This is a genomic window from Streptomyces sp. NPDC107521 (assembly GCF_055598485.1).
Map to the genome: position 1 here is coordinate 329887 of NZ_JBVKAT010000001.1, position 56561 is coordinate 386447.

General features: G+C 75.4%; 49 protein-coding genes and 1 pseudogene (2 of these 50 only partly in view). 17 read left to right on the forward strand and 33 right to left on the reverse strand.

Annotation, left to right across the window (positions count from 1 at the left end):
- From ACZ7LB_RS01395 to ACZ7LB_RS01415, 5 genes and pseudogenes are all read left to right on the forward strand, one after another.
- Window positions 1-938, forward strand: partial view of an extracellular solute-binding protein gene (locus ACZ7LB_RS01395; RefSeq protein WP_471464691.1) — the 3' portion only. It extends 334 nt beyond the left edge of the window; only the last 938 of its 1272 coding nucleotides appear in the window; its start codon lies beyond the left edge, outside the window; the stop codon is at window positions 936-938.
- Window positions 939-1196: 258 nt separating this feature from the next.
- Window positions 1197-2198 (forward strand): annotated as a pseudogene (locus ACZ7LB_RS01400) (carbohydrate ABC transporter permease).
- 13 nt (window positions 2199-2211) lie between these two features.
- Window positions 2212-3126, forward strand: a complete 915-nt coding sequence (locus ACZ7LB_RS01405; RefSeq protein WP_471464693.1) for a sugar ABC transporter permease — start codon at window positions 2212-2214, stop codon at window positions 3124-3126.
- A gap of 137 nt (window positions 3127-3263) precedes the next feature.
- Entirely contained in the window at window positions 3264-4961 is a 1698-nt protein-coding gene (locus tag ACZ7LB_RS01410) for a glycoside hydrolase family 13 protein (RefSeq protein WP_471464696.1), read from the forward strand.
- Between the two features lie 308 nt (window positions 4962-5269).
- On the forward strand, window positions 5270-5632 hold the full coding sequence (locus ACZ7LB_RS01415; protein WP_471464698.1) for an isomerase: 363 nt from the start codon (window positions 5270-5272) through the stop codon (window positions 5630-5632).
- Here ACZ7LB_RS01415 and ACZ7LB_RS01420 read toward each other — a convergent pair.
- The 8 genes from ACZ7LB_RS01420 to ACZ7LB_RS01455 all read right to left on the reverse strand — a co-directional run bounded on the left by ACZ7LB_RS01420 (window position 5611) and on the right by ACZ7LB_RS01455 (window position 15547).
- Window positions 5611-6318 (reverse strand): TetR/AcrR family transcriptional regulator, encoded by a 708-nt coding sequence (locus ACZ7LB_RS01420; protein ID WP_471464700.1) that lies wholly within the window; start codon window positions 6316-6318, stop codon window positions 5611-5613. The two genes, ACZ7LB_RS01415 and ACZ7LB_RS01420, sit on opposite strands and share 22 nt — an antisense overlap.
- A gap of 468 nt (window positions 6319-6786) precedes the next feature.
- On the reverse strand, window positions 6787-8748 hold the full coding sequence (locus ACZ7LB_RS01425; protein WP_471464702.1) for a hypothetical protein: 1962 nt from the start codon (window positions 8746-8748) through the stop codon (window positions 6787-6789).
- A gap of 310 nt (window positions 8749-9058) precedes the next feature.
- Complete coding sequence (locus tag ACZ7LB_RS01430; RefSeq protein WP_471464704.1) at window positions 9059-9721, reverse strand: LuxR C-terminal-related transcriptional regulator; 663 nt, start codon at window positions 9719-9721, stop codon at window positions 9059-9061.
- Window positions 9706-10962, reverse strand: a complete 1257-nt coding sequence (locus ACZ7LB_RS01435; protein ID WP_471464706.1) for a sensor histidine kinase — start codon at window positions 10960-10962, stop codon at window positions 9706-9708. Before ACZ7LB_RS01435 ends, ACZ7LB_RS01430 begins: the two co-directional genes overlap by 16 nt.
- Before the next feature lie 69 nt (window positions 10963-11031).
- The gene (locus tag ACZ7LB_RS01440) at window positions 11032-12045 is read right to left on the reverse strand and encodes an SDR family oxidoreductase (RefSeq protein ID WP_471464708.1); all 1014 of its coding nucleotides are present in this window, start codon (window positions 12043-12045) and stop codon (window positions 11032-11034) included.
- Window positions 12046-12346: 301 nt separating this feature from the next.
- Window positions 12347-12931, reverse strand: coding sequence for a winged helix-turn-helix domain-containing protein (locus tag ACZ7LB_RS01445; RefSeq protein ID WP_471464711.1), 585 nt, complete (start codon window positions 12929-12931; stop codon window positions 12347-12349).
- 517 nt (window positions 12932-13448) lie between these two features.
- Window positions 13449-14480: a glutamine synthetase gene (glnII, locus tag ACZ7LB_RS01450; RefSeq protein ID WP_471464714.1), complete on the reverse strand. Its 1032-nt coding sequence runs from the start codon at window positions 14478-14480 to the stop codon at window positions 13449-13451.
- 707 nt (window positions 14481-15187) lie between these two features.
- The gene (locus tag ACZ7LB_RS01455; RefSeq protein WP_471464716.1) at window positions 15188-15547 is read right to left on the reverse strand and encodes an arsenate reductase family protein; all 360 of its coding nucleotides are present in this window, start codon (window positions 15545-15547) and stop codon (window positions 15188-15190) included.
- A 404-nt stretch (window positions 15548-15951) separates the two neighbouring features.
- Here ACZ7LB_RS01455 and ACZ7LB_RS01460 point away from each other — a divergent pair, with 404 nt between their 5' ends.
- Window positions 15952-16284, forward strand: a complete 333-nt coding sequence (locus tag ACZ7LB_RS01460; RefSeq protein ID WP_471464718.1) for a hypothetical protein — start codon at window positions 15952-15954, stop codon at window positions 16282-16284.
- Between the two features lie 165 nt (window positions 16285-16449).
- Here the strand turns inward: ACZ7LB_RS01460 and ACZ7LB_RS01465 are convergent, their stop codons facing one another.
- The 5 genes from ACZ7LB_RS01465 to glnA all read right to left on the reverse strand — a co-directional run bounded on the left by ACZ7LB_RS01465 (window position 16450) and on the right by glnA (window position 21381).
- Window positions 16450-17634: a winged helix DNA-binding domain-containing protein gene (locus tag ACZ7LB_RS01465; protein ID WP_471464720.1), complete on the reverse strand. Its 1185-nt coding sequence runs from the start codon at window positions 17632-17634 to the stop codon at window positions 16450-16452.
- Between the two features lie 173 nt (window positions 17635-17807).
- Entirely contained in the window at window positions 17808-18476 is a 669-nt protein-coding gene (gene pspAB, locus ACZ7LB_RS01470) for a PspA-associated protein PspAB (RefSeq protein WP_471464722.1), read from the reverse strand.
- Window positions 18477-18481: 5 nt separating this feature from the next.
- A complete protein-coding gene (htpX, locus tag ACZ7LB_RS01475) occupies window positions 18482-19393 on the reverse strand; it encodes a zinc metalloprotease HtpX (protein WP_471464724.1) in 912 nt (303 codons plus the stop codon).
- Between the two features lie 56 nt (window positions 19394-19449).
- Complete coding sequence (locus ACZ7LB_RS01480) at window positions 19450-19707, reverse strand: SCO2583/SCO2584 N-terminal domain-containing protein (RefSeq protein WP_471464726.1); 258 nt, start codon at window positions 19705-19707, stop codon at window positions 19450-19452.
- A gap of 264 nt (window positions 19708-19971) precedes the next feature.
- Window positions 19972-21381, reverse strand: coding sequence for a type I glutamate--ammonia ligase (gene glnA / locus ACZ7LB_RS01485; RefSeq protein WP_471464728.1), 1410 nt, complete (start codon window positions 21379-21381; stop codon window positions 19972-19974).
- 394 nt (window positions 21382-21775) lie between these two features.
- Between glnA and ACZ7LB_RS01490 the strand changes: the two genes are divergently transcribed.
- A complete protein-coding gene (locus tag ACZ7LB_RS01490; protein ID WP_471464730.1) occupies window positions 21776-22243 on the forward strand; it encodes an RDD family protein in 468 nt (155 codons plus the stop codon).
- A 387-nt stretch (window positions 22244-22630) separates the two neighbouring features.
- On the opposite strand, the gene ACZ7LB_RS01495 is transcribed toward ACZ7LB_RS01490, so the two are convergent.
- The 4 genes from ACZ7LB_RS01495 to lipB all read right to left on the reverse strand — a co-directional run bounded on the left by ACZ7LB_RS01495 (window position 22631) and on the right by lipB (window position 26131).
- Window positions 22631-23335 carry a DUF4191 domain-containing protein gene (locus ACZ7LB_RS01495; RefSeq protein ID WP_471464732.1) on the reverse strand — a complete coding sequence of 235 codons (705 nt, stop codon included), beginning with the start codon at window positions 23333-23335 and terminating at the stop codon, window positions 22631-22633.
- A 153-nt stretch (window positions 23336-23488) separates the two neighbouring features.
- Entirely contained in the window at window positions 23489-23692 is a 204-nt protein-coding gene (locus ACZ7LB_RS01500; protein WP_471464734.1) for an SCO2195 family GlnR-regulated protein, read from the reverse strand.
- 271 nt (window positions 23693-23963) lie between these two features.
- The gene (lipA, locus tag ACZ7LB_RS01505; RefSeq protein ID WP_265291473.1) at window positions 23964-24929 is read right to left on the reverse strand and encodes a lipoyl synthase; all 966 of its coding nucleotides are present in this window, start codon (window positions 24927-24929) and stop codon (window positions 23964-23966) included.
- A 251-nt stretch (window positions 24930-25180) separates the two neighbouring features.
- The gene (gene lipB / locus ACZ7LB_RS01510) at window positions 25181-26131 is read right to left on the reverse strand and encodes a lipoyl(octanoyl) transferase LipB (protein WP_471464736.1); all 951 of its coding nucleotides are present in this window, start codon (window positions 26129-26131) and stop codon (window positions 25181-25183) included.
- Between the two features lie 255 nt (window positions 26132-26386).
- Here lipB and ACZ7LB_RS01515 point away from each other — a divergent pair, with 255 nt between their 5' ends.
- Window positions 26387-27853 (forward strand): regulator, encoded by a 1467-nt coding sequence (locus tag ACZ7LB_RS01515; protein ID WP_471464738.1) that lies wholly within the window; start codon window positions 26387-26389, stop codon window positions 27851-27853.
- Between the two features lie 14 nt (window positions 27854-27867).
- Here the strand turns inward: ACZ7LB_RS01515 and ACZ7LB_RS01520 are convergent, their stop codons facing one another.
- The gene (locus ACZ7LB_RS01520; protein ID WP_471464740.1) at window positions 27868-29271 is read right to left on the reverse strand and encodes an NAD(P)/FAD-dependent oxidoreductase; all 1404 of its coding nucleotides are present in this window, start codon (window positions 29269-29271) and stop codon (window positions 27868-27870) included.
- Between the two features lie 436 nt (window positions 29272-29707).
- Window positions 29708-30646, reverse strand: a complete 939-nt coding sequence (locus ACZ7LB_RS01525; RefSeq protein WP_471464742.1) for a TIGR01777 family oxidoreductase — start codon at window positions 30644-30646, stop codon at window positions 29708-29710.
- A gap of 73 nt (window positions 30647-30719) precedes the next feature.
- Here ACZ7LB_RS01525 and ACZ7LB_RS01530 point away from each other — a divergent pair, with 73 nt between their 5' ends.
- Entirely contained in the window at window positions 30720-31217 is a 498-nt protein-coding gene (locus tag ACZ7LB_RS01530; protein WP_471464745.1) for a GNAT family N-acetyltransferase, read from the forward strand.
- A gap of 73 nt (window positions 31218-31290) precedes the next feature.
- Window positions 31291-32112, forward strand: coding sequence for a peptidoglycan recognition protein family protein (locus tag ACZ7LB_RS01535; protein WP_471464747.1), 822 nt, complete (start codon window positions 31291-31293; stop codon window positions 32110-32112).
- A gap of 184 nt (window positions 32113-32296) precedes the next feature.
- On the opposite strand, the gene ACZ7LB_RS01540 is transcribed toward ACZ7LB_RS01535, so the two are convergent.
- The 7 genes from ACZ7LB_RS01540 to ACZ7LB_RS01570 form a co-directional block, all read right to left on the reverse strand.
- The gene (locus tag ACZ7LB_RS01540; protein ID WP_471465105.1) at window positions 32297-32818 is read right to left on the reverse strand and encodes a DUF4240 domain-containing protein; all 522 of its coding nucleotides are present in this window, start codon (window positions 32816-32818) and stop codon (window positions 32297-32299) included.
- A 115-nt stretch (window positions 32819-32933) separates the two neighbouring features.
- Window positions 32934-34226 carry a helix-turn-helix transcriptional regulator gene (locus ACZ7LB_RS01545; RefSeq protein WP_471464749.1) on the reverse strand — a complete coding sequence of 431 codons (1293 nt, stop codon included), beginning with the start codon at window positions 34224-34226 and terminating at the stop codon, window positions 32934-32936.
- Window positions 34227-34311: 85 nt separating this feature from the next.
- The gene (aceE, locus tag ACZ7LB_RS01550) at window positions 34312-37014 is read right to left on the reverse strand and encodes a pyruvate dehydrogenase (acetyl-transferring), homodimeric type (RefSeq protein ID WP_471464751.1); all 2703 of its coding nucleotides are present in this window, start codon (window positions 37012-37014) and stop codon (window positions 34312-34314) included.
- Between the two features lie 458 nt (window positions 37015-37472).
- The gene (locus ACZ7LB_RS01555; RefSeq protein ID WP_471464753.1) at window positions 37473-38096 is read right to left on the reverse strand and encodes a GntR family transcriptional regulator; all 624 of its coding nucleotides are present in this window, start codon (window positions 38094-38096) and stop codon (window positions 37473-37475) included.
- Window positions 38097-38305: 209 nt separating this feature from the next.
- Window positions 38306-40117, reverse strand: coding sequence for a 2-oxoglutarate dehydrogenase, E2 component, dihydrolipoamide succinyltransferase (sucB, locus tag ACZ7LB_RS01560; protein ID WP_471464755.1), 1812 nt, complete (start codon window positions 40115-40117; stop codon window positions 38306-38308).
- Window positions 40118-40177: 60 nt separating this feature from the next.
- Complete coding sequence (lpdA, locus tag ACZ7LB_RS01565; protein WP_471464757.1) at window positions 40178-41566, reverse strand: dihydrolipoyl dehydrogenase; 1389 nt, start codon at window positions 41564-41566, stop codon at window positions 40178-40180.
- A gap of 724 nt (window positions 41567-42290) precedes the next feature.
- Entirely contained in the window at window positions 42291-43817 is a 1527-nt protein-coding gene (locus tag ACZ7LB_RS01570) for a leucyl aminopeptidase (RefSeq protein ID WP_471464759.1), read from the reverse strand.
- A gap of 242 nt (window positions 43818-44059) precedes the next feature.
- On the opposite strand from ACZ7LB_RS01570, the gene ACZ7LB_RS01575 reads away from it, so the two are divergent.
- Window positions 44060-44857 (forward strand): endo alpha-1,4 polygalactosaminidase, encoded by a 798-nt coding sequence (locus ACZ7LB_RS01575; protein WP_471464761.1) that lies wholly within the window; start codon window positions 44060-44062, stop codon window positions 44855-44857.
- Here the strand turns inward: ACZ7LB_RS01575 and ACZ7LB_RS01580 are convergent.
- Window positions 44805-45422: an RDD family protein gene (locus ACZ7LB_RS01580; RefSeq protein ID WP_471464763.1), complete on the reverse strand. Its 618-nt coding sequence runs from the start codon at window positions 45420-45422 to the stop codon at window positions 44805-44807. The two genes, ACZ7LB_RS01575 and ACZ7LB_RS01580, sit on opposite strands and share 53 nt — an antisense overlap.
- 94 nt (window positions 45423-45516) lie before the next feature.
- The gene (locus ACZ7LB_RS01585) at window positions 45517-46302 is read right to left on the reverse strand and encodes an adenosylcobinamide-GDP ribazoletransferase (protein ID WP_471464765.1); all 786 of its coding nucleotides are present in this window, start codon (window positions 46300-46302) and stop codon (window positions 45517-45519) included.
- Window positions 46303-46362: 60 nt separating this feature from the next.
- Between ACZ7LB_RS01585 and ACZ7LB_RS01590 the strand changes: the two genes are divergently transcribed.
- A complete protein-coding gene (locus ACZ7LB_RS01590) occupies window positions 46363-47103 on the forward strand; it encodes a hypothetical protein (protein ID WP_471464767.1) in 741 nt (246 codons plus the stop codon).
- A gap of 730 nt (window positions 47104-47833) precedes the next feature.
- On the opposite strand, the gene cobT is transcribed toward ACZ7LB_RS01590, so the two are convergent.
- Complete coding sequence (gene cobT, locus ACZ7LB_RS01595) at window positions 47834-48892, reverse strand: nicotinate-nucleotide--dimethylbenzimidazole phosphoribosyltransferase (protein ID WP_471464770.1); 1059 nt, start codon at window positions 48890-48892, stop codon at window positions 47834-47836.
- A 149-nt stretch (window positions 48893-49041) separates the two neighbouring features.
- Between cobT and ACZ7LB_RS01600 the strand changes: the two genes are divergently transcribed.
- A complete protein-coding gene (locus ACZ7LB_RS01600) occupies window positions 49042-49755 on the forward strand; it encodes a class I SAM-dependent methyltransferase (protein WP_471464772.1) in 714 nt (237 codons plus the stop codon).
- Here the strand turns inward: ACZ7LB_RS01600 and ACZ7LB_RS01605 are convergent.
- Window positions 49744-50943, reverse strand: a complete 1200-nt coding sequence (locus ACZ7LB_RS01605; protein WP_471464775.1) for a bifunctional adenosylcobinamide kinase/adenosylcobinamide-phosphate guanylyltransferase — start codon at window positions 50941-50943, stop codon at window positions 49744-49746. The two genes, ACZ7LB_RS01600 and ACZ7LB_RS01605, sit on opposite strands and share 12 nt — an antisense overlap.
- Window positions 50944-51107: 164 nt before the next feature.
- Here ACZ7LB_RS01605 and ACZ7LB_RS01610 point away from each other — a divergent pair, with 164 nt between their 5' ends.
- On the forward strand, window positions 51108-51407 hold the full coding sequence (locus ACZ7LB_RS01610) for a hypothetical protein (RefSeq protein ID WP_471464777.1): 300 nt from the start codon (window positions 51108-51110) through the stop codon (window positions 51405-51407).
- A 158-nt stretch (window positions 51408-51565) separates the two neighbouring features.
- Here the strand turns inward: ACZ7LB_RS01610 and ACZ7LB_RS01615 are convergent, their stop codons facing one another.
- The 3 genes from ACZ7LB_RS01615 to ACZ7LB_RS01625 all read right to left on the reverse strand — a co-directional run bounded on the left by ACZ7LB_RS01615 (window position 51566) and on the right by ACZ7LB_RS01625 (window position 54393).
- Complete coding sequence (locus ACZ7LB_RS01615; RefSeq protein WP_471464779.1) at window positions 51566-52645, reverse strand: S1C family serine protease; 1080 nt, start codon at window positions 52643-52645, stop codon at window positions 51566-51568.
- A gap of 288 nt (window positions 52646-52933) precedes the next feature.
- Complete coding sequence (locus tag ACZ7LB_RS01620; RefSeq protein WP_471465106.1) at window positions 52934-53638, reverse strand: class I SAM-dependent methyltransferase; 705 nt, start codon at window positions 53636-53638, stop codon at window positions 52934-52936.
- An 83-nt stretch (window positions 53639-53721) separates the two neighbouring features.
- Window positions 53722-54393, reverse strand: coding sequence for a DUF3043 domain-containing protein (locus ACZ7LB_RS01625; protein ID WP_471465107.1), 672 nt, complete (start codon window positions 54391-54393; stop codon window positions 53722-53724).
- A gap of 187 nt (window positions 54394-54580) precedes the next feature.
- On the opposite strand from ACZ7LB_RS01625, the gene ACZ7LB_RS01630 reads away from it, so the two are divergent.
- The 3 genes from ACZ7LB_RS01630 to ACZ7LB_RS01640 form a co-directional block, all read left to right on the forward strand.
- Window positions 54581-55366: a PspA/IM30 family protein gene (locus ACZ7LB_RS01630; RefSeq protein ID WP_471464782.1), complete on the forward strand. Its 786-nt coding sequence runs from the start codon at window positions 54581-54583 to the stop codon at window positions 55364-55366.
- Between the two features lie 20 nt (window positions 55367-55386).
- The gene (gene pspAA, locus ACZ7LB_RS01635) at window positions 55387-55671 is read left to right on the forward strand and encodes a PspA-associated protein PspAA (RefSeq protein ID WP_471464785.1); all 285 of its coding nucleotides are present in this window, start codon (window positions 55387-55389) and stop codon (window positions 55669-55671) included.
- A gap of 461 nt (window positions 55672-56132) precedes the next feature.
- Window positions 56133-56561 carry the 5' portion of a sensor histidine kinase gene (locus ACZ7LB_RS01640; protein WP_471464787.1) on the forward strand. It continues 873 nt past the right edge of the window, so the window shows 429 of its 1302 coding nt (coding positions 1-429); its start codon is at window positions 56133-56135; its stop codon lies off the right edge, out of view.

Consider the following 56561-nt stretch of genomic DNA (forward strand, 5'->3'; position numbering starts at 1 on the left):
TCCCGCCCCTGGACGGGACCGAGGCCCTGGCCGACGCGGCGGAGTTCCGGCCCCGTCTGATCGAGCAGGTCATGTTCGAGGGCAGGACGTACGGCGTGCCGCTGGTCACCGACACCCTCGCGCTCGTCTGCAACAAGGACCTCTTCCGCAGGGCCGGTGCCGAGGTCCCCAGGACCTGGGACGACCTGAGGAAGGCCGCCGCCATCAAGGACGGGACCGGCGCGGACGGCTACTGGGGCTCCACCGCCGGCTACTACGGCCAGCCGTTCCTCTACGGCGAGGGCACCGACACGGTCGACGCCGCCGCGAAGCGGATCACCGTCGACTCGCCCGAGGCCAGGAAGGCGTACGGCACCTGGCTGGGCCTCTTCGACGGCAAGGGCCCGCACCGGGCCGACACCACCGCAGACGCCTGCGCCCACATCCAGGAGGCGTTCGTCAGCGGCCGGGTCGCCCCGATCCTCCAGGGCCCGTGGGAGATCACCAACTTCTGCCGGGGCAGCGCCTTCAAGGACCGCGCCAACCTCGGCATCGCCACCGTCCCGGCCGGTTCCACGGGCACGGCGGGCGCCCCGACCGGCGGCCACAACCTCTCCGTGTACGCCGGTTCGGACCGGGCGCACCAGGAGGCGTCACTCACGTTCATCGCGTTCATGACCTCGGCGAGGTCCCAGGAGACCATCGCCCTCAAGAACTCCACGCTGCCCACCCGCGACGACGCCTACACCGGGGCGGTCAGGGCCGACCCGGGCATCGCCGGCTACCAGGCGGTGCTGGCCGCCGCCCGTCCGCGCCCGGCCCTGCCCGAGTACAGCTCCCTGCGGGGGCCGATGGACGAGGCGCTGCCGCAGATCGCCGGCGGCAGGAAGAGCCTGGACAAGGGCCTCGGGGACGCCGAGGCCGCGATGGCCGGGCCGGTGCCGGACTTCGGCGGATGAGCCCGCGGCCGCCGGGCCCTGCCCCCGCCGGGCCCTGCCCCCGCCGGGCCCTGCCCCCGCCGGGCCCTGCCCCCGCCGGGCCCTGCCCCCGCCGGGCCCTGCCCCCACCGGGTCCGCCCCGCACCGGGCTCTGCCCGGCGGCCACCGTCCCCCGCCCGCCGCGCCCCCGCCCCCGCCCGCCGCCTCCCGTCCCACGCCCGCGCCGTCCCCCGGTGCCCGCCGCCCCGAACGCCCCGACGCTCCCGGAGGTGCCGAACCATGACAGTCGCCATCGACCGCGCGACCGGCAAGCGTCGCGAGGACCGCGCCCCGCGCCCCGCGCCCCGGCCGGCGTCTGCGCGAGGGGTGCCGAAGGCACCGGTACGCCTACGCCATGATCGCGCCGGTGGCCGTCGTGATCGGCGTCCTCGTGCTCTACCCGCTGGTCCACGGCTTCTGCCTGACGCTCACCGACGCCAACAGCCTCAGCACGGCGCGGACCATCGGCCCCCGCCACATCGACGCCACCTACCGGTTCGTCGGCCTGGACAACTACGCGGACATCCTGTGGGGCCCCACCGCCTACGACCGCTTCTGGTCGCACTTCGTGTGGACCATCGCCTGGACGGCGATCTGCGTCGCCCTGCACTACGGCATCGGCCTGGGCCTCGCCCGCTGCTCAACCGGAGGGTCCGCGGGCGCACCGTCTACCGGCTGCTGCCGGTCCTGCCCTGGGCCGTGTCCACCTTCGTCACCGTCTTCGGCCGGCGGTTCATGCTCGCCGACGGGGGCGTCGTCAACTCCGCCCTGGAACAGCTCCGCCTGCCGGGTCCGGCCTGGCTGGAGGAACCCTTCTGGCAGCGGTTCTCCGCCGTCATGGTCAACACCTGGTGCGGCGTGCCGTTCATGACGGTCTCGCTCCTCGGCGGCCTCCAGCCCATCGACGCGAAGCTCTACGAGGCCGCCGAGACGGACGGCGCCGGGCACCGGCAGCGGTTCCGCCACATCACCCTGCCCGGCCTGCGGCCGGTCGGCTCCACCGTCGTCCTGCTCGGCGTCATCTGGACCTTCAACCAGTTCGCCGTCATCTTCCTGCTGTTCGGCGACACCGCGCCGGACGCCCAGACCCTCGTCACCCGGGCCCACCGGCTCGGCTTCGGCCGGCAGCCGCGCGACTTCGCGCGGTCCACGGCCCACGGCATCCTGCCGCTGGCCGTCCTCGTCGTCTTCACCTCCTTCTACCGCCGCTGGCTGAACCGCGGTGAGCGGCACGCGATCTGAGGCAGGAGCCCCCATGAGCACCACGACCGCCCCGGCGTCCGCCCCGGCCCGGCGGCCCCGCACCGAACCGGAGGGCCGGACCGGCCCGCCGCGCCGGCGGGGGCCGCGCGGCCGGGCCGCGTCCGCCGCCTCCCACGGCATCCTCTCCCCGGCGAGCCTCACCGCCCTGTTCCCCGTGGCCTGGCCGGTCCACCTGTCCCTCGGCCCGGACAAGGACGACTACCTGCACCCCGGACGCATCCGGTCGAGGATGAACCTCGACAACTACGCGTTCGTGCTCCGGCACACCCACTTCCTCGACTGGCTGAAGAGCCCGCTGATCGTCTCGCTCGGCACCACCGTGCTCGGCGTGACCGTCGCCGCGACCACCGGCTACGCGGTCTCGCGGATGCGCTTCCCCGGCCACCGCAGGCTGATGTGGATCCTGCTGGGCACCCAGATGTTCCCGGTCGCCGTCCTCATCGTGCCGATGTACCAGATCCTCTCCGGCCTCGGACTGGTCGACAGCCACCTCGGCCTGGTCCTCGTCCACTGCTCGACCGCGGTGCCGTACTGCGCCTGGCTGCTCAAGGGCTACTTCGACACCATCCCGTTCGAGATCGACGAGGCCGGACGCGCCGACGGGCTCGGTCCCTTCGGCACCTTCTTCCGGCTGATCCTGCCGCTCGCCCGGCCCGGCCTCGCGGTGGCCGGCTTCTTCAGCTTCATCACCGCCTTCGGCGAGGTCGCCCTCGCCTCGACGTTCATGCTCAGCGACACCAAGTACACCTTCGCCGTGGGCCTCCAGAGCTTCGTCAGCGAGCACGACGCGCAGCGCCGGCTCATGGCGGCCACGGCGGTGCTCGTCGCGATACCCGTCGCCGCCTTCTTCCACCTCGTGCAGAGGAACCTGGTGACCGGACCCACCGCCGACGGCACCAAGGGCTGACCGCCCCACCGGCGCCCGCGCCCCCGCGGCGCGGGCGGGCGGCCTCGGTGCCCCCGGACCCCGACGTCACCGAGGCCGCCCCGGCACCGGCCCGCCACCACCGTGCCCCCCGACCGAACCCCGTACGCAAGGACGCCATGAGCCAGCAGCGCACCGCCGCCCCGGTCCCCGCCCCCGCACCGGCCCCCACCCCCGCCCGGCCCACCGCCGCACCCGGCGACTGGTGGCGGGACGCGGTGATCTACCAGATCTACCCCCGCAGCTTCGCCGACAGCGACGGTGACGGGATGGGCGACCTGGAGGGCGCCCGCACCCGCCTGCCGTACCTGCGCGACCTCGGGGTGGACGCCGTGTGGCTCAGCCCCTTCTACGCCTCCCCCCAGGCCGACGCCGGGTACGACGTCGCCGACTACCGGGCCGTCGACCCCGTGTTCGGCACCCTCGCCGACGCCGACGCGCTGATCCGCGACGCCCACGGGCTGGGCCTGCGCGTCATCGTCGACCTCGTCCCCAACCACTCCTCCGACCGGCACGAGTGGTTCCGGCGCGCCCTCGCCGAGGGCCCCGGCTCCCCCTGCCGGGACCGCTACCACTTCCGGCCCGGCAAGGGCGACCGAGGTGAACTGCCGCCCAACGACTGGGAGTCCGTCTTCGGCGGCCCCGCCTGGACCCGGGTCACCGAGCCGGACGGCGCACCGGGGGAGTGGTACCTGCACCTCTTCGCCCCCGAACAGCCCGACTTCAACTGGGAACACCCCGCCGTCGGCGACGAGTTCCGGTCCATCCTGCGGTTCTGGCTCGACAAGGGCGTCGACGGGTTCCGCGTCGACGTCGCCCACGGCATGGTGAAGGCCGAGGGCCTGCCCGACCTGGGACCGGGGGAACAGCTCAAACTGCTGGGCAGCGGCGTCATGCCCTTCTTCGACCAGGACGGCGTCCACGCCATCTACCGGCAGTGGCGGCTGATCCTCGGCGAGTACTCCGGCGAGCGGATCTTCGTCGCGGAGGCCTGGACGCCCACCGTCGAGCGGACCGCCCGCTACGTCCGCCCCGACGAACTGCACCAGGCGTTCAACTTCCAGTACCTCAGCACCCACTGGGACGCCGCCGAGCTGCGCTCCGTCATCGACCGCACCCTGGACGCCATGCGCCCGGTCGGCGCCCCGGCCACCTGGGTGCTCTCCAACCACGACGTCACCCGGCACGCCACCCGCTTCGCCAACCCGCCCGGCCTCGGCACCCAGATCCGCCTGGCCGGGAACCGCGGGCTGGGCCTGCGCCGGGCCCGCGCCGCCACCCTCCTGATGCTGGCCCTGCCCGGCTCGGCCTACGTCTACCAGGGCGAGGAACTGGGCCTGCCGGACGTCGTCGACCTGCCCGACGCGGTGCGCCAGGACCCGGCCTACTTCCGCGGCGACGGCCAGGACGGCTTCCGTGACGGCTGCCGGGTGCCCCTCCCGTGGACGCGCGGCGGCACCTCGTACGGCTTCGGCGGCGGGGGGAGCTGGCTGCCGCAGCCGGAGGGCTGGGGCGCACTGAGCGTCGAGGCGCAGACCGGCGTGCCCGGCTCCACCCTGGAGCTGTACCGGGCCGCGCTGGCCGCCCGCCGCGCCCACCCCGACCTGGGCGCGGGCGACGCCGTCCAGTGGCTCCCCGCGCCCGGGGGCGTCCTCGCGCTGCGCCGGGGCCGCTTCGTCTGCACGGCCAACACCACCCGCGAGCCGGTGGTCCTCCCCACCCCCGGACGCCTCCTCCTGGCCAGCGCCGACACCGCGGCGGCGGGACCGGAGACGGTGCTGCCCCCGGACACGACGCTCTGGTGGGACACCCCCTGACCCGGCCGCCGGGGGAACGGTTTCCGGCCGCCGCCGCCCCCGGGGCCCGCCGTCGTCCGCACGCCGACGGCGGGCCCCGGGCCGGTGCGGGGCCCGCCGGGACCGCAAGCGCTTTCCCCCGGATTCACCGTTCTTGCCGCAAGGACTGCGCGGACGGCGCCGTACCGCCCCGCCGGACGCCGCGAGGACGCCCCGCCGGCGGGCACCGAACGGTTCCGGTCGCGCCGTCACCGTGTTTGCTCCGGCCAACTCACCTGTCGCGGAGGGAAGTTAGGGTGAGCTTCGCTGTCCGGCGAACAGGAGGGCCCATGCCGCAGATCACCGTCGACTACTCCGTCGAACTCGCGGACGGTTTCGACCGCCCCGCCCTCGCGCGGGAACTGCACAGCGCCGTCACCGGAATCGCTTACGCCGGACCGGCGGTGTGCCGGACCCGCTTCCGCCCCGTCGAGGACGTCGTGGTCGGCCCCGGCGACCAGGGCCGGGGCCAGGTCCTCGTCCACGTCGGCATCGCCCTGCCGTTCGGGCGCACCGACGACGTCCAGCGCCGCCTCACCGGGGCGGTGGTGGAACTGGTGCGGCGGCGGGTGCGGACACCTCCCGGCATGGTGCTGCACGTGTCGGCCGAGTCCCGCGACCGGGAGTACTCCTACCGGGAGTCGGCGGGCTGACCCAGCAGTCCGGAGAGCCGGCCGGCCAGCTCCGCGAAGGGGCCGTCGGCCGGCTCGTCCGCCATCACGCGCCGCACCAGCACGGCCGTCCCCTCGTCCTGGACGGCGCCCACCGCCAGCAGCACGGCGAAGTCGTGCACGAGCTGCGTCTCCAGCTCGGCGCGCGGCACCCGCCGCCCCTCCAGCCAGATCAGCGCCTTCGACTCGGCCAGCGAGATCCAGGACCGCACCACCAGCTCCAGTCGCGCGGGCGGGTCGGCCACCTCCAGATGCGCCAGAACCTGCCCGTAGGCGGCCCGCCGCACGGAGTCCACCAGGGCGCCCGCCGTGGTGGAGCCCACGGCCGGACCGCCGCGCATCAGCGCGGAGAAACCGGGACCGTGCGCGTCGACGAAGTCGAGGTAGCGGCCGGTCACCCGCAGCAGCCGCGCCCCCAGCGGGCCCGTGCGCGGCTCCTCGAACCGGGACGCCAGGTCCTCCGCGGCACGCCGCAGCGCGGCCTCGTACAGGCTGAGTTTGCCGGGGAAGTAGTGGTAGACCAGCGGGCGCGAGATGCCCGCCGCCGACGCTATCTCGTCGAGGGAGACCTCATCGGGCGAGCGGCGGCCGAACAGGTCGAGGGCGACACCGATCAACTGCTCCCGGCGCTCCTCGACGCCCATCCTGCGACGCGCCCCGATAGCCATGCGCCCACCCTACCGAGCGGATCCGGACCCCGGAGGGCCCGGTCCGGCCCCGGCGCCGGCACTCCCGGCACGAGGCGCCCCCGTGGTGCGCGCGAGAGGCGCGGCGGCCTCGGCCCGCGCCGCCCGCGGCCGGACCGCGGCCCGTCCCGGTGGCCGCCCCCGCCCTCCGGCACCCGCCGTCGGCGGCCCCCCGCACCGGCCCGGCCCGCGGGAGTACGGGACCCGGCAGCGCGGGGCGCACCACCGAAGGCACCGACGGGACCGACGGGCATCGTCGGCCCGCGGGGTCGGCCCGCGCCGCGTGCCGTTCAGCGCCCTGACCGGAAGGTCTGCCCGATGGCCGGCGGCGTCCGGCGCAGTGCGTCGCAAGGCGGAGCGCCGCCCGCGTACCGGACGTACCCGGGTGGCGCGACGACGCGGTGGGGCGCCGTGACGGACGCCGCGAGCCGTCGGCCCCTTCCGGTCACGTCACCGGCCGCCCAGTCCGGTGATGGTCCCGCCACCCTCCAGCGTGCCCTTCAGCTCCGCCCGCGCGCCCTGCTCCGCCGCCGCCGTCAGCAGACCGCCCTCGGCGGAGCCGGTCACGCCGCCGCTCGCCGCGATGGACGCCACGTCCCCGCCGCCGGCCGCGAGCAGGTACCAGTGCCCGCCGGACGACTTCCACAGCACCCCCGCCAGCACCCGCGGATCGCGTTCCCCGCAGGACCGTACGTCCTCGGCGCGCGCCGTCACCGCGCCCACGGTGCCGCCCGGCGTACGGAACTGGGCCGTCACCCGTGCCCCCTCGCCCCGCCAGGTCTCCGCCCGGGTGCACACCCAGGTGCCCGCGCCGGTCCCGTCGGGCAGCGGCTGCGCCGCGAACTCCCAGGCGTTCACCGACCGCACCCCCTGCCCGCGCACCGCGCCCAGCGAGCAGGCGTACGGCGCCCAGTCGGCCAGCGCCTCCGCGCCGGAGAGGTCGCCGGGGTCGCCGGGCCGCCCGGTGGTCAGGCGGGCCGGGACCAGTTCACCGAGGTCCGTCAGCACCCGGGTGAGAGAACCACCGCCCGCCGGGGCGCCGTTGGCGTCCTCGGTCAGCGCGAGCACGTTCCAGGAGGCGCAGCCGCCGGGGGACTGCGCCGCCGGACCGGCCAGCGGCGAGGTCACCCCGTCGGCCAGCGACAGCGCGGTCGGCTCCGCCCCGGCGTCGGTCAGGTCCCGCTGCGCCGCCGACGTCACCCAGGGCGCCGTCAGATAGCGCACGTTGCCGTCGGCGCGGCCCAGCACCACCGCGTCCGCGCCGCTCGTCCCGTCGCCGTCGGCCCGCGCGAAGTCCAGCGCCGCGCCCCGGGTGTCGTCCCGCGGCTCGGCGTAGCGGACGACGCGCAGCCCGTCGTACAGGATCGCCACCCGCGCGTTGTCGACGTTCCCGGCGTAGAGCAGCCGGGGCGGGCCGGACGGGCCGCCGGTCGCGGTGCCGGGCGTCGCCGACACGGACACCGCCTCGCCGGGCCGGGCCCACACCGCGAGGGCGCGGCGCAGCAGCTCCCGGTCATCGGTGAGGTCGCCGCGGGCCGGCCACACCGAGAAGTCGGCCCGCGCGGCGGTCCGCCAGTCGTCGGCCCCGGCCCGGGTGAGGCGGCCGGGGTCGAGGGCCGCCTCGGCCGCCGGGTTGCGCGCGTAGGCCGGTGCGGCCGGGCCGTCCGGCCCCCAGCCGTCGCCGGGCAGGCCCAGCAGCGCCCCGCACACCACCAGGGCCGCCCCGGCGACCAGCGCGGCGCGGCCGTGCTGGCGGCGGCGCATCAGATCGGTCGGCCGGGCCTGCAGCGAGCAGGCGTCGAACTCCGGCGAGGACAGCAGCCGGTACCGGGCGGGCACCTCCCCGGCCTCCAGGAGCGCGTCCTCCGGGTCCGGGGCACCGGCGGCGTCCAGCAGCTCCGCCACCTCGTCGTCGGACATCCGCTCCAGACCGCGCAGCACATGGGCGGCACGGGCCGGGGCCGACAGCTCCGACAGCTCCTGGTCCAGGGCGAGTTCGTCGGCGCCGCCGGAGCGCGGGTACAGCACGAGCCCCCGCACCCGGGGCAGCAGCGGCGGGAGCTGGGACCGGCGGGGCAGGGCCCGGCGCCGCAACGGGCGGGCCGCCTCCAGCGCCGTCCGCACCACGCGCAGCCGCACCAGGGCGTACCCGGGGTCGCCGCCGCGCCCGGCCGACTGCGCGGGGATCAGCGGCGAGGTGGTGCGGTTCCGGGGCAGCGCGCGCTGGACGAGGGCGTGCGCGGTCAGGACCCGGCGGCGTCGGCCGAGACCGGGCGGCAGGATCAGATAGGCCAGCCGGACCAGTCGCGGGTAGTGCTCGACGAGCGCGGCCTCGGCCTGCTCGACGTCGACGACCGCGTCGGAGGAGGCGGAGGAGGGCGCGGGGCGCTGGGCGACATCCTGTGACTGCACGCCCAGCGCAACGAGCGACCCGCCACTTGGTCACCGCCCCGCGCGCGTCGCGGCCACCCTCCGCGCCGCCGGTGCGCAGCCCCGTGACACCTCCGCGCTGCCGGTGCGCAGCCCCGTGACACCTCCGCGCCGCCCGGTGCGCACCGCGGTGACACCTCCGCGCCGCCCGGGCGCACCGCGGCCACCCTCTCCCCGCCGCCGGTGTGCACCGCGGCCCCCTCCCCGCCGCCCCGGTGCGCGCCGCGGTCCGGGCCGCGCCGCCGCCCGGCTCCGCGTCATCTCCCGGCGCGCGGGCCCGGTCCGGCGGGCGTCAGGGGGCCGGACGCCCGTGGTCGAGGTAGGCGAGCACCGCCAGCACCCGGCGGTTGTCGTCCCCCGAGACCTCCAGGCCCAGCTTGGCGAAGATGTTCGCGGTGTGCTTCGCGACCGCCCGTTCGGTGATCACCAGCCGCCCCGCGACGGCCGTGTTGGTCCTGCCCTGCGCCATCAGCTCCAGCACCTCCCGCTCCCGGGGCGTCAGCCGCTCCAGCGGCCGGTCCGCCGCCGCCCGCCGGGCGAGGAGCTGCTGGATCACCTGCGGGTCCATCGCCGTACCGCCCGCCGCCACCCGCCGCACCGCGTCCACGAACTGCCCGGCGTCGAACACCCGGTCCTTGAGCAGGTACCCCACCCCGCCGTCGCCGTCGGCGAGCAGTTCCCGCGCGTACAGCTGCTCCACGTGCTGGGAGAGGACCAGCACCGGCAGTCCGGGCCGCAGCCGCCGGGCCTCCAGCGCGCACTGGAGGCCCTCGTCGGTGTGCGTGGGCGGCAGCCGCACGTCCACCAGGGCGACGTCCGGCCGGTGTTCGGCCAGCGCCCGGGTCAGTTCGGGGCCCGACTCCACGGCCGCCGCGATCTCGAAGCCGTGGGCCTCCAGGAGCCGTACCAGCCCGTCGCGCAGCAGGAACAGGTCTTCGGCTAGGACAACGCGCAAGGGATCTCCATGGTGACCATGGTGGGACCGCCCACGGGGGAGCTGACGGCCAGGACGCCGTCGAATGTACCGAGCCGCCGCTCCACCCCCGCCAGGCCCGAACCCGGCCCGGCCACCGCCCCGCCCCTGCCGTCGTCGGTGACGATGAGCCGCAGCATGTCCCCGGTGTGGTGGGCGTCGACCCGGATCCGGGCGGCGCCGGAGTGCTTCACCGCGTTGGTGAGGACCTCCCCGACCGCGAAGTACGCCGCCGACTCCACGGGTGCCTCCGCCCGGCCCGGCAGCTCCACCGTGACCTCGACCGGCACCGGCAGCCGCAGCGCCAACGCCCGCACCGCGTCCCCGAGTCCGCGTTCGGCGAGGACCGGCGGATGGATGCCCCGGACCAGTTCGCGCAGCTCGGTCAGGGCGTCGGCGGACGACTGCCGGGCCTGCGCCAGCAGCGTCCGGGCCCGCGCCGGGTCCGTCTCGATCAGCGTCTCGACGGTCCCCAGGTCCATGCCCATCGCGACCAGCCGGGCCTGCGCCCCGTCGTGCAGGTCCCGTTCGATGCGGCGCAGTTCGGCGGCCGAGGTGTCCACGGCGTCGCGCCGGGTCTCGGTCAGCACCCGCACCCGCTCGGCCAGTTCGCCCCGCCCCGAGCCCAGCAGGGCGGCGGTGAGCAGGAAGTGGGCGCGCAGCACCCGGGGGGCGAGCGGGAGCGCCAGCGATAGCAGCGCGGCGGCCAGGGCGGCGGCGCCCAGCGCGGACGCCTGGCCGGTGACCCGGACGAAGCCGTACCAGTAGCCGTCGGGCATCACCCGCCAGAGGCCGGCGGCGAGGGCGAAGCCCTCCAGCGGATAGAGGGGCAGCGCGAGGGCGAGCAGCGCGGTGACGAACCCGGCGGTCGCGTCGGCCGGCAGCCACCGCAGGTCCCGCCAGGTCGCCGGGTCCCCGAGCATCCCGAAGGTGCGGGCCCACGGGTTGGCGCCCGGCGGCAGCGGCCGGTAGGCCCTCGGGATCCGCACCCCGCCCCACGACGCGGCCAGCAGCCGCCGCCGGTCCGCGAAGGCACGCACCCCGGTCAGCACCCAGGGGGTGGTGACGATGCCGACGCCGACCGGGACGAGCGCGATCGACACCACCGCCAGGCAGAGGCACAGCACCGCCCCCGGCAGGCAGATCAGGGACAGGGCGAGTCCGCGCACGGACGCCGTCGCCGCCCGCCGCACCGCGCCGTACCTCGTGTCGTGGAGATCCATGGCCCCAGTCTCGACGGGCCCCGTGTCCCGCGTCACTGGTCCCCGCCCCCGGACCGGGGGTGGTGCCGGCTACACCCCCGGGACGCCCGCGGCCCCCAGGACCCGGGCCTCCGTCTCCGGGTCCAGGCCCACCGCCGGGCGGTCCGGCCGCAGCGGGGCCACGCCGCCGAGGGAGAGGAGCCAGTCCCAGGTGTCGGCGACGGTGTCGGCGACGGGTCGGCAGACCAGACCGGCGGCCAGGGCGCGGGAGACGTCCGCGCCGTGCAGCGCGTCGTGCATCGCGCCCGGCGGCACCCACACCGGCAGCCCGGTCCACGGCTCGATCCCGGCACCGGTGATCACCTCCGGTGCGGTCCAGCGGAGTCGGGCCGTGCCGCCGGTGACCCGGGCGCAGGCGTCCAGCAGGGTGCCCGTCGTGGCGTGGCCGCGGGGCGAGACGAGGGTGTACGGCCCGCTCAGCTCGCGGGTCACCGCCCCCAGCACCCAGTCGGCCAGGTCGCGGACGTCGATGTACTGCAACGGCAGATCGCGGGGGCCGGGCGCCAGGACCGGGCCGCCGCGGGCCATCCGGCCCAGCCACCAGGGCAGCCGTCCGACGTTCTCGTACGGCCCGAGGACCAGCCCCGCGCGGACCAGCACCGAGCGGTCCGCGCCGAAGGCGTCCGCGGCGGCCAGTTCGCCGCCCCGCTTGTCCCGCGCGTAGTCGAGCCGCTCCGCGTCCGCCGAGGCGCCCTCGACCAGCGGGGCGTCCTCGGTGTGACCGGCGGGCGGCGCCCAGGCGTACACCGAGCGGCTCGACACGTACACGTACCGTCCGGCGCGCCCCCGCAGCAGCCGGGCCGCGTCGCGCACCGCGCGGGGCGCCCCCGCCCAGGTGTCGACGACCGCGTCCCAGCCGCCGCCGTCGGCGGCGAGGGCGGCGAGCCCGTCCGGCCCGGTCCGGTCACCGTGCAGCGGGCGGGCGCCGGGCGGTGCCGGGTGCCGTCCGCGGTGCAGCACGGTCACCTCCCAGCCGCGCCCGAGTGCCGCCTCCACCACGGCCCGCCCCACGAACTCCGTACCGCCCAGCACCAGTAGTCGCATGCCGGACACTCTGCCGGGCCGCGGCGGCCCGGGGAACGGTGCTCTGCCGAGGGCAGAGCCGGGGCGCGGGGCCGGCGGTCCGGCGTGGGTGGCCCCGGGGTCCGGCGGGGCGAGTGGTCCGGGGGACCGGCGGTCCGGGCCGGACGCCGGGACCGTCAGCCGGGGCCGGTCCCGACTGACGGGCGGTCCGGGCGACCCGACGGCCCGGGCGACCCTCACGGTCCGGCCGGCCCGGGTGAGCCCGGCGGCCCGGACGGTCCCGTGGGGTCGACGGCTCACCGGGGGTGTTGACCCCACGGAGTCAACGGCTCACCGGAGGCGTGTACTTGTAGCCGACCCGGCGCACGGTCTGGATGGTCCGCCGGTGCTCCGCGCCCAGCTTCCGGCGCAGCCGCGCCACGTGCACGTCCACGGTGCGGCCGTCGCCGACGTGCCCGTAGCCCCACACGGTGGTGACCAGGTGGTCGCGGGTGTGCACCCGGTGGGGGTGCGCGACGAGATGGGCGAGCAGCTCGAACTCCAGGTAGGTCAGGTCGAGTTCGCGTCCGTCGACGGCGGCGGTGCGCCGCGCGGGGTCGATCCGCACCAGCGGGTCCGCCGCCCCGGTGGCGGTGGCCTCCGGCGCCGGGGTGCCCGGCAGTGTCCGGTCCCGGTCGGCGGGGACCAGCACGAGGTAGCCGACCATCGGCGGGCGCCCCGGCAGGGAGGGCAGGGTGTGCGGGGGAGCGGGCAGCCAGGTGGCGCCCGGCGGGATGAGGTCGGCCATGTCCACCACGTCGTCCCGGCCGACGGCGCGCAGCCGGTGCCGTGCGCCGGGGGAGGGGGGGCCGGGTGCGGCGGCGGAGGGATCGAGGGTGACGGTGGTCAGGGAACGGTGGGTCGCCATGGGACGTCAGCTCTTTCGCGCGAGATGTTCGTCGAGGAGGGCGACGGCCGCGAGAGGGTGGTCGGGGCGTCGCGGGGACGTACGTCGTGCGCGCCGGGCCGGGGGCCGGGGTGTGCGGCTCTAGCCGGCTCGCGCGATCGTCGCGCGGCAACACACCCGGTCGAAGTCGTGGTGCTGACGGGAAGGCCAGAAGGGCTCGAGGTCATGGCGACCCGTCGCTGCGTACTTCCGGAAGCTGGCCATGTCCTCATTGAAGCAGACGGCGGCACCGGGCAGTAGCCGCCTTCTCACTGCGTGGACAGCGCACCGGACCACTCCGTGGACACCTCGCTGTGTCAACGGCCCCTTCGGGCAGCCCTGTTGACGGTTCCCTGGCCGGTCGGGGGCCGGACGCGGGCCGGAGCGGGGCCCGGCGACGGCGCGAAGGGGCACCCTCCGGCGTGACGGAGAGCACCCCTTCGGACGGGACGCGGCGGGACGGACCCGGGAGGGGCGGCGGGAGGGCCCCGGCGGGGTATCAGACCTGGCCGGCCTTCTCCAGGGCGGCGCAGCAGGTGTCGACGATCAGCCGGGTCACCACGTACGGGTCGACGTTGGCGTTGGGGCGGCGGTCCTCGATGTACCCCTTGCCGTCCCGCTCGACCTGCCACGGGATGCGGACCGAGGCACCGCGGTCCGCGACGCCGTACGAGTACTCGTTCCACGGAGCGGTCTCGTGCAGGCCGGTGAGGCGGTCGTCGATGCCCGCGCCGTAGTTCTTGACGTGGTCCATGGGCTTGGAGCCCTCGCCGAGCGACTCGCAGGCGGTGATGATCGCCGCGTAGCCCTCGCGCATCGCCCGGGTGGAGAAGTTGGTGTGCGCGCCGGCGCCGTTCCAGTCGCCCTTGACCGGCTTGGGGTCGAGGGTGGCGGAGACGCCGAAGTCCTCGGCGGTGCGGTAGAGCAGCCAGCGGGCCACCCAGAGCTGGTCGGAGACCTCCAGCGGCGACAGCGGGCCGACCTGGAACTCCCACTGGCCGGGCATGACCTCGGCGTTGATGCCGGAGATGCCGAGACCGGCCCGCAGACAGTTGTCCAGGTGGGCCTCGACGACGTCGCGGCCGAAGATCTCGTCCGAGCCGACCCCGCAGTAGTAGCCGCCCTGCGCGGCCGGGAAGCCGCCCTCGGGGAAGCCGAGCGGGCGGGAGCCCTTGAAGAAGGTGTACTCCTGCTCGATGCCGAAGACCGGGTCCTGACCGGCGAACCGCTCGCTCACCGCGGCCAGTTCGGTGCGGGTGTTGCTCGGGTGCGGGGTGAGGTCGGTGTCCAGCACCTCGCAGAGCACCAGGAGGTCCTCGCCGCCGCGGATCGGGTCGGGGCAGGCGAAGACCGGCCGCAGCACGCAGTCCGAGGTGCGCCCGGCGGCCTGGTTGGTGGAGGACCCGTCGAAGCCCCAGAGCGGGAGGGCCTCCAGGCCGGCCGGGGAGCCCGTGATGACCTTCGTCTTGGAACGGAGCTTGGCCGTCGGCTCGGTACCGTCGATCCAGATGTACTCGGCCTTGAAGGTCACGGGGGCCACTTCCTTCGGGGGGTCTGCGGGTCGGGCGCGCTCCGCGCCCGCCGCGGCGCCGGTCGCCGCGTCCACTGCTCCGCAGCCTGCCAACGCGCGATTTCCCGGCCGTTGCCCGAATGTGAACCCCGTGTTACCCGGGCCGTGGTGTGACCGGCCTCACGACCCCCCCGGGCCGGGGACGCGCCCGGGGGGAGCCCGGGGAAGCCCCGGGAAGGACATGGAGGGGCGTGGTCCCCGTGGGTCGAGGTGCGCCCTACGGGGACCGGGCGTGCCCCTGCGGGCGCGCCCGGGCGTCCCTGACGGGGTGCGGCGCCCTTACGAGGGGAGACCGGCCCTTACGGGGTGGCTCTCCCCTACGGGGTGGGCGTCCCTCACGGGGTCGGACGTCCCTTACGGGGCGGGAGCGTCCCCTGCGGGGCGGGAGCGTCCCCTACGGGGTCGGGCGTCCCTTACGGGTCGGGCACCCCCTACGGGGCGGGAGCGTCCCCTACGGGGTCGGGCGTCCCTCACGGGTCGGGCAACCCCTCTGGGGCGGGTCGCCCATGGGCCGGGCATCCCCCACAGGGTGTGATGCCGTACGGGTCGCAGTTCCCGCCCCGCTCGGCAGGACGCACCTCCCGGTCGGGCGCGCGCCCTGCGGGGCGGGTGCCCGCTGTGCCGGGTACCCGCTGACGCAGGGCGTCCCTGCCGGGGGAGCGGCGTCCCTACCGGGACAGGGCGTCCCGTACCGCCTCGTCCGTGCGGGCGACGACGGCCGTCCCGTCCTCAGCCGTGATGATCGGCCGCTGGATCAGCCGGGGGTGCTCGCTCAGCGCGGTGACCCAGCGGTCGCGCGCCGCCTCGTCGCGGGGCCAGTCCCCCATCTCCAGTTCCTTGGCCACCGCCTCGCCCGTACGGGTGATGTGCCACGGTTCGAGCCCGAGCCGGCCGAGCACCGCGCGGATCTCGTCGGCGGTCGGCACGTCCTCCAGATAGCGGCGCACGGTGTAGTCGGCGCCCTCGGCGTCGAGCAGGCTCAGCGCGCTGCGGCACTTCGAACAGGCCGGATTGATCCAGATCTCCATGCCCATACCGTAGCCAACGGGCCCGAACGCCCACCCGGCTCCGTGCCCCGGCTCCGCGCCCCGGGGCCCCGTCCCGGAGCCCGCGCCCGGGCGGCCCGCGCCCCGTCCCCACCCCCGTCCTCACCCTGGCCCCGGACCTGCCCCGGACCTTCCCCCCGGAAGGCGCCCCGCCGCGCCTCCGGGCTCCCTCCGCGTGGCGCGCCCGCCCAGCGATGTTCGAATTATCGCGATCCCGCGCGCCCCGGGCTCGCCCTTGCGCGAGGGTGTGCCAACAGCCTTTCCTGCCAGGCCATTTGATGGTGCCGAGGGCTTCATGGATGTCAGTGGCAGGACGTAAAATATGAGGAGTGTTCGAGGGTGGCGCCGGGGTGGCCGACGGCACCCGACCGCGACAGGAGGATGCCGTGCCCGCTGCCGCACCGAAGCAGACGACGACACCCGCGCCGAAGCCCCTGCCCACCCGGTCGACCGCCCAGCGCCCCGTCCCGCTCGACCTGCCCTACCGGCCCGTGGCCAAGCACGCCCTGCCCGCCGGGCGGCCCCGCGAGTGGTACGTCACGCACAACCGACGGCTCAAGGCGATGCGCCTGGCCATCGCCCTGCTGGACTCCGGCGTCTACCTGCCCCAGCAGGCCCGCGACGCGAGGATCCGCAGCACCGCGGCGACCATCGGGGTCCACCCGCCGTCGGCCACCACCTGCCGGATGGTGCGCGTCCTCATGCGCGACCCCCGCTGAACCGGCCCGCCGGGCCGCCCGCACCCCGGGCCCCGGCGGGCCCCGCGGAGGAACCGCGCGCACCGCGCCACACCAGCCCGGCGGCCCCTTCCCCGGGTATCGGCCGGGGCCGCCGGGCACGCCGTACCCCGCCCCGGCGGCCCCGGCCGCGCGCCCGGCCCCGCCCTACGCCGACAGCTCCCGCTCCAGCGGGGTGCGGAAGCGCGGGGTGACCCGGGCGCCGCCCACCCAGGCGGCGAGCCGCTCCGCCTCCGCCGCGATCGCGGCGCGGGCCTCGCGGCCGACGCCGTCCTCGTCCAGCAGCCGCCAGACGACCTCGCCGTCGGCCCGCTGGGCCCAGCCGCCGACCACCCGGCCGTCCCACCACACCGTCGGCCCCGCGTTGCCGCTGCGGTCGAACAGCGCGGGGCGCAGCCCGGGGGCGAGGAACCAGTCCCGGTCCCGCCAGCCCATCACCGTGGGGTCCAGCGCGGGCAGCAGGGCGGCCCAGGGCGCGCCGTCCCCCTCGGCGGGGACGTCGTCACCGTCCACGACGTGTCCCGTGCCCCCGTCCAGCGACACCGGCCGCGCGGCGATCGCCGCCAGCGCCCGCCGCACCTCGGTCACCCGCCACCCCGTCCACCACTTCAGGTCGTCCTCGGTGGCCGGGCCGCAGGCCGCCAGCCACCGGCGCAGCAGCTCCGCCCGCGCGCCGTCCGGGTCCAGCCCGGGGTGCGGGGGTGCGGGGGCCCAGCGGAACTGGCCGGACGTCCACGAGCCCAGGGGCCGCCCCCGGACGACCCGGCCCTCCGCGCCCAGCACCTTCAGCAGCCTGCCGGACACGGTGTGCACGCCCTCGTAGCGCTTGCCCGCCGCGTACACGAACCGCTCCTTCAGGCGCGGCTCGTCCCGGGCCAGCTCGACGGCCGTGGCCTGGCCGCGCCGGGCCAGCGCGGCGAGCGCCGACTCCTCCACCTCCGCCAGCCAGGCCGCGTCCGGCGCCCCGGCCGCCGCCATGTCCCTGAGCAGCGCGGCCCGCTCCCGCGCGGCGACCGTGACACCGGTGGAGGCGTGCACCACGGCGGTCAGAGCGGCCGGGAACACGAACACGGTGTGCCGCATGCCGTGCATCCGCACCAGGGTGCGGTCCTCGTAGAGGGCCCGTTCCGTCTCCCCGACCGCCGTCGACGGGTCCGCCAGCCGCGCGCCGACGGCCAGGTGGACCGTCGCCGGATCGGTGCCGTGCAGCGCGACCAGCGAGGCGGCGACCTCCTCCGGGCCCCCCGCCCGAGCCGCCCCCGCCAGCCGGTGCCGCACCGCCAGCCGAGCCCGCCGCTCGGCCGTCCCGACGTACCGCAGCGTGTCACCCATCCCGGCCTCCGCCCGTCGTGCCCGCAGTGCGCCCATCCTGCCGCGCCCCACTGACAACGGGGCGCGACGGCGGCCCGGGGCCGACCAGGGACGGTAAGGGGGCCGGACGGGGGGCCGGACGGGAGGGGGCGGAGGCCGGACGGGAGGGGCGGTGGGGGCCGGACGGGGGCGGGTCACATGCCGGGCGCGCCCCAGACCGGGAACCAGCGGCCGAGGTCCTTCTCCACCGGCAGGTCGTCCCCGAGGGCCGCCCGTACGCGCAGCTCCAGCGGGTTGTCCCGCCGTTCCCGGGCCCCGGGCAGCGGGGCGAACGGATAGAAGGTGCCGCGCTTGTAGAGGTAGACCAGGGCCAGCGCCCGCCCGCCCGCGCCCCCGTCCCCGGCGGCATCCGTGCCCTCGCCGGCGCCCCCGGCCTCCCCGAGACCCTCCGGAGTCCCCACGCCGCCCGTGTCGCCCGTGTCGCGGAATCCCGCCAGGGAGCAGAGCAGCTGCGGCCCGAATCCGTTCGCCTCCAGGGTGCTGTTGACCGCGTGCAGGTCGTTGACCAGCTCCGGGAGCTCGTCGGGGGAGCGGCGGGAGACCAGCCAGGAGTAGCCGTAGGCGTCGCGGCTCAGCCCGACCGGTGTGCGGCCCGCGTCCGCGTCGAGCAGGGCGCGGACCTCGCGGTGGGTCTGCTCGAAGGCCGCGCCCTCCACCGTCGCGAAGCACACCGCTCCCTGACCGGTGGGCCGGAAGCCGGTCGCCGCCTCCAGCGTCACCGCCGCCGAGGGCAGGGCGAAGAGCCGGTCGAGATCGGGCCGTACGGGCCTGGTCCGGCCGAGCAGGACGTCCAGCAGCCCCACGGCGCTCAGTCCTCCCCGGGCTCGGCCGGACCGCCCAGTTCGGCGGAGATCCGGCCGAGCTGGTCGAGGCGCTGCTCCAGGCTCGGGTGGGTGGAGAAGAACCGGCCGACACCCGGGTCCGCGCCGAGCGCGGGGGTGAAGTAGAAGGCGTTGAACGCCTGTGCCGTGCGCAGGTCCTTGGTCGGGATGCGGGAGATCTCCCCGCTCACCTTGGTGAGCGCCGCCGCCAGGGCCGAGGGGCGGCCGGTGAGGAAGGCCGCCGCCCGGTCCGCCGCCAGCTCCCGGTACCGGGACAGGGCCCGGATCAGCAGGAAGCTGATCGCGTAGACGGCGACCGAGACGCCCATCACGGCCGCGAGGATGACCACGGTGTTCTGGTCCCGCCGCCCGAAGAGCTGGGAGTAGAAGGCGAACCGCACCATCAGCCCGGCGATCACCCCCAGGAACGACGCGACGGTGATCACGGCGACGTCCTTGTGGGCCACGTGGGACAGCTCGTGCGCGAGCACCCCCTCCAGTTCCTCGGGCTCCAGCCGCCGCAGCAGTCCGGTGGTGACGCAGACCACCGCCTTGTCCGGGTTGCGCCCGGTCGCGAACGCGTTCGGCATGTCCATGTCGGACACGGCGACCACCGGCTTCGGCATGTCCGCCATCGCCGCCAGCCGGTCGACCACGCCGTGCAGCCCGGGATACTCGTCCCGCTCCACGACCCGGCCGCGCATGGCGAAGAGGGCGATCCGGTCGGAGAACCAGAACTGCGCCGCGAACAGCAGCGCCACGATCACCACGACCAGCACCCAGGACTTCAGCAGCGCGATCAGCGCCGCGACGAACCCCACGTACAGCAGGCCGAGCAGGAACATGGTGATCCCCATGCGCACGGTCAGCCTGCGGTCGCTCCGGAAGCGGCTCGGCATCTCATCACCCCGCAGTCAGGCACTCGTCCCGCTGTCCAGTGTGCACCCGGGAGGGCTCAGTGGGGCGACCGGAGGTTCACGTACCCCAGGAGCACGACCACGGCGGCCACGCAGCCCAGCACCACGGCCGTGGACACCCACGAGGACCGCCGCCGCCCGCCCCGGTACTCCGGGTCGGCCCGGAAGGGCACGGGCTCGGGCGGGTTCTCCTTCCAGCGGGCGGCCAGCATCCGCGCCCGTGCGGAGGGCTCCTTGTGCGCGGCGCCCTCCGCCCACCTCAGATCGAACTCGGGTTCCTCGTCCCGTTCGGCCATCCCCGTGCCCTCTCCCCGTGTGATCCGATCGAACAACCGTGCAAGTAAACACGATCGTTCCCGCCGCCACCGCCTTCCGCGGCGCTTTTCGGGCGGACATCCCGCGCCCCCGTCCGCCGGGTGACGACGCCCGGCGGACGGGCACCCGGCGCGCGAACGGCGTCGAGGGCCGCTTCCCCCTCCGGCGACCGGAGGGGCACGCGGCCCTCGATGGGCGGGCCCGTGCGCGGCCCGGGGACCCGCAGGGGGCACCCGGCCCGCGTCCTACACGTCGAAGTACAGCTCGAACTCGTGGGGGTGCGGACGGAGCTGGAGGGGGGCGATCTCGGTGGTGCGCTTGAGGTCGATCCAGGTCTCGATCAGGTCCGGCGTGAAGACGTCGCCCTGGAGGAGGAACTCGTGGTCGGCCTCCAGGCGGTTGAGGACCGCGTCCAGGGAGGTCGGGACCTGGGCCACGTTCGCGTGCTCCTCGGGAGCCAGCTCGTAGAGGTCCTTGTCGATCGGCTCGGCCGGCTCGATCTTGTTCTTGATGCCGTCCAGACCGGCCAGCAGCAGCGCCGAGAAGGCCAGGTACGGGTTGCCCGAGGCGTCCGGGGCGCGGAACTCGACGCGCTTGGCCTTCGGGTTGGAGCCCGTGATCGGGATGCGCATCGCGGCGGAGCGGTTGCGCTGCGAGTACACCAGGTTCACCGGCGCCTCGAAGCCCGGCACCAGGCGGTGGTAGGAGTTCACCGTCGGGTTGGTGAACGCCAGCAGCGACGGGGCGTGCTTGAGGATGCCGCCGATGTAGTAGCGGGCGGTGTCGGACAGCCCGGCGTAGCCCTGCTCGTCGTAGAAGAGCGGCTCGCCGTTGGTCCACAGCGACTGGTGGACGTGCATGCCCGAACCGTTGTCACCGAAGATCGGCTTCGGCATGAAGGTCGCCGTCTTGCCGTTCTTCCACGCCACGTTCTTGATGATGTACTTGAAGAGCTGGAGGTCGTCGGCGGCGGCCAGCAGCGTGTTGAACCGGTAGTTGATCTCGGCCTGGCCGGCGGTGCCCACCTCGTGGTGCAGGCGCTCCATCTTCAGGCCGGAGCGCTCCAGCTCCAGCGCCATCTCGGCGCGCAGGTCCGCGAAGTGGTCGACCGGCGGGACGGGGAAGTAGCCGCCCTTGTAGCGGACCTTGTACCCCCGGTTGTCCTCCAGGGCGCCGGTGTTCCAGGCGCCGGCCTCGGAGTCGATGTGGTAGAAGGACTCGTTCTCGGCCGTCTTGAAGCGCACGCTGTCGAAGACGTAGAACTCGGCCTCCGGGCCGAAGAACGCGGTGTCCGCGATGCCGGTGGAGGCCAGGTACGCCTCCGCCTTCCGCGCCACGTTCCGCGGGTCGCGGGAGTACTGCTCGCCCGTGATCGGGTCGTGGATGAAGAAGTTGATGTTGAGCGTCTTGTCCCGGCGGAACGGGTCGATCCGCGCCGTCGACAGGTCGGGGCGCAGGGACATGTCCGACTCGTGGATGGCCTGGAAGCCGCGGATCGACGATCCGTCGAAGGCCTGCTCCTCGTCGGGGTCGAACGCCTCGGCGGGCAGCGTGAAGTGCTGCATGACGCCCGGCAGGTCGCAGAAGCGGACGTCGACGAACTTGACCTCCTCGTCCGCGATGAACTTCTTGGCCTCGTCGGCGTTCTGGAACATCCAGCTCCTCCTACTCCCGACCGTCCCGCCGGGGTGGTAGATCCTTCGTGCGGCCAGTGCGGGCGGGCCCGCGCTGCCCCGACCCTAGGGACGGGGGGTTTCTCGTGCGTGACCCGTTTGTTTCACAGAAGTTAACCGCCGGGATCCGGTCCCGGGGCCGTCCTGCGGTCCCCGACGCCGGACGCGGCATCTCACCGCGCCGTCCGAACGTCCGCATACATCCAGTATGCGGACGCCCCGCCGCCGCGCGACGCACCGCATCCGGCGCCGCGCGCCGGTCCACCGCGGATCGCGGGACGGGTCCTGGGGCGCGGCCGGGTCCCGCACGCCCCGGCCCCGAGCCGCCCGCACCCCGCCCTCCGGGAGCCGTGCGCGGGCGCAGTACCGTGGTCGGGTGGACAACAGGCAAGCAATCGGATCGTGGCTCTCCGGGCCGCGCTCGGCCATCGAGGAGGCCGGCGCCGACCTCGGCTACCGGGGCGAGCAGCTCGGCCTGCCGGAGGAGGGGCCCGGTTCCCTCGCCCGTCCGGGGCGCCGGCTCGGGGCACTGGCGGTCGACTGGGGGCTGTGCCTCCTGATCGCCCACGGCCTGATCACCGACGGCTACGGGCAGACGACCTCCAACTGGGCCCTGCTCATCTTCTTCGCCCTGGGCGTCCTCACCGTCGGCACCCTCGGCTTCACCCCGGGCAAGCGCCTCTTCGGGCTGCGGGTGGTGGAACTGGGCACCGGCCGGGTGAATCCGCTGCGCGCGCTGCTGCGGACGGCGCTGCTGTGCGTGGCGGTCCCGGCGCTGATCTGGGACCGCGACGGCCGCGGGCTGCACGACCGGCTGGCCCGCACGGTGGAGGTCCGGATCTGACCTCCGGGTCACCTCCCGTCGGCCCCGTGAGGAAGCGGGCCGACGCCCTGTTCGGGCCAGGCGGGTCCCGCCGGTCCCTGCCCGGCGTCCCGTACGGGTCCCGGGCCGGGCCCTGTCGGCCGTCCCCCTCCCCGTAGGTGCCGCCCGCCCTTCCCCGTAGGGGTGCCGTTCGTCTCTCAGGGCCCGGCTCCGACGGGCGCGGACTCGTGGCCGGTGCTGCGCTTCCCGGCCGGGTTTCCCGGCCCCCTCCCGGGATTGCCCGGCTCCGGCGGGAGCCCTGAGCCCCCTACGGGAACCGGGGCCGCTCCGCGAACGGCGACGGGGCACCCGGAGTAGTGATCCGGGTGCCCCATCGCCGTACCGCCGTCGGAGTGGCGGGCGGTGCGGTCAGCGCTGGCGGGGGTTGCCGCCCTTCGGGAGGCGCATGCCCTTCGGCATCGGGCCCTTGGGGAGCGGCATGTTGCTCATCAGGTCGCCCAGCGCGCGCAGCCGGTCGTTGGTCACGGTGACCTGCGGGCCGGTCAGGACGCGCGGCAGCTTGAGCATGGAGGTGCGCAGCTTCTTCAGCGGCACCTGGCCCTCGTCGGTGCCCACGATCAGGTCGTGCACCGGGACGTCGGCCACGATCCGGTTCATCTTCTTCTTCTCGGCCGCGAGCAGGGACTTCACCCGGTTCGGGTTGCCCTCGGCGACCAGCACGATGCCGGCCTTGCCGACCGCCCGGTGCACCACGTCCTGGCTGCGGTTCATCGCCACCGCCGGGGTCGTCGTCCAGCCCCGGCCGATGTTGTCCAGCACGGCGGCCGCCGCGCCCGGCTGACCCTCCATCTGCCCGAAGGCCGCCCGCTCGGCACGGCGCCCGAAGACGATCGCCGTCGCGAGGAAGGCGAGCAGCAGGCCCAGGATGCCGAGATAGATGGGGTGACCGACCAGGAAACCGATCGCGAGAAGGACACCGAGGACGGTGACACCAACAGCCGCGAGTACAAGACCGATCTTCTTGTCGGCCTTGCGGGTCATCTTGTAGGTCAGGGCGATCTGCTTCAGCCGCCCGGGATTCGCAGCGTCCGCTGCAGGTTCCTTCCTCGCCATGCTGCGAAGTCTACGTGCCCCCGAAAGCGCGGACGACGGCGGCGCCCGGCCGGGGACGACGGCGCCCCGGCGGTGCCGCGACGGCTCCCGGACGGGAGGGCGTGGAGGAGGGCTCGGCGGCGCGCGGCGCGGCCCGCCCTGCGGGGCGGCGGGTCAGCGCTCGGAGGCGACGGCCCGCTCCAGCACCTGCTCGGCCTCGACCCGGTCCCTGGCCCGGCGGCGGTCCTCCAGGACGGAGTTCCAGGCGTTGCGGCGCGCGGTGCGCTGGCCGCCGCTCAGGAGCAGTGATTCGACGGCCCGCAGGGCGCCGGTGAACGACGGGATCGCGGTGGCGCGGACGGACGGCGCGGCCTGCATGGTGGAGGTCCCCCCTCGATACGGCTCCGGCATACGGTGCGCATGGCGTGAAACCAGGGTCACTGACTCGTGTTACCAGGGCGTGACCCACTGGTCAAACGCACATGAAGCACCGGTGCCGGGGCCCGGAACGACGGCGCGGCCCCGGCCGTGCCCCCTGGCTGCGGGAACGGTCGGGGCCGCGTCGTCACGGCTTCTACTGGCCGGTAGCATCCTGTGCCCGACCTCACACGCCCCCGTCCGGCTCCGGGCGGCGGCGCGCGGTGGTGCGTCAGAGGGCCTGCCCGGCGACGACGGTGTCGCGCTTCTCCACGGCCATCCGGTACAGGCGCCCGGCGCGGTAGGAGGACCGGACCAGCGGACCGGACATCACGCCGGAGAAGCCGATCTCCTCGGCCTCCTCCTTCAGCTCCACGAACTCCTGCGGCTTGACCCAGCGCTCCACCGGGTGGTGGCGGACCGAGGGGCGCAGGTACTGGGTGATGGTGATCAGCTCGCAGCCGGCCTCGTGGAGCTGGGCGAGGGCCTCGCTGATCTCCTCGCGGGTCTCACCCATGCCGAGGATCAGGTTGGACTTGGTGACCAGGCCGAAGTCGCGGGCCTCGGTGATGACCCGCAGGGAGCGCTCGTAGCGGAAGCCGGGACGGATGCGCTTGAAGATGCGGGGCACCGTCTCGACGTTGTGCGCGAACACCTCGGGGCGGGACTCGAAGACCTCGCGCAGCAGCTCCGGCACGGCGTTGAAGTCCGGGGCGAGCAGCTCGACCTTGGTCCGGCCCTCCTCGCGCCCCGCCGTCTGCTCGTGGATCTGGCGGACCGTCTCGGCGTAGAGCCAGGCGCCGCCGTCCTCCAGGTCGTCGCGGGCGACGCCGGTGATGGTGGCGTAGTTGAGGTCCATGGTGACCACGGACTCGCCCACCCGGCGCGGCTCGTCGCGGTCGAGCGCCTCGGGCCTGCCGGTGTCGATCTGGCAGAAGTCGCAGCGCCGGGTGCACTGGTCGCCGCCGATGAGGAAGGTCGCCTCGCGGTCCTCCCAGCACTCGTAGATGTTCGGGCAGCCGGCTTCCTGGCAGACCGTGTGCAGGCCCTCGCTCTTCACGAGGTTCTGCATCTTGGTGTACTCGGGACCCATTTTCGCCCGGGTCTTGATCCACTCGGGCTTGCGCTCGATGGGGGTCTGGCTGTTGCGGACCTCAAGGCGCAGCATTTTGCGTCCGTCGGGTGCGACTGCGGACACGACCGGCTCCCTAGCGATTGATTCTTCGGCGACCTTCAGGGTACGCCCGTTGATTTGATGCCCGGTGGGGGCGTCCGCCTTGGTGTGACCGGCCCGGCGGGCCGCTCCGACCCGGCTCCGTCCGGGTCCCGTACGGCCCCGGCGGTTCCCGCCCGGCTCCGGCCGCCCGGCCCCGGTGGTGGCCCGGCCGTCCGGACCCGCCGCGACGGGGCGCGCCGCACGGGAGCGGCCGCGCCGGGGCAGGGCGACCGCTAGGGCCTCTCGTTCGGGTCATGCCGGGCTCGCGGGGTCCGGCCCGGTCCAAACGAAAGACCCTGGGCCGCCGGTACCCGCTCGGCCGGGGGCGCCTGCCCGGCCGTCGACACCTTCTCCGGTGCCGTCGTCCCCTCCCGCGCCGTCTTCCCGTCCTGAGCCGCCCCCGCGACCTCGCGCGGGCGCGGCTCCGCGTTCTCCAATACCTCCCGCAGATGGCGCTCCACCACGGGCAGCACGTCGTCGACGGTCACCTCGCGGCCCAGCTCCGCGGCGAGCGAGGCGACGCCCGCGTCCCGGATGCCGCACGGGATGATCCGGTCGAACCACTTGTTGTCCGGGTTCACGTTCAGCGAGAAGCCGTGCATGGTGACGCCCTTGGCCACCCGGATGCCGATGGCGGCGATCTTCCGGTCCTCGCGGCGCTGGCCCGCGTTGGAGGGGGCGTACTCGGGCCCGTTGAGCCGGGGGTCGAACTCCTCGTCCGCCAGTCGCGGGTCGAGGTCCAGGGAGAGACCGCCGACCGACGGCCGCGAGGCGACCGGGTCGCCCAGCACCCACACCCCGCTGCGGCCCTCGACCCGTGTCGTCTCCAGGCCGAACTCGGCGCAGACGCGGATCAGCGCCTCCTCCAGCCGCCGCACGTGCGCCACCACGTCCACCGGGCGCGGGAGCTTCTGGATCGGGTAGCCCACGAGCTGGCCCGGACCGTGCCAGGTGATCTTGCCGCCGCGGTCCACGTCGATGACGGGGGTGCCGTCGAGGGGCCGCTCGGTGTCCGCCGTGCGCCGCCCCGCCGTGTAGACCGGGGGGTGCTCCACCAGCAGCACGGTGTCGGGGATCTCGTCGGCGAACCGCGCCGCGTGCACCCGGCGCTGCTCGTCCCACGCCTCCCGGTACTCGACGGCCCGTTCACCGAACCCCATGCGGACGAACCGCAGCTCACTCACGGCAGGAGCCTCCCCTGGACGGTCGCAGGGCACGCGACGTGCCCACGCCACTGTACGTCCGGCGTTCATCGGACCACCGCCGTCGGTCCCGTCAGCCGCGAGGGGCAATCCTCACACGATCGGATGAATGCCTGTCGATTTGTGCGAGCGTCCGTTTACCCTCCGCTACATTCACGCCGACCACGAGCCATAAGGGCTGCTCACAGGCGCTCCGGGACGTCGAACGCCCCGGAAGGCAGGAGACCGCACCGCACCATGACGGAACGACCCGCGCAGCGCACCCCCAACCGCCAGCTCGCCGCGCTCATCGCCGAAGCGGGGTTCTCCAACGCGGGTCTCGCGCGACGCGTCGACCAGCTCGGCACCGAACACGGGCTGGACCTCAGATACGACAAGACCTCCGTCACCCGGTGGCTGCGCGGCCAGCAGCCGCGCGGCACCGCCCCCGCCCTGATCGCGGAGGTCTTCGCCCGCCGCCTCGGCCGCCGCCTCACCGCCCAGGACCTCGGCCTGGACGCCTGCGCCCCGGTCTACGCGGGACTGGAGTTCGCCGCGACCCCCGCGGAGGCCGTCGATATCGTCAGCGGGCTCTGGCGCAAGGACTCCGGCAGCCACGCCGAACTGCGCAAGATCGCCTTCACCCCGGCCGGCCTGGTCGTGCCCAGCCGGGACTGGCTGATCGGCCGCCCCGACGACCGGGTCGCCCACACCGAGAAACCCGTCCGCATCCCCGCCCAGGGCGGGCGCCCCGTGCCGCCCCGGGTCCCGGCGCCCGGCGGCCCCGCCCGCCGCCGCCCCGTCGGGGACCGCGGCCCCGGCCAGCGGATCTCCGGCGGCGACCTCGCCGCGCTGCGCTCGGTCGGCGAGCTGTTCCGCAGCATCGACGACCGGTACGGCGGAGGCCACGCCCGCCAGGCCCTGGTGCGCTACCTCGAACACGAGCTGGAGCCCATGCTGCGCGCCACCTACGGCGAGCAGACCGGCCGCCGCCTGTTCGGCGCCGCCGCCGACCTGACCCGGCTGGCCGGCTGGACCTCGTACGACATCGCCGCGCACGGGCTCGCCCAGCGGTACTTCGTGCAGGCGCTGCGGCTGGCCCAGGTCGCCGGGGACCGGGCGTACGGCAGCTATGTGCTGGTCACCATGAGCCGCCAGGCCGTCTACCTCGGCCACGGCCGCGAGGCCGTCCAGCTCACCCGGGTCGCCCAGCAGGGCGTCGGCACCTCCGCGCCGCCCGTGGTGCAGACGCTGCTGCACGCCGCCGAGGCGCGGGCGCACGCGGTGATCGGGGAGGTCCGGGCCTGCACCGCCGCCCTGGTGCGGGCCGAGCGCGCGCTGGAGGCCGCCCGGCCCGGCGACGACGTGCCGCACTGGGCGCGCTTCTTCGACGAGGCCCAGCTCGCGGACGAACTCGGGCACTGCCACCGCGACCTCCAGCAGTTCCGCGCCTCCGCCCAGTACGCGGAGCGCTCGCTGCTGCTGCGGGCCCCCGTCTTCGCCCGCAGCCGGCTGTTCTGCCGGGTCGTCCTCGCCACCGCCCGCCTCGGCCTCGGCGAACTCGACCAGGCGTGCCAACTCGGCGCGGAGGCGGCCGGACAGGCCGTGGAGATGCGGTCGGTGCGGGCGGCGGAGTACGTCCGCGACTTCGAACGGCGGCTGGAGCCCTACCGCGACGCGGCCCCCGTGCGCGGCTACCGCGACAGGGTGGCCGCGCTCCGGTAGCCGCGCCCGGCGGGCTACGCCGCGCGGACCGCGGCGGCGGACTCGGCGGTGTGCATGGGACGGCCCGCGCCCAGGTCCGCCAGCACGGCCGCCGAGGCGCGCCGGGCCGAACGCAGCGCGCCCTCGACGGTGCTGGTGTCACGGTGGTCGCCGCACACGTACAGGCCCGCCAGCAGGCGCACCGGCCGCAGCGGATCGTGCGGCGGCCGCATCGCGGGCACCGCCTCGTCCGTGCGGTGCACGGCGAGCGTCTCCCAGCGCGCGGTCGAGGTGCCGTACAGCCGCCCCAGATGGATGCGGACGGCGGTGTCCACGTCGGCCGGCGGCGGGCCCAGCACCGTGGAGGAGACCAGGGCGCGGCCGGCCGGGGCGCGGGACGGGTCGACCTGGCTGACGACCGCCGTGTGGGCGACGGGCCCGCCGCGGTCGGAGTCCAGCAGGAGGGAGGCGCCGGTCGCCGGGGGGATGTCGGTGGTGTGGTGGACCACCGTCACCGGGTGGAAGTCCGGCACCCGCAGTCCGGGCAGCAGCTCGGCCGCGGCGCGCGCGTCGGTCGCCACCAGGACGGCGCGGCAGCGGAAGACGCCGTGCTCGGCCGTGGTCACGGCGTTGGTGGCCACCGAGGTGACCCGCACCCCCGTGTGCAGGGTGCCCGGCGGCAGCGCCCCGGCCAGCGTCACCGGCAGGGCCTCCGCGCCGCCCTCGGGCAGGCCGAGCCGGCCCCGGGCGAAGGCGTGCAGCGCCAGGTCGGCGCACCGGCTGGAGGTGGTCAGGTCCGGATCGCACAGCAGCGCGGCGAGCAGGGGCCGCAGGAAGCCGTCGACGGTGCGGGCGGGCAGCCCCCGGGCGGCGAGCGCCCGCGCCGCGGGCAGCTCGGGCCGGGCCAGCAGCCGCTCGACCGGGGTGCCCGCGAGGCGGCCGAGCGCCGCCCCGAGCCGGGCCTGGTCCACGGAGGACCCGAGCGGGGCGCCCGCCCGGGTGCGCGGCCCGGGGACCGGCAGGCGCGGCGCCCGGTGCGCGGCGGAGGGCAGCCGGGCCGCCGGACCGGTCCGGGGGGCGCTCGCCAGGGCGCGTACGGCATGCAGTGCGCCCCTCGCGCCTCGCGGCCGGGCGGGGGCGCCGGCGCGGTGGTGGCGCCCCTCGCTGTGCAGCAGCACCCCGGGGGCGAACGGCAGCAGGGCCAGGCCGTCCAGTCCGGGGGTGAGCCGCATTTCGGGGTGTGCGGTGGACAGCAGCTGCCCGATCCGGTCGAGCCGGAAGCCGTCGATCTTCTCCGTCGCCATCCGTCCGCCCACGGTGGGGGCGGCCTCCAGGACCACGGTCGACACTCCTGCGCCGGTCAGCCGGTGGGCCGCGGCGAGACCGGCGACACCGGCCCCCACGACGACGACGTCCACCTGGTACGCGGGCTCAAGCACGTGCCCCTCCTCTGGGGTTGCGCGGCCGCCGGGGGTGGGGAGCCCCCAACCAGCTCGTGGGATACCCGAGTCGCTCCCAGGTTAGGGCCGCTCCTCCACGGCGGGGGTGGCACGGACCGAGGGCACGGTCGCACGACGGTCGCACACGGGTGCCGCGACGGCCCGGGCACCGGCACGGGGTGTCCGCCGGGAGCACCGGCGGCGGCGGGGGGCGGCCGGGACGCCGGGCCGGGGCCGGGGAACCGGCGGCCCGGTGCGGCCCCGGAGACCCGCACGGCACCCCCGGCCCCGCCCGGGACCCCCTTCGGCACCCTCCCCGTACGGGACGGCCCGCACGGCCCGGCGGGCCCCGCGGCGCCCGCCGGTCCCCGGCACCGGGTGCCCCGCCGGGCTGCCGGGGGAGGGGCCCCGCCGGGCCCCGTGTCCGGGACCGCCCCTACAGGGCCGCCCGGATCGCGTCGTCCACCGTGGGGAACGCGTAGCGGAAGTCCGAGGCGAGCAGCCGGGCCGGCAGGACCCGGGCGCTGCCCAGCACGTCCCCGGCCAGCTCGCCCAGGACCGCCCGCAGCACCGGCGCGGGCACCGGGAACGGGGTCGGCCGGCGCAGCACCCGCCCCATCGCCGCGGTGACCTCGCGGTTGGTCACCGGGTGCGGGGCGGTCACGTTGAACGGCCCCGACAGGTCCGCGCGCTCCAGCAGATGCCGCAGCGCGGCCACCTCGTCGTGCAGCGCCACGAAGGACCAGTACTGCGACCCGTCGCCCAGCCGCCCGCCGAGCCCCGCCCGGAACAGCGGGAACAGCCGCCCCCAGGCGCCGCCCCCGCGGGCCACGACGAGCCCCGTCCGCGCGAACACCGTCCGCACCCCCGCCTGCCGCGCGGGCTCCGCCGCCGCCTCCCACTCCACGCAGAGCGCGGGCAGGAAGCCCTCGCCCGGCGGCGCGTCCTCGTCGACCGCCCGGTCGCCGGTCTCGCCGTAGTAGCCGATCGCGCTGCCGTTCAGGAAGACCTCCGGCGGACGCTCCAGCGAGGCGACCGCCTCCGCGAGCGCCGTGGTGCCGTGCACCCGGCTGCTGCGCAGCCGCGTCTTGTACGCGTCGGTCCAGCGACGGTCGCCGATGCCCGCCCCGGCCAGATTGACCACCGCGTCGCACCCGTCCAGCCCGGCCGCGTCCACCCGGCCCGCCTCCGGGTCCCACCGCACCTCGTCCGGGCCGCGCGGATCACGGCGCACCAGCCGCACCACCTCGTGCCCGTCCGCGGCGAGCGACCGCGTCAGGGCGCCGCCGATCAGCCCCGACGCGCCCGCCACCGCGATCCGCCGCCCCCGGCCGCCCGCGCCGCCGCGCCCGCCGTCCATCTCCTCGTCGTCCATGGGGGCATCCTGCCGGTCGGACCGGGGAAAATCCGGGACCGTGCGGCCCGGCACGCGTCGTACAGTGAGCGGCATGCCCGTCCCGTACATACGTCGTGGCAGGTCGGAGGACGAGCAGGCGCTGCGCCTGATCGACCGGGAGACCTGGTCCACACTGCACGCCGTCTCACCCCCGCCCGGACCGGACGACCCGTTCTTCCGCGACCACTCCGGGCCGGACGACCACTTCGTCGCCGAACTCGACGGCCGCGTCGTCGGCTACGTCCGCCTCGGCTTCCCCACCCCGCTGGCCGCCAACCGCCACGTCCGGCAGATCCGCGGCCTCGCCGTCTCGGACGCCGCCCGCGGCCACGGTGCCGGGCGGGCCCTGGTGCGCGCCGCCGTCCAGGACGCCCGGGAGGTCGGCGCCCGCCGCATCACCCTGCGCGTCCTCGGCCCCAACACCGCCGCCCGCAGGCTCTACGAGTCGGAGGGCTTCGTCGTCGAGGGCGTCCAGCCCGGGGAGTTCCACCTCGGCGACGCCTATGTCGACGACGTGCTGATGGGCCTGACCTTCACGGCCCCGGCCTGACCTCCCGGCCCCGGTTCCACCGGGCGGCAGCGCACGCGTCGCGGACGGGCCCGACTCGGCGGACAGTGGGTCCATGCGTGATCCCCGAGGACCGCGCGGGGCCCGCACCCCGCGCCGGGCCCGCCTGCGACGGGCGGGCGTCGTGCTGCTCGGCTGTCTGCCGGGCCTCGCCGCCGTCGCCGCCCTGGGCCTGTGCGCGGCCGGTGTGGAGCGGGCCGCCGGGCGCGACCCCCGCGCCGGGGCCGTCCGCGCCCCCGGCCGCCACACCGCGCCCCGGCCGGACATCGTGCCCCGCTCCGTCTGGCTCGGCGCCGCCGCCCGCCCGCAGCCGGCCCCCCGCTACGACGACGAGGTCCGCGCCGTCTTCGTCCACCACACCGACACCCCCAACCACTACGACTGCGCCGACACACCGGCCATCCTGCGCGGTGTGTACGCCGGCCAGACCGGGGCGCGGGACTGGGACGACATCGGCTACAACTTCGTCGTCGACCGCTGCGGCACCGTCTACGAGGGCCGCGCCGGGGGCATCGACCGCGCGGTCACCGGTGCGCACACCCAGGGCTTCAACCACCGCACGGTCGGCATCGCGGCCCTGGGCACCTTCACCGAGGGGGTCCCGGTGCCCGACGCGCTGGCCGACTCCATCGCCGCCGTCGCCGCGTGGAAGCTCGGCACCACCGACACCGATCCGCGCGGCCGGGTCGGCCTGGTCTCCAGCAACGGACTGAGCCGGTACGCGGCCGGAGCCACCGCCCGGCTGCCCACCGTCGCCGGGCACGACCAGGGCTTCCAGACGAGCTGCCCGGGAGCGGCCCTCACCGCCCGCCTCCCCGGCATCAGGGACCTGGCCGCGAGGCTCCAGGGCCGCGCGACCGCCACTCCGGCCCGCTGAACCGCCACCCCGGCCCGGTGAACCGTCGCCGCGGCCGTCCCGCCGCCGTGCTTGCCCCGCCACCGGGCCCGTCCCGCCGCCGTGCCCGCGTTGCCGTCGCGCGCCGCCGGCCCGTCCCGCCGTCCGGAGCGGGTCGCCGCTCCCGGCGCCCCGGTCGCCCCCGCCGGCACGGGCGCCGCACGGCTCAGTCCGTCCCGAACCGCTCCCAGAGCCTCGGCAGCCGCGCGGCCACCGCCCCCGCGTCCTCCAGGTCCAGCGGGGTGCCCAGCGGCTCCGCGGGCGCCGGGGCGATGCCCAGGTCGGGGGCGACGGTGCCGGTGAGCTGCTCGTACGCCTCGTCGGCGGCGTACCCCAGGTCCTCGCCGTCCCCGTCCAGTTCCTCGTCGAAGTCGTCCAGCAGCTCCGCCAGGGCGTCGGGGTCGTGCACCGCGCCCTCGTACGTCTCGCGGCCCTGGCCGATCAGCCAGCAGCGGAAGTAGTCGAAGGCGTCGTCACTGGCGCCGTCCAGCAGCAGCCAGGCGGCGGCCCACAGGTCCCAGGTGAAGGCCCGGTTGTAACGGGCCTCGAAATGACGGGAGAAGTCCAGCACCAGCTCCGGGTCCTGCTCCAGGAGCCGCTCCAGAAGCAGGTCGGCCTGGTCCTCGGGGTCTCCGTCGGCACCGTGCCGGGTGGTGTCGATCAGCTCCCAGAACTCCGTCTCGTCCATCACGGGTCCAGCATCGTCCCTGCGCGGGAACGACGCACCCCGGGGTGGGGGAGGGCCGGGGCGACGGGGCGCGGCACGCCCGGACCCGGGCCGGGAGGGCCGGGCCCCGCCCCGCTCACCCCCCGTACAGGTCCGCGGTCCGCCGCGCGTCCCGGGCGAGGCGTTCCCGCAGCGACCCGGGTTCCAGCACCTCCGCCTCCGGGCCGAGGCCCCGCACCTGCGCGTGGGCCACCTCCTCGGACTCCACCGGGAGCGTCACCGTCACCCACCCCGCCGCGTCCGGCGGGCCCGCGCCCTCCAGGGCCTCCCGCGCGGCCGGGGCGTCCACCGCGTGCGGCAGGGCGCGCACCCCCCGGGGGGAGAGCCGGAGCACGATCCGCGCCCGCAGCAGCGAGCGCGCGAACTCGGCCGCGCGCTCCGCCCAGAACGCGGGCAGGTCGAACCCCTCGTCCCGGGCGAACCGCCCGCCGCGGCCCGCGCCGCCGCCCGGCCCGCCGTCCTCCCCGGCCGGTCCGACGGCCGCGAACCGGTCGATCCGGTACACCCGGAACCCGCCCCCGGCGCCCGGGGCCCCGGCGCCCGGGAACCTGCCTTCCGAACCCCCGCGGCCCTCCGAACCTCCGCGGCCTTCCGAACCTCCGCGGCCCTCCGAACCCCCGCGGCCCTCCGGTCCGCCGCCCGGTGCTCCGCCACCAGGCACCCCGCCCTCAAAGGCCCCGAGGCCGTCGGACGCTCCGCCCGCCGGGGCACCGACGCCCGGGTCCCCGCCCGGCGGGCCACCGGCACCGGGGGCGCCGCCCGCCGGGGCGCCCGCCTCCGCGCCGCCACCCCCGCCCCCGTCGTCCGCGGCCCGCGCGCACAGGTACCAGACGCCCGCCTTCAGCACGAGCCCGTACGGCTCCAGCTCCCGCACGACCTCACGGTCCCCGCGCCGGTAGCGCGCCGCGATCCGCCGGTCCTCCCACACCGCCTCCGCCACCGCGGGCAGCAGCGGGGGCGTGCGCGGCTCGCGGAACCAGCCCGGCGCGTCCAGATGGAACCGCTGCGCCGCCGTCCGGGGCGCGTCCCGCAGGGACGGCAGCAGCGCCGCCGACACCTTCAGCCGGGCCGCCGACGCGGCGTCCTCCAGGCCCATCTCGCGCAGCGCCCCCGGCACCCCGGAGAGGAACAGCGCCTCCGCCTCGCCGCGCGCCAGCCCCGTCAGCCGGGTCCGGTAGCCGCCGACCAGCCGGTAGCCGCCCGTCCGGCCCCGCTCCGCGTAGACCGGCACCCCGGCCTCCGACAGGGCCTGCGCGTCCCGGGTGACCGTCCGCTCCGACACCTCCAGCTCCCGGGCGAGTTCGGCGGCGGTCATGGACGGGCGGGACTGGAGCAGCAGCACCATTCTGATCAACCGGGCAGCACGCATGGGGACAGCATGAGGCAGGGCCCCCGCCGGAGCGGGGGCCCTGCCACCGGAAACGGTCCGGCACTCCGGGTGCCGGTGCCCGTGCCTACAGGCCGTAGCGCTCGCGCGCCTCCTTCACGGCCGTCGCCTTGACCTCGCCGCGGCGGGTGAGCCGGGCCAGGGCCGCGACCACGATGGACTCGGCGTCCACCCCGAAGTAGCGGCGGGCGTTCTCCCGGGTGTCCGACAGGCCGAAGCCGTCGGTGCCCAGCGACGTCCAGTCCTGCTCGACCCACTGCGCGATCTGGTCGGGGACCTGGCGCATGTAGTCGGAGACCGCCAGCACCGGACCCTCGGCGCCCTGGAGCGCCCGGCGCACGTACGGCACCCGGTCCTCGCCGCGCAGCACCGCCGCGTCGGCCTCCATCGCGTCCCGGCGCAGCTCCGTCCAGGAGGTCGCGGACCACACGTCGGCGGCCACGCCCCACTCCTCGGCGAGGAGCCGCTGCGCCTTCAGCGCCCAGTGGATCGCGGTGCCCGAGCCGAGGAGCTGGATGCGGGGCGCGTTGGCCGCCGGGGACAGCCCCGCCGACTCGGCCGTGTTGAAGCGGTACAGGCCCTTGACGATGCCCTCGTCGATGCCGGGCAGGGACGGCTTGGCGGGCTGCCGGAGCGGCTCGTTGTAGACCGTCAGGTAGTAGAAGACGTCCTGGTCCTCGCCCGGGTGCGGCTCGCCGAACATGCGGCGCATGCCGTCCTTGACGATGGTGGCGATCTCGTACGCGAACGCCGGGTCGTACGTCACCGCCGCCGGGTTGGTCGCCGCGATGGCCGGGGAGTGGCCGTCCGCGTGCTGGAGGCCCTCGCCGGTCAGCGTGGTCCGGCCGGCGGTGGCGCCGACCAGGAAGCCGCGGCCGAGCTGGTCGCCGAGCTGCCACATCTGGTCGCCGGTGCGCTGCCAGCCGAACATCGAGTAGTAGATGTAGAACGGGATCATCATCTCGCCGTGCGTCGCGTACGACGACGTGGCGGCGATGAACTCGGCCATGGCGCCGGCCTCGGTGATCCCCTCGTTGAAGATCTGGCCGTTCTTCGCCTCCTTGTAGTACATCAGCTGGTCGCGGTCGACCGGCTCGTACGTCTGGCCGAGGGGCGAGTAGATGCCGAGGGAGGGGAAGAGGCTCTCCATGCCGAAGGTGCGGGCCTCGTCGGGGACGATCGGGACCCAGCGCCTGCCGGTCTCCTTGTCCCGGACCAGGTCCTTGACCAGGCGGACGAAGGCCATGGTGGTGGCCACGTTCTGGGTGCCGGAGCCCTTGTCGAAGGCGGTGAACGCCTTGTCCGCGGGCATCGGCAGCGGGGCGACCGGGTGGACGCGGCGGGCCGGGGAGGGGCCGCCGAGGGCCGCGCGGCGCTCCTGGAGGTAGCGGACCTCGGGGGAGTCGGCGCCCGGGTGGCCGTAGGGGACCACGCCGTCGACGAAGGCGCTGTCCTGGATCGGCAGGCCGAGGCGGTCGCGCATCGCCTTGAACTCGTCCACCGAGAGCTTCTTCATCTGGTGGTTGGCGTTCTTGGAGGCGAAGCCGTCACCGAGGGTGTGGCCCTTGACGGTCTGCGCCAGGATCACGGTCGGCGCGCCCTTGTGGGCGAGCGCGGCCCGGTAGGCGGCGTAGACCTTGCGGGCCTCGTGGCCGCCGCGCGAGAGGTGGAAGCACTCGAGGATCTTGTCGTCGCTCAGCAGCTTCGCCATCTCGACGAGCGCCGGGTCCTTGCCGAAGAAGTCCTGGCGGATGTAGGCGGCGTCGCGCGTCTGGTACGTCTGCACCTGGGCGTCGGGCACCTGGCGCAGCCGGCGGACCAGGGCGCCCGTGGTGTCGAGCTGGAACAGCTCGTCCCAGGCGGTGCCCCACAGGGTCTTGACGACGTTCCACCCGGCGCCGCGGAACTGGGCCTCCAGCTCCTGCACGATCTTGAAGTTGGCGCGGACCGGACCGTCGAGGCGCTGCAGGTTGCAGTTGATGACGAAGGTCAGGTTGTCCAGGCCCTCGCGGGCGGCGAGGGTGAGCGCGGTGGTCGACTCCGGCTCGTCCATCTCGCCGTCGCCGAGGAACGCCCAGACGTGGGACTGGGAGACGTCCTTGATGCCGCGGCTGGTCAGGTAGCGGTTGAACCGCGCCTGGTAGATCGAGGAGATCGGGCCGAGGCCCATGGAGACCGTCGGGAACTCCCACAGCCAGGGCAGCCGCCGCGGGTGCGGGTAGGACGGCAGGCCGTCGCCGGCGGCCTCGCGGCGGAAGTTGTCGAGCTGCGCCTCGGAGAGGCGGCCGTCGAGGAAGGCGCGGGCGTAGATGCCGGGAGAGGCGTGGCCCTGGATGTAGAGCTGGTCGCCGGAGCCGTCACCCTCCTTGCCCTTGAAGAAGTGGTTGAAGCCGGTCTCGTACAGCCAGGCGGCGGAGGCGAAGGTGGCGATGTGGCCGCCCACGCCGTACTTGCTGCCGCGGGTCACCATGGCCGCCGCGTTCCAGCGGTTCCAGGCGGTGATCCTGGCCTCCATCTCCTCGTCGCCGTCCACGGTGGGCTCGGCGGCGGTGGGGATGGAGTTGACGTAGTCGGTCTCCAGGAGCTTCGGCAGGGGGATGCCGGCGCCCTCGGCGCGCTCCAGTGTGCGGCGCATCAGATACGCGGCACGGTGCGGCCCGGCCGCCTTGGTGACGGCGTCCAGGGAGGCCTGCCATTCGGCGGTCTCCTCCGGGTCGCGGTCCGGGAGCTGGTCGAGCTCGCTCGGCTGGATGGCCTTGGGGTCGGTCATGTCGCCGCCTTCCTCAGTCGAAGGGGGTTCCCTCATCGGTAAGGGTTCAGGGGTGCCCTTGGTCTTTGGCAGGACAGGGCTGGAGCTCTGGTGGAAGCCCATCGGTGACTGTAACGCGCTGATCGATGATCGATCAAAGGGTTGAGGGGGAAAACCTCTCGATATGGAGAAAGTCGGCACGGGGTGCCTTCGCCAGTGGCACGGAGTGACGGTGCCGGACGGGGATTTTCGCAGGTGAGCGGGGGTGTCCGCACGACTGCGGAGGTGTCCCGGACGGGGCCGCGCGGGGGGTGTTCGCGCGCTCTTCACGTCCCTGATGGGGAGATTCCGGGCGGTATGACCGGCATGGGTGCGTCGGTGATGGTTCCGCATCGTTCGTCGCGCCGCCGGGAGCCGGTTCCGGGGGTGCGCGGGGGTGCCCGGTGGGGCGGGGCCGGGTGCTCGGGGCCCGGCGGTGGTCAGGGACGGGGGGCGCAGCCCAGGACGTGGGACTTGACCAGATCGGCGATGAGGGGGTCGCGGCGCCGGAAGGCGGCCACCAGCTCCTCGTGCTCCTCGGCGTAGGACTGCTGCACGGTGCCCAGCCACCGTATCGACAGGGCCGTGAAGACCTCGATGCCCAGCCCCTCCCAGGTGTGCAGCAGCACCGCGTTGCCCGCCGCCCGCACCATCTCCCGGTGGAAGCCCACCGTGTGCCGGACCTGGCCGGTCCCGTCGGAGACCCGGTCGGCCTCGTACAGCGCGGCCACGTGCGGTTCCAGTGCCGAGCAGTCCCGGGCCAGCCGGTCCGCCGCCAGCTCCGCCGCGATGGCCTCCAGGCCCGCCCGCACGGGGTAGCTCTCCTCCAGGTCGGCGGCGGTCAGGTTGCGCACCCGGACGCCCTTGTTCGGCGCCGACTCGATCAGCCGCAGCGACTCCAGCTCGCGCAGGGCCTCCCGCACCGGCGTCTGGCTGACCTCCAGCTCGGTGGCGATCCGCCGCTCCACGATCCGCTCGCCCGGCTTCCAGCGCCCGCTGATGATCCCTTCCAGGATGTGCTCGCGGATCTGTTCGCGCAGCGAGTGGACGACGGGCGCGGTCATGAGGGCTCCTTAGGAGGGGGCCCCTTCGGCCCCCGGGGGGCGTTGACGTTTAGACAATACGGCCGTCACGGCGCGTGCGAGGAGCGCGCGACGGCGCTTTCACGCAGGTGAGACGAGGCTTACACGGCGCACATGGGCCGCGACACAACGGTGCCCCCGCCCGGAAGCTTCCGGACGGGGGCACCGTGCAGGCCCTCTGGCAGGGGGTTCTACAGGCCCAGCTCGACCTCGAACTCGCCCGCCTCCAGGATCGCCTTGACCGCCGTCAGGTAACGGGCGGCGTCGGCGCCGTCCACCAGACGGTGGTCGTACGACAGGGTCAGGTACGTCATGTCGCGGACGCCGATGACCGTGCCCTCCTCCGTCTCGATGACGGCCGGACGCTTGACCGTGGCACCGATGCCGAGGATGGCGACCTGGCCCGGCGGCACGATGATCGTGTCGAACAGCGCGCCGCGCGAGCCGGTGTTGCTGATGGTGAAGGTCGCGCCGGACAGCTCGTCCGGGGTGATCCGGCTCGCCCGCACCTTGCCCGCCAGGTCGGCGGTGGCCTTGGCGATGCCGGCCAGGTTGAGGTCGCCCGAGTTCTTGATGACCGGGGTCATCAGGCCCTTCTCGGAGTCCACCGCGATACCGATGTGCTCGGTGTCGAAGTAGGTGATGGTCCCCTCGGCCTCGTTGATCCGGGCGTTGACGGCCGGGTGGGCCTTCAGCGCCTGGGCGGCGGCCTTGACGTAGAACGGCATCGGGGAGAGCTTGACGCCCTCGCGGGCCGCGAACGCGTCCTTGGCCCGGGCGCGCAGCTTCATCAGACGCGTGACGTCGACCTCGACGACCGACGAGAGCTGGGCCTGCTCACGCAGGGCCTTGACCATGTTGTCGCCGATGACCTTGCGGATGCGGGGCATCTTGACGGTCTGCCCGCGCAGCGGCGAGGCCTCCAGCGAGGGGGCCTTCCGCGCGGCGGGGGCCGCGGCGGCGGGGGCGGCCGGGGCCGGGGCGGCCTTGGCGGCCTCCGCGGCGGCGGTCACGTCCTGCTTGCGGATGCGTCCGCCGATGCCGGTGCCCTTGACGGTGGACAGGTCGACGCCGTGCTCGGCGGCGAGCTTGCGCACCAGCGGGGTGACGTACGCGCCGTCGTCCGCGGGCTGGGCGGCGGCGGGGGCGGCCGGGGCGGCGGGAGCCGCGACCGGGGCCGGGGCCGCGGGGGCCGGCGCGGGGGCCGCGACCGGGGCGGGGGCGGGGGCGGCCGGAGCCGGGGCGGGCGCGGCGGGCGCCTGCGGGGCAGCGGCGGCGGGGGCCGGAGCCGGGGCGGCGGGAGCCGGAGCCGCGGGGGCGGCCGGGGCCGGAGCGGCCGCCGGGGCGGCGGGAGCGGCCGGGGCGGCGGCGGGCGCGGCACCGGCGGCGCCGATGACGGCCAGCTTGGCGCCGACCTCGGCGGTCTCGTCCTCGCCGACCACGATCTCCAGCAGAGTGCCGGAGGCGGGCGCCGGGATCTCGGTGTCGACCTTGTCGGTGGACACCTCCAGCAGCGGCTCGTCGGCCTCGACGCTGTCGCCGACCGACTTCAGCCAGCGGGTGACGGTGCCCTCGGTGACGGACTCGCCGAGCGCGGGCAGGACCACGTCCGTGCCCTCGGCGGAGCCGCCGCCGGCGGCGGCCTCGGCGGTCGGAGCCGGCGCCGGGGCGGCCTGCTCGGTGGAGGGGGCGGCCGGGGCGGGCTCGGGAGCCGCCTCGGCGACCGGCTGGGCCTCGGCGGCGGGCTGGGCCGCCGGGGCGCCGGAGCCGTCGTCGATGACGGCCAGCTCGGCGCCGACCTCGACCGTCTCGTCCTCGGCGACCTTGATGGAGGACAGCACGCCGGAGGCGGGCGCCGGGATCTCGGTGTCGACCTTGTCGGTCGAGACCTCGAGCAACGGCTCGTCGGCCTCGACGCGCTCACCCTCGGCCTTCAGCCAGCGGGTGACGGTGCCCTCGGTGACGCTCTCACCGAGCGCGGGAAGGGTTACGGAAACCGCCATGGTTTCGGTTGCTCCTTACGAATTGCGGAAGTCTGTGTCGTCGCGCCCAGTGCCCGAGGGTCAGTCGTGGACGTGCAGCGGCTTGCCGGCCAGGGCCAGGTGCGCCTCGCCCAGCGCCTCGTTCTGCGTCGGGTGGGGGTGGATGAACTGGGCCACCTCGGCGGGCAGCGCCTCCCAGTTGTAGATGAGCTGGGCCTCGCCGACCTGCTCACCCATGCGGTCGCCCACCATGTGGATGCCGACCACGGCGCCGTCCTTGACCTGGACGAGCTTGATCTCGCCGGAGGTCTTCAGGATCTTGCTCCTGCCGTTGCCCGCCAGGTTGTACTTCAGGGCGACGACCTTGTCCGCGCCGTAGATCTCCTTGGCCTTGGCCTCGGTGAGACCGACGGAGGCGACCTCGGGGTGGCAGTACGTCACCCGGGGCACACCGTCGTAGTCGACCGGGACGGCCTTGACGCCGGCGAGCCGCTCCGCCACCAGGATGCCCTCGGCGAAGCCGACGTGGGCGAGCTGGAGGGTCGGGACGAGGTCGCCGACGGCGGAGATCGTCGGGACGTTGGTGCGCATGTACTCGTCGACGAGGACGTAGCCGCGGTCCATGGCGACCCCGGCCTCCTCGTAGCCGAGCCCCTGCGAGACCGGGCCGCGGCCGATGGCGACCAGCAGGACCTCGGCCTCGAACTCCTTGCCGTCGGCGAGGGTGACCTTGACCCCGTCCTGGGTGTACTCGGCCTTCTGGAAGAAGGTGCCCAGGTTGAACTTGATGCCCCGCTTGCGGAAGGCGCGCTCCAGCAGCTTGGAGCTGTTCTCGTCCTCGGCCGGCACCAGGTGCTTGAGGCCCTCGACGATGGTCACGTCGGTGCCGAAGGACTTCCACGCGGAGGCGAACTCGACGCCGATGACGCCGCCGCCCAGGATGATCGCGGACTTCGGCACGCGGTCCAGGACGAGGGCGTGGTCGGAGGAGATGATCCGGTTGCCGTCGATGTCCAGGCCCGGCAGCGACTTCGGCACGGAGCCGGTCGCCAGCAGGACGTGGCGGCCCTCGATCCGCCGCCCGTTCACGTCGACGGAGGTCGGGGAGGACAGCCGGCCCTCACCCTCGATGTAGTTCACCTTGCGCAGGGCGACCAGGCCCTGCAGGCCCTTGTACAGGCCCGCGACCACGTCGTCCTTGTACTTGTGGACGGCCGGTACGTCGATGCCCTCGAAGGTGGCCCTGACACCGAACTGCTCGCTCTCGCGAGCCTGGTCAGCGATCTCGCCCGCGTGCAGCAGGGCCTTGGTGGGGATGCAGCCCCGGTGCAGGCAGGTACCGCCGACCTTGTCCTTCTCGATCAGGGCGACGTCCAGGCCCAGCTGCGCCCCGCGCAGCGCCGCGGCGTAACCACCGCTGCCGCCGCCGAGGATCACTAGGTCGAAAACGGTGCTGGCGTCGTTCGCCACGTCACGTCCTCCATGCATTGCGCCACGCCGGTCTCCAGTGACCGGTCGGCGGCTGGTGTCCGGCCGCTCATTGTTCTCGGCCCTTAGGTGGGGCCCTGTCCTGCCGAGCCCCATCTTCGCACTTGTGGGGGCCGAACGAGACGCGGGGCCGGGGTGTGAGACACCCCACGTTCGCTGGGCGCGGACACCGGCGCGGCGCCGCCGGGCGCCGCGGTCCGGGCCGCGGCGGGCTCCCGGAGCCCCGCGCGGTCCGGACGCGGACGGCGGGATCCGTCCCGTCCTCCCCGGTGGGCGGGCGCACGGGCCGGACGCGGAGCGTCGCACGGAGGGGGTGTGTCCGTATATCGGACACTCTCGGACGTACCTGGATGTTCCGGCGGACGACGCGGGGTCCCCGGCGGGCGCACACGCCCGCCGGGGACCCCGGGACCGGCTCGGTGGGGCCTGAGGCCCGTCCGGCGGTTCCCGTCCGCCGCCCCACGGGCGACGGCGGCGATCGCGCCGCAGCCCCCAGGGCCTCTCGTCTGGATCATGCCGGGCTCGCGGGGTCCGGCCTGATCCAGACGAAAGCCCCCAGTGACCTGAGTCAGAGATTCTTCGTCAGATCGCGGCCATCAGCCGGATGCCGTGCGGCCGACAGGGTTCCGGCCCGGCCTGCTGACATCCGGCCTCCGGCACGCAGGGCAGCTCGCGAGAACCACCCGAACATCTCTGACTCAGGTCACTAGCCCAGCTCGCCCTCGGCGGCCAGCTCCGCGATCCGCACCAGGGTCCGCACCGCGCTGCCCGTCCCGCCCTTCGGCGTGTACCCGAACGGGGCGCCCTCGTTGTACGCCGGGCCCGCGATGTCCAGGTGGGCCCAGGCGATGCCCTCGCCGACGAACTCGCGCAGGAACAGGCCCGCGATCAGTCCGCCGCCCATCCGCTCGCCCATGTTGGCGATGTCGGCGGTGGGGGAGTCCATGCTCTTGCGCAGGTGCTCCGGCAGCGGCATCGGCCAGGCCGGCTCGCCGACCTCCTCGGCCGCCTCGTGCACCGCGGCGCGCAGCGCGTCGTCGTTGGCCATGATCCCGTAGGTCCGGTTGCCCAGCGCCAGCATCATGGCGCCGGTCAGCGTCGCCACGTCGATGATCGCGTCCGGCTCCTCCAGCGACGCCGCCCACAGCGCGTCGGCGAGCACCAGGCGGCCCTCGGCGTCGGTGTTGAGCACCTCCACCGTCGTGCCGCTGAACATGTGCAGCACGTCGCCCGGCCGGGTCGCGGAGCCCGAGGGCATGTTCTCGGCCAGCGCCAGCCAGCCGGTGACGTTGACCTCCAGCTTGAGGCGGGCGGCGGCGACGACCGCGGCGAACACGGCGGCGGCACCGCTCATGTCGCACTTCATCGTCTCGTTGTGCCCGGCCGGCTTCAGCGAGATGCCGCCCGAGTCGTAGGTGATGCCCTTGCCCACGAAGGCCAGCGTCCGCGTCGCCCTGGACGACGTGTACGACAGCTTGACCAGCCGCGGGGCCGCCGCCGAACCGGCGCCGACGCCGAGGATGCCGCCGTAGCCGCCCTTGGCGAGCGCCTTCTCGTCGAGCACCTGCACCTTGATGCCGTGCTCCTTCGCGGCGGCCTGCGCGACCGCCGCGAACGCCTCCGGGTCCAGGTCGTTCGGCGGGGTGTTGATCAGGTCGCGGGCGCGGTTCAGCTCCTGCGCCACGGCCGTGGCGCGCTCGACCGCCGCCTTGAACGCCTTGTCGCGGGGCCTGCCGCCGAGCAGCGCGGCCTCGCCCAGCGGGGCCTTGGCCCGCGCGGCCTTCGCGTTCCTGCCCTCGGCCTTGTAGGCGTCGAAGGAGTACGCGCCGAGCAGCACGCCCTCGCCGATGGCGCCGGCGTCGGCGGCCCCGGTGAGCGGCAGCGCGAACGCGGCCTTCTTCGCGCCGGTCAGGACGCGCGCGGCGGCACCGGCGGCACGGCGCAGCGCCTCGGCGTCGAAGTCCTCGCCCTCCTCGGGCTCGGCGCCCAGGCCCACCGCCACCACGAGGGGGGCCTTGAAGCCGGGGGGCGCGGGCAGTTTCGTCACCTCGCCCTCGGAGCCGGAGGCGCCGAGGGTCTCCAGGACGTCGGCCAGCGTGCCGTCGTACGCCGTGTCCACGGCCTCGGCGCCCGGCGCGACGACGGGGCCGCGCGCGCCCTTGGCGACACCGATCACGATGGCGTCGGCCCGCAGGCCGGCCGCCGCTGCGGTGGAGAGAGTGAGAGCAGTCACGGTGGTGAATTCTCGCTTCCGTATGAAGTCCGATGTGGCCGAAAGTGGGTGGGTCGACCTGCCCCGGCCACCGACCCTAGATCCCTCCCACGACGCGGTGCCCACCGGGAGGGCGGAACACCCGGGACGAGCCTACGCTCGCGCGCCCGCGCACTTCCCGCCACGCCCGCGGATTCCGGTCCGGCGCCCCGCCCGCGGGATCATCCTCCGGTACGCCGTCCCCGGCCCTGGAGCCCGCCCGAATGCGCCGTCCGGTCCTGCTGACAGTCCTCCTCCTGCTCCTCGCGGGCTGCGTCGCCGCCCCCTCCGGCGACGCGCCCCCCGACGGCGCCCCGCCGGGCGGCCACTGGCGGCCCCGGCCCGGTACCGCCTGGCAGTGGCAGCTCGGCGGACGCCTCGACACCTCCGTCGACGTCCCCGTCTACGACATCGACGGCTTCGAGAACCCGGTGTCCGCCGTCACCGCGCTGCACCGAGCCGGGCGCAAGGTGATCTGCTACCTCTCCACCGGCGCCTGGGAGGAGTTCCGGCCCGACGCCGGGGACTTCCCCGCGTCCGTGCTCGGCCGGGGCAACGGCTGGGAGGGCGAGCGCTGGCTCGACATCCGCGCCACCGACGTCCTGGAGCCCCTGATGGCCGCCCGCCTCGACATGTGCCGGGACAAGGGCTTCGACGCCGTCGAACCGGACAACATGGACGGCTACCGCAACGGCACCGGCTTCCCGCTCACCGACGCCGACCAGCTCCGCTACAACCGGCTGATCGCGCGCCTCGCCCACGAACGGGGACTGGCCGTCGGCCTCAAGAACGACCTCGACCAGATCCCCCGGCTCGTCGGGGACTTCGACTTCGCGGTCAACGAGCAGTGCGCCCAGTACGGCGAGTGCGACGACCTCACGCCGTTCATCGACGCGGACAAGGCGGTCTTCCACGCCGAGTACGAACTGCCCACCGACCGCTTCTGCCCCGACTCCCGCAGGCTGCGGCTCAGTTCGGTCCTGAAGAAGTACGACCTCGGGCCGTGGCGCCGGGCCTGCTGAGCCGCGCCCCGGTCACCGTCGTGCCCGCCGCCCGGTCCGCCAGCGAACGCCGGCCGGGCGCCAGCACGAACAGGGCGTCGAGCAGCAGCAGCGCCACCGCCGCCGCCCAGACCAGCACCGACAGCACGACCCGGCCCTCCACCAGCAGCACGCACGCCACCGCGAACAGGGCGAGGTCCACCGCGGTCGCCGCCGCCGCCCGCCGCGCCGCCCGGCGCGGCGGCACCGGGCCCACCCGCAGCCCCACCAGGCCCTTGCCGAGGGTCCGCCCCAGCAGCGCCACGCACCCCCACTGGTACAGGAACGCGGCCAGGAGCAGCAGTACCAGGCCCTGTTCCACGTAGAGCACCGACCTGTCCCACAGCGACCCCCCGAAGGAGCGCGAGGCGTTCAGCACGTCACCGCGCGAGGCCAGCAGGTCCAGCGCGCCCCGGGTGGCGAGGCCGGGCACCTCGGTGAAGAGCGCGGAGATCCGGTGGAAGGTCAGTACGGCCAGCCCCGACGCCACGGCCGCGACCAGCCCCGCGTCGATGAACCAGGCCGTGGCCCGGCGTGTCCTCTCCATGAACGTCCCCCGCCCGCTCGTGGGTCACGGCCCGTCACCGAGCGGCCCACCGCCCGGCCGCCCCTTTGGGGAGCGCCGTCCCGGCGGGATCGTCTCAGGTCAGCGACCAGACCACGAGGGCCGCGGTCGCCGCCGTCTCCGCCACCCCGCCGAATACGTCCCCGGTCACCCCGCCGAAGCGGCGGACACAGCGCCGCAGCAGCAGCTCGGCCGCGGCCAGCGCGGCCACCACCGCGGCCGCCGCCGACACGGCGCCGCGCGGCCCGGCGAGCCCGCCCGCCGCTGCCGCCGCCACCGCCACGGCCGCGGCCACCGCTCCGAGCGCCGCCGGGACCGGGACCACGCCCGCCACCGCCGCGCCCAGGCCCTCCGGACGGGCCGCCGGAACGCCGGCGCGCGCCGCCAGCGTCAGCGCCAGCCGCGCCGCCGTCGCCGACACCACGGCGGCGAGCGCGCCGCCCGTCCAGGACGCCGCGTACGCCTGGGCCAGTGCCGCCACCTGGGCGAGGAGCACCAGCACCAGCGTCACGACGCCGAACGGGCCGATGTCCGACCGCTTCATCACCCGCAGCGCGTCCTCGGCCGGCCTGCCGCTGCCGAGGCCGTCCGCGGTGTCGGCCAGACCGTCCAGGTGCAGCCCCCGGGTGAGCACGGCCGGCACGGCGGCCGTGGCGACGGCGGCCAGCAGCGGCGACCCGCCCGGCAGCAGGAACAGCAGCCCCGCCGCGGCCGAGGCGGCACCCACCACCAGGCCCGCGAGCGGCGCGCACAGCATGCCGGAGCGCGCGGCCACCCTGTCCCAGCGGGTCACCGCCACCGGGAGCACCGTGAGGGTGCCGAAGGCGAACCGGAGGCCGTCGGGGAAGGGGGTCCTGAGCACCGGCGCAGACTATCCGCCGGTCGGGAGGGGAGCGCCGACGGGTGGGGATAAAGTGCGCATATGGGAGATTGGTGGCACCGGAACATCGTCGAACCCGGCAAGCTCCCGCTCCTCCTCGCCCTGAGCGCCTTCGTGCTGACGTTCGTGATCACCCGGACCATCACCCGCCTGATCCGGGCCGGGAGGGGACCCTTCGGCAACGTGCGCGCGGGCGGGCTGCACATCCACCACGTGGTCCCCGGCGTCGTCCTCACCGTGATCGGCGGCTTCGGCGCCGTCGCCGGGGGACGCCACGGCTTCGGCTCCGCCGCGGCGGCGGTGCTCTTCGGGACCGGAGTGGGGCTGGTGCTCGACGAGTTCGCGCTGATCCTCTATCTGGACGACGTCTACTGGACCGAGGCCGGGCGCAAGAGCGTGGAGGCGGTGGTGCTGACGGCGGCGCTGGTCGCGCTGGTGCTGGCCGGGTTCTCGCCGTTCGGCGTCGACAACGTCTCCCAGGACGAACTGCAGGACCGGGCGAACGTCATCACCACCGTCGCCGGGAACTTCCTGTTCGCCCTGGTCGCGCTCAGCAAGGGCAAGGCGCGGCTGGCGGTCCTCGGAGCCATCGTCCCGGTGGTGGCGCTGGTGGGCGCGGTACGGCTGGCCCGGCCGGACTCACCGTGGGCCCGTCGGTTCTACTCCCGGCGCCCGCGCGCCCGGGCACGCGCGCGACTGCGGGCCTACCACCACGACCGACGCTGGTCGGGCCCGCGCAGGGCCTTCCAGGACTGGATCGCGGGCCGCCCGGACCCGGAATGACGACGCCGACCCGAGAGACGCCCGCCCGAGCCCCACCCCCGCACCCAGCCGGAAGCCGAATCCGAACAGCGGACCCCCTCAGCACCCGCACCCGCGCACAACGGAAGCCGACCGAGGCCGAGCGGACCCGCACCCGCGCACGGCGGGAGTCGGAGGAAGAGGACGTGCGGCCCTCCACCCGCGCACGGCGGGCGCCGAAAGCTGAGAGTGGGCGTGGCCCCCGCACCCGCGCACGGCGAGGGTGGGAAGGGAAGGCTGGGCGAGAGCCCGCACCCACGCACGGCGAGAACCGGTAGGGAAGGGTGGGCGAGAGCCCGCATCCGCGCACGGCGAGAGGCGGAAGGGAAGGGTGGGCGTGGCCCCGCAGTCGCGTACGGCGGGAAGGGGACGGGGCGGGGGTGGTCGCCCGCAGAGGTTGGCGCGTCAACAGAGTGCGCCTCGTCGCCACCCGATTCCGCGCCGTTCCGAGGACGACCACCCCCGTCCCGGCCCCGACCCACACCGCACAAAGAGGCGCAACACGCACCCCCACCAACCGAAAGATGCGCCGCAGGCACCCCCACCCACCCACGGAAAGAGACCGCCCCGAAGCACCCTGGACAGCCCCGCCCCGGCGCGACCTCCCGGCAGACGCGGCCACGGGCTCCACTATCGGGCCCGCACCACGGCAGGACGGCCGGTGCGGCGGGCCCGATGCCCGAGCCCCGAGCCCCGAGCCCGCGCCCCTCAGCTACGCCTCCGTGGGAACCGTCTCCGGGAGTTCGGCGGGAAGGGACGCCGCGGCCTGGATCAGGGGCAGGGCCAGGAGGCCACCGGTGCCCTCGCCCACCCGGACGCCGAGGGACAGCAGCGGCTCCAGCGCCATCCGGTCCAGCGCCTTCGCCAGCGCGGGCTCGCCGCTGTCGTGCGCCGCCAGCCACCAGTCCGGCCCGCGGAACGCCGCCCGCTGGCCCACCAGCGCACACGCCGCCGCGACCACGCCGTCCAGGATCACCGGGGTCTTCCGCACCGCGCTCTGCAACAGGAAGCCCGTCATCGCCGTGAGGTCCGCCCCGCCCACCGTCGCCAGCAGCCGCAGATGGTCGCCGAGCACCGGCCGCGCCCGGCGCAGCGCGTCACGGATCGCCGCGCACTTGCGCATCCACGCGAGGTCGTCGACGGCCACCCCGCCCCGCCCGGTCACGACCGACGCGTCCGTGCCGCACAGCGCCGCGATCAGCGTCGCCGCCGCCGTGGTGCCGCCGACGCTCAGATCGCCCAGCACCACCAGATCCGTACCGGAGTCGGCCTCCTCGTCGGCCAGCGCGACCCCCGCACGGAAGGCCGCCTCCGCCTCCTCCAGGGTCAGCGCGTCCTCCAGGTCGATCCGGCCGCTGCCGCGCCGCACCCGGTGCCCCGAGACCCCGCCCGGCAGCGACTCCGGGTCGCAGTCCAGCGCCATGTCGACCACCCGCACCGGCACGCCCATCCGCCGCGCCAGCACGGACACCGGGCGGGCGCCCTCCAGCACCTCGCGCACCAGCTCCCCGGCACCGCCCGCGGGCCGCGCCGAGACGTTCAGCTCCGCGATCCCGTGATCGCCGGCGAAGAGCACCACCCGGGGATGCTCGATGGGCCGCACCGGCACGGACGCCTGCGCCGTGGCCAGCCATTCACCCAGGTCGTCAAGACGGCCCAGCGCACCGGGCGGCACGTCCTGACGCTCCCGGCGCGCCTCGGCGTCGCGACGCACCCCGCCGTCGGGGCGCTCGATCAGGTCGGAGAAGTCGTCGAGATTCAGCGAGCTCATTCGTCGAACAGTACCGGCCCGGCGGGGCGGCCCGGGGGGCCACATCCGGACCGTGTCCCCCGGGCGTCGCTCCACCCGACGCGGGTATCCCCTACGTACCGTTTCGGCACGGGTTGTCCTACGTTCCGCACCCTCCCGGGAGCCGCCCCATGTCCGCCCCCTCCGTCCCCCCGCCACCCCCCGTCAGCCGGATGCCGCAGCCGCCGCCCCCGCCCCGGCACCTCCCGCGCCGCGCCGACTGCCCCTGGTGCGGCTCGCCCCGGCTGCGCGGCCCCCGCGCCGGGTACGACGCCTGCCGGGACTGCCGCCACGCCTTCCGCAACCCGGCCCGCCCCGACGGCCCGCCGCCCGGCCCCCTGTCGCGCGCCGGGGCGCGGCGCGGGCACCGCCGCGCCGCCCGCGCGCTGTTCCCGCACAGCCCCGGGCCGGAGAGCTGGCTGGACGTGGGCACCGGCGAGGGCGCCTTCCCGGCGGCGGCCCGGGAACTGTTCCCGTACACGTCCTTCGACGGGACCGACCCCGGCCACCGCGTGCTCCGCGCCCGCGCGGCGGAACACGTCGAGGAGGCGTACGTCGGCCGCCTGACGGACCCGCACCTCGCCGCCCGGCTGCGCGCCCGCTACGACGTGGTCAGCCTCCTGCACCAGCTCGCCGACGCCGCCGACCCCCGCGCCGAACTCCGCGCCGCCGTGGACGCCCTGCGCCCCGGCGGCCACCTGCTCGTGGAGGTCCTGGACCCGCGCCGCCCGCTCGCCCCGCCCCCGGAGGGCCTCCGCGCCGAACTGCGGGACCACGGCTGCGCGGTGCTCACCGGCGAGCGCTCCCGCCGGGTCGTCGCCCGCAAGGGGGCGTCAGCCGCGTAGCACCAGGGCCTGCCCGGCCACCACCAGCACCACCTGCTCGCACTCGCCCGCGAACGCCGCGTTCAGCCGCCCCAGTTCGTCCCGGTAGCGGCGGCCCGACGCGGTGGCCGGCACGATCCCCGAACCCACCTCGTTGGAGACCGCCACCACGGTGCGCCGCGTCCCGCGCACCGCCTCCGTCAGCTCCCGGGTCCGCTCGCGCAGCGCCCGCTCGCCGCCGTCCGCCCACTGGGCGTCGTCCCACGCGCCGACCGCGTCCATCGCGTCCGTCAGCCACAGCGACAGGCAGTCGACGAGGAGTGGCGGCCCCTGGTCGGTCAGCAGCGGCACCAGGTCGCAGGTCTCGGCGGTCCGCCAGGAGCCCGGCCGCCGCTCCCGGTGCGCGCGCACCCGCTCCCCCCACTCGGTGTCCCCGCTCCGCGAGCCGCCCGTCGCCACGTACAGCACGTCGGGGAAGGACTCCAGCCTCCGCTCGGCCTCCACCGACTTGCCCGACCGGGCGCCGCCCAGCACCAGGGTCCGGCGCGGCACGTCCGGCACGTCCTCGTACGCCCCCACCACCAGCGTCGTTCCGTCCGGCACCGCCCGCGCGCCCGCCGCCGCGAGCCGCCGGGCCAGCTCGCGGCCCGGCGGCACCCCGTGGTCCAGGTGGACGGCGACCACGTCGGTCGTCGGGCCCGCCGCCCCGGCCGCCCGCAGCCGGGCCAGCGCGTCCGGCCGCCCCACCACGTCGGCCAGCACCAGGTCGTAGGGCTGGGCCGGCTCCTCCAGACCGGCCGGCGCCCCGCCCGGCGGGAGGTACAGCAGCCGCTGCCCGTCCAGGCCGGTCACCTCGTACCCGGTGCCCGGCGCGTCCAGCGCCACCGCCCGCACCCGGTGCCCGGTCAGCAGCGCCAGCCGCCGCCCGTCGGGCACCCGCCCCGGCTGCGGCAGCCCCGCCGGGACCTCCACGGCGGGGCCGTCGTGCGGATGGGAGAGCAGCACCTGGCGCACCCCGGCCAGGGAGTGCCCGGCGCGGGCGGCGGCGAACGCGGCCCCGGGCAGCAGGTCGAGCAGCAGCGCCCCGTCCACCAGCAGCGCGGTCGCCCCGCGCGCGTCCTCGCCCTGGGCGACGGCACAGGCCGCGCAGGGACAGTCGGGGCGGGGGAGTCCCGCGGGGGCACCGGTGCCGAGAAGAGTCACGTCCACGCAGACGATTTTCGCCGGTGCCCCCGCCCGACGCGCGCCCGCGCCCCCGCCGCCGCACCCGGGCCTTCTACGAAGCGCCCCGTTCAGCGCATAGGCTGCGACCGGAGGCCGGACGACGCGCCGGTCCCCGCACCGCAGCGGGTGCTCACATCTGGGAGGCGTACATGGCGGCATGGGCGTGGCGGTTCGAGACGGCCGACGGGACGGAGGTCCAGCCCTCGGTGCGGCCCGAGGAGTTCACCACGCAGGGGGACGCCGAGTCCTGGATCGGCGAGCACTGGAAGGAACTCAAGGACGGCGGCGCGGACCAGGTGCGGCTGTTCGAGGACACCACCGAGATCTACGGACCGATGAGCCTGCACGCCGAGGGCACCGAGGGTGCCGAGGGTGCCGAGGCGGGCGGCGGGACCGGGTCCGCCGACGCCGCGGAGAGCGCCGCCGCCCCGGGGAGTGCCGAGGGCTGACGGGTTCCGGCGGGGCCGGGCGGGTTCCGGCGGCGCGGTCCGGCGGGCCCCGCCCGGCCGGCGTCCCGCCCCGGGAGGTCCGGCGGGGGCGCCACGGCGTCGCCCGCCGCCGCCCCGGCCCCCGCCCGCTCACCGCTCACCCGCTCACGGCTCCCCGCTCACTGCTCGCCGAGCGTCACCTCGGCGGAGCGCTCGTCACCGCCCCGGGTGTACGTCACCTTCGTCCGGTCGCCCGGCTTCAGCGGCGCCAGGGCCTCGGCGAGCGACGTCACCGTGGTGATCCGCGCGTCACCCACACCGGTGATGACGTCCCCCGGCCGCAGCCCCGCCTTCTTCGCCGCCCCGTCGTCGCTCACCTCGACGACGGCCGCCCCGGCGGGCTGGTAGGAGTCGTTCACCACCGTCCGCACGGTGATCCCGAGCGCCGCCCGGCCGGAGTCGGTGACCCGGCCCTTGGCGATGATCTGGTCGGCCACCGTGCGCACCATCGACGCGGGGATCGCGAACCCGATGCCGGGCGCCGCGCTGTCCGGGAGGCCGGGGTCGGTCGCCGCGAGCGTGGGGATGCCGATGACCCGGCTGTCGAGGCCCACCAGGGCGCCGCCGCTGTTTCCCGGGTTGATCGCCGCCGAGGTCTGCACCATGTTGCCGATGGTCGCGCCCGTGCCGCCGCCGCTGCGGCCCTCCGTGACGGTCCGCCCGGTCGCGGAGACGATGCCCTGCGTCACGCTGGACGACAGCCCCAGCGGCGAGCCCATCGCCAGCACGATCTGCCCGACCTCCACCTTCGAGGAGTCGCCGAAGGAGGCCGCCTTCACCCCCCGGGGCACCTGGTCGAGCTTGATCACGGCGAGGTCCTGCTGCGGGTAGGAGGAGACCAGCGTGGCGTCGAGCGGCTCCTCGCTGTGCGCGGTCGTCACCCGGAAGGACTTGTCGTTGCCGACGACGTGCGCGTTGGTGACCACGTGCCCCTTGCCGTCGTAGACCACGCCCGAGCCCAGCGAGTCCCCGGCCTGGATCTGCACCACCGAGGGCAGTACGTCCTTGATCACCCGCTGGTAGTCGGACTGGAGACCGTCGGCCGCGCGCGGGGCCGCGGCCCGCGCCGCGACGCCCTCCGCCGCGCCCCGGGCGCCGCCGGAACCCGCCGCGGAGCACCCGGCGATCAGGAGGGCGGAGCAGGCCAGCGCGGTCGCCGGGGCGGCGGCGCGGAACACACGAGTACGGGAAGCGTCCATGCCCCGAGTCTCACCGCGCCCCGGTGGCCCGGCCCCCGGTGCACACCCGAACGGGCGCCCCGGGCGGAGCCGCGCGCCCGTGCCGCGACCGGAAGGGCCCACCGGCGAACCCCTCCGTCACCGTGCCAGGGTCTTTCGTTCGGACCGGGGCCGGATCAGGGGGCGGGGTCCGGCGCCGTGCGTCGCGAGGCGGAGGAGGAAGTGAGGGCGGAGCCCCGGCGGCCGACGGCAACGCGGCGAGGTGCGGCGCCAGGGCCCGCGAGCCCGGCATGATCCAAACGAGAGGCCCTAGCGGCCGCGCACCCCGCACAGGTGGAGCAGCCCCGCGACGCCCCGGTAGGGGTCCGTCCGTCCGGCCCGCTCCTCGGCGGCCAGCAGGGCCGTCAGGTCCTCCGGGGGCGCCGTGCCGTCGGCGGCCGAGTCCGTGAGGACCCGCACGCCGTACCAGGAGTGCAGGGGCGCGCCGATGCCCGCGAGCTTGGCGGTCAGGGTGGCCAGCCGGTCCGCGCGGACCTCCAGGCCCTCGCGGTCGCGGCAGGAGGCGCTGTCGAAGGCGGCCAGCGCGCCGGACCAGTCACCGGCCAGGCCGGGACGCATCGCGAGCGCGTCGCCGTTGCGCACCAGCAGCGACAGCAGCCCGCCCTGGGCGAGCATCCGGGCCAGCCCCGCCAGCAGCGGGTCGGGCTCCTCGGTGTACATCAGGACGCCGTGGCAGAGCACCACGTCGAAGCTGCCGGGCAGGAAGTGCACCCCGGTGTCCCGGCCGTCGCCCTCGATGATCCGCATCCGCTCCCGGATGCCCTCGGGCTCGCCCGCCAGGGCCCGGCGCGCCGCGGCGGTCAGAGCCGCGTCCCGCTCCAGGCCGGTCACCCGGTGCCCGGCCCGCGCCAGCCGCAGCGCCCGGGTGCCGCGGCCCATGCCCACGTCGAGCACGCGCAGCCGTCGGCCGACCGGGAACCGGCCGGCTATCTGCTCGTCGAGCTGGCGGGCCACCAGCTCCTGGCGCACGATGCCGCGCAGATCGGCGCCCGTCACGGGCCGGGTGTCCGCGGCGCCGTCGGGCAGGGGTGGCGCGCTCAGGGCCTCTCTCCGCGCTTGACCTGCGGCTTCGGCAGACGGAGCCGGCGCATCTGGAGCGAGCGCATCAGGCCGTAGGCGACCGCGCCGCGGCGGGAGGTGTCGGGGAAGCGCTCGGTGAGGCGCTTGCGCAGCCGGAACCCGGTGCTGATCGAGTCGAGCACGATCAGCACGATCACGACCATCCACAGCAGCAGCGCCGCGTTCTGCAGGGCCGGCACCCGGATCACGCTCAGGATCAGGATGATCACGGCCATCGGCAGGAAGTACTCGGCGATGTTGAACCGGGAGTCGATGAAGTCGCGGGCGTACTTGCGCACCGGGCCCTTGTCCCGGGCGGGCATGTACCGCTCGTCGCCGTTGGCCAGCGCCTGGCGCTGGCGCTCCAGCACGCTGCGGCGCTCCTCGCGCTGGCGCTTCGAGGCCTCCTTGCGCGTCATCGGCGTGTTGGCGACGCTGCGGCGCTGGGACTGGGCCTGGCTGCGCTTGGGCGTGGGCCTGCCCTTGGGGGCCTGCGGGTCACGGGGCTGCTTGGAGGCGTCCACCGCGTTGGCGGCGGAGGCCTTCTCTTCCTTGGCACGGCTACGGAACACAACACCCAAGGGTACGGGGTGGGGGAGGGCGGCCCGCCGCCCGGTCGGGAACGATCCGGCAACGCCACGCGTCTCCAAGGGGGACAGAGCGGACACGGCTCCTCCTTCCGCGGGAGGAGACGGGGTGCGCAGTCGTCCTCGGGGAGGAGCGCATCGGGTCCCGGACAGTGCGGTAATGGAGACATGGCCCGTACTGTGGGTTCTGATGCAGTCGGTGCAGCCGGAGTCGGTCAGAAGGGGGCGCGCGAAGCCCATGAGCGGTGTCATGAAGCGTATGGGGATGATCTTCCGCGCAAAGGCCAACAAGGCCCTTGACCGGGCCGAGGACCCGCGCGAGACCCTCGATTACTCGTACCAGAAGCAGCTTGAGCTGCTGCAGAAGGTGCGCCGCGGCGTGGCCGACGTGGCCACCAGCCGCAAGCGTCTGGAGCTCCAGCTCAACCAGCTCCAGTCGCAGTCCTCCAAGCTGGAGGACCAGGGCCGCAAGGCGCTCGCGCTGGGCCGGGAGGACCTGGCCCGCGAGGCGCTCTCGCGCCGCGCCGCGCTCCAGCAGCAGGTGACGGACCTGGAGACGCAGCACGCCACGCTCCAGGGCGAGGAGGAGAAGCTCACCCTCGCGGCCCAGCGGCTCCAGGCCAAGGTGGACGCCTTCCGCACCAAGAAGGAGACCATCAAGGCCACCTACACCGCCGCCCAGGCGCAGACCCGCATCGGCGAGGCGTTCTCCGGCATCTCCGAGGAGATGGGCGACGTGGGCCTGGCCATCCAGCGGGCCGAGGACAAGACCGCCCAGCTCCAGGCCCGGGCCGGCGCCATCGACGAACTGCTCGCCTCCGGTGCCCTCGACGACCAGTCCGGCATGCACAAGGACGACATCCAGGCCGAGCTGGACCGGCTCTCCGGTGGTACGGATGTGGAGCTGGAACTGCAGCGGATGAAGGCCGAACTGGCCGGGGGCTCCAGCGCCGACCGCCAGGCCATCGAGGGAGGCCAGGGCGAGGCGCGCCCCCAGCAGCAGCCGCAGGACACCCCGCGCTTCGACAAGCAGTAGGCCACGCCGAGGAGGGCGACATGATCGTACGGATCATGGGGGAGGGGCAGGTGTCGCTGGCCGACGGCCGCCTCACCGAGCTGAACGAGCTGGACGACGAGCTTCTGGCCGAGGTGGAGAAGGGCGACGGCCCGGCCTTCCGGGCCACCCTCCAGGCGCTCCTGTCCAAGGTCCGCGACCTGGGCGAACCCGTGCCGGACGACTCCCTCCAGCCGTCCGACCTCATCCTCCCGGCCGCCGACGCCACCCTGGAGGAGGTCCGCGCCCTCCTCAGTGACGACGGCCTGATCCCGGGCGGGGCCTGACCCTCCGGGACACGGCGGCACGGGACGCGACGCCGCGGCGCGGCGCCCGGGGGCGCGCTCCCGGGCGGACGCGGTGGCCCCGGGCGGCCCGCCCGGGCACGGGGGCGTGCGAGCCGCGCCGCGTGGTGCCGTGCCGCAGGGCTCCCGACGGAGCCGTACCGCCGGGACACCCGCCCGGGCCGCCGAGGGCCGCGCCCCGCCCGGCCCCATGGGCCGGGCGACCGGATCGCGGGCCCGCCCGCCGCGTAGGGCCGTCATGCCGTCCCAGGCCCGTGAGCGGGTCCGTCGAGCCCCGGGCCGTGGGCGCGCCGCCCCGTTGCCGGCGCTCCCGGCCGCCCCCCGGCGGTGCCCCGCACGGTGCCCGGCACCGACGGGTGCTCCGGGCCGCCGCCCCGCCCCGGCGGGGGAGCCGGCCGCGGTCCGGCCCCGGCGGGCCCCGCGCCCCGCTACCGTAGGCCCGTGTGAGCACCCTCGCGCGCGCCCGCCGCCGGCTGGGCGCGCACCCCCTGGCCCTGGACACCGCCCTCGCGGCGGCCGTCCTGCTCTGCATGGTGGCCGGCTCCTTCGTCGACGCCCACGGGTCCGACGGCGTCAACTGGAGCCTGCGCACCCCCGACGCGTTCAGCCTGGCCCTGATGACGGCCGGGGCGGCGGCCCTGGTGCTCCGCCGCCGGGCCCCGCTCGCCGTCCTCGCCGTCACCGGCTGCGTCTCCGTCGCCGAGAGCGTCACCGGCGGGCCCCGCGCCCCCGTGGTGATGGCGGCCGTCGTCGCGCTGTTCACCGTCGCCACCCGCACCGACCGCACCACCACCCTGCGGGTCGGCCTGCTCACCATGACCGTGCTCACCGGCGCCGCCATGCTCGCCGGGCCGCTGCCCTGGTACGCCCAG

Coding starts and splice junctions, on each gene's coding strand:
- cobT (WP_471464770.1), bottom strand. CDS start 48,892: ATGAGCTCGCTGAATCTCGACGACTTCTCCGACCTGATCGAGCGCCCC.
- ACZ7LB_RS01590 (WP_471464767.1), top strand. CDS start 46,363: ATGGGAGATTGGTGGCACCGGAACATCGTCGAACCCGGCAAGCTCCCG.
- ACZ7LB_RS01540 (WP_471465105.1), bottom strand. CDS start 32,818: ATGGACGAGACGGAGTTCTGGGAGCTGATCGACACCACCCGGCACGGT.
- ACZ7LB_RS01615 (WP_471464779.1), bottom strand. CDS start 52,645: ATGGACGCTTCCCGTACTCGTGTGTTCCGCGCCGCCGCCCCGGCGACC.
- ACZ7LB_RS01405 (WP_471464693.1), top strand. CDS start 2,212: ATGAGCACCACGACCGCCCCGGCGTCCGCCCCGGCCCGGCGGCCCCGC.
- ACZ7LB_RS01465 (WP_471464720.1), bottom strand. CDS start 17,634: ATGGGTGACACGCTGCGGTACGTCGGGACGGCCGAGCGGCGGGCTCGG.
- htpX (WP_471464724.1), bottom strand. CDS start 19,393: ATGCCGAGCCGCTTCCGGAGCGACCGCAGGCTGACCGTGCGCATGGGG.
- sucB (WP_471464755.1), bottom strand. CDS start 40,117: ATGGCGGTTTCCGTAACCCTTCCCGCGCTCGGTGAGAGCGTCACCGAG.
- ACZ7LB_RS01440 (WP_471464708.1), bottom strand. CDS start 12,045: ATGCGACTACTGGTGCTGGGCGGTACGGAGTTCGTGGGGCGGGCCGTG.
- ACZ7LB_RS01555 (WP_471464753.1), bottom strand. CDS start 38,096: ATGACCGCGCCCGTCGTCCACTCGCTGCGCGAACAGATCCGCGAGCAC.
- aceE (WP_471464751.1), bottom strand. CDS start 37,014: ATGACCGACCCCAAGGCCATCCAGCCGAGCGAGCTCGACCAGCTCCCG.
- ACZ7LB_RS01495 (WP_471464732.1), bottom strand. CDS start 23,335: ATGGCGAGGAAGGAACCTGCAGCGGACGCTGCGAATCCCGGGCGGCTG.
- ACZ7LB_RS01580 (WP_471464763.1), bottom strand. CDS start 45,422: ATGGAGAGGACACGCCGGGCCACGGCCTGGTTCATCGACGCGGGGCTG.
- ACZ7LB_RS01445 (WP_471464711.1), bottom strand. CDS start 12,931: ATGGCGACCCACCGTTCCCTGACCACCGTCACCCTCGATCCCTCCGCC.
- ACZ7LB_RS01610 (WP_471464777.1), top strand. CDS start 51,108: ATGGCGGCATGGGCGTGGCGGTTCGAGACGGCCGACGGGACGGAGGTC.
- ACZ7LB_RS01525 (WP_471464742.1), bottom strand. CDS start 30,646: ATGGACGACGAGGAGATGGACGGCGGGCGCGGCGGCGCGGGCGGCCGG.
- ACZ7LB_RS01415 (WP_471464698.1), top strand. CDS start 5,270: ATGCCGCAGATCACCGTCGACTACTCCGTCGAACTCGCGGACGGTTTC.
- ACZ7LB_RS01500 (WP_471464734.1), bottom strand. CDS start 23,692: ATGCAGGCCGCGCCGTCCGTCCGCGCCACCGCGATCCCGTCGTTCACC.
- ACZ7LB_RS01535 (WP_471464747.1), top strand. CDS start 31,291: ATGCGTGATCCCCGAGGACCGCGCGGGGCCCGCACCCCGCGCCGGGCC.
- pspAA (WP_471464785.1), top strand. CDS start 55,387: ATGATCGTACGGATCATGGGGGAGGGGCAGGTGTCGCTGGCCGACGGC.
- ACZ7LB_RS01420 (WP_471464700.1), bottom strand. CDS start 6,318: ATGGCTATCGGGGCGCGTCGCAGGATGGGCGTCGAGGAGCGCCGGGAG.
- ACZ7LB_RS01630 (WP_471464782.1), top strand. CDS start 54,581: ATGAAGCGTATGGGGATGATCTTCCGCGCAAAGGCCAACAAGGCCCTT.
- ACZ7LB_RS01530 (WP_471464745.1), top strand. CDS start 30,720: ATGCCCGTCCCGTACATACGTCGTGGCAGGTCGGAGGACGAGCAGGCG.
- ACZ7LB_RS01545 (WP_471464749.1), bottom strand. CDS start 34,226: ATGCGTGCTGCCCGGTTGATCAGAATGGTGCTGCTGCTCCAGTCCCGC.
- ACZ7LB_RS01600 (WP_471464772.1), top strand. CDS start 49,042: ATGTCCGCCCCCTCCGTCCCCCCGCCACCCCCCGTCAGCCGGATGCCG.
- ACZ7LB_RS01435 (WP_471464706.1), bottom strand. CDS start 10,962: ATGGATCTCCACGACACGAGGTACGGCGCGGTGCGGCGGGCGGCGACG.
- ACZ7LB_RS01480 (WP_471464726.1), bottom strand. CDS start 19,707: ATGGCCGAACGGGACGAGGAACCCGAGTTCGATCTGAGGTGGGCGGAG.
- ACZ7LB_RS01455 (WP_471464716.1), bottom strand. CDS start 15,547: ATGGAGATCTGGATCAATCCGGCCTGTTCGAAGTGCCGCAGCGCGCTG.
- ACZ7LB_RS01515 (WP_471464738.1), top strand. CDS start 26,387: ATGACGGAACGACCCGCGCAGCGCACCCCCAACCGCCAGCTCGCCGCG.
- ACZ7LB_RS01575 (WP_471464761.1), top strand. CDS start 44,060: ATGCGCCGTCCGGTCCTGCTGACAGTCCTCCTCCTGCTCCTCGCGGGC.
- ACZ7LB_RS01410 (WP_471464696.1), top strand. CDS start 3,264: ATGAGCCAGCAGCGCACCGCCGCCCCGGTCCCCGCCCCCGCACCGGCC.
- glnA (WP_471464728.1), bottom strand. CDS start 21,381: ATGTTCCAGAACGCCGACGAGGCCAAGAAGTTCATCGCGGACGAGGAG.